General features: G+C 64.4%; 49 protein-coding genes, 1 tRNA gene, 2 pseudogenes and 1 riboswitch. Of the genes and pseudogenes, 33 read left to right on the top strand and 19 right to left on the bottom strand.

Annotation, left to right across the window (positions count from 1 at the left end):
* Positions 1–86 precede the first annotated feature (86 nt).
* Genes tsaD through IVA91_RS23405 form a run of 3 tightly spaced genes read left to right on the top strand, consistent with a single transcriptional unit; the run spans position 87 to position 2,565 of the window.
* Positions 87–1,160: a tRNA (adenosine(37)-N6)-threonylcarbamoyltransferase complex transferase subunit TsaD gene (gene tsaD / locus IVA91_RS23415; protein ID WP_247280000.1), complete on the top strand. Its 1,074-nt coding sequence runs from the start codon at positions 87–89 to the stop codon at positions 1,158–1,160.
* A 2-nt stretch (positions 1,161–1,162) separates the two neighbouring features.
* Positions 1,163–2,143, top strand: a complete 981-nt coding sequence (locus tag IVA91_RS23410) for an NAD(P)H-dependent glycerol-3-phosphate dehydrogenase (protein WP_247279999.1) — start codon at positions 1,163–1,165, stop codon at positions 2,141–2,143.
* Between the two features lie 2 nt (positions 2,144–2,145).
* Positions 2,146–2,565, top strand: coding sequence for an EVE domain-containing protein (locus IVA91_RS23405; protein ID WP_247279998.1), 420 nt, complete (start codon positions 2,146–2,148; stop codon positions 2,563–2,565).
* 30 nt (positions 2,566–2,595) lie between these two features.
* Here IVA91_RS23405 and IVA91_RS23400 read toward each other — a convergent pair whose 3' ends face one another.
* A complete protein-coding gene (locus IVA91_RS23400; protein WP_247279997.1) occupies positions 2,596–3,675 on the bottom strand; it encodes an adenylate/guanylate cyclase domain-containing protein in 1,080 nt (359 codons plus the stop codon).
* Between the two features lie 101 nt (positions 3,676–3,776).
* On the opposite strand from IVA91_RS23400, the gene IVA91_RS23395 reads away from it, so the two are divergent.
* Complete coding sequence (locus tag IVA91_RS23395) at positions 3,777–4,232, top strand: SRPBCC family protein (protein ID WP_247279996.1); 456 nt, start codon at positions 3,777–3,779, stop codon at positions 4,230–4,232.
* Between the two features lie 12 nt (positions 4,233–4,244).
* On the opposite strand, the gene IVA91_RS23390 is transcribed toward IVA91_RS23395, so the two are convergent.
* Positions 4,245–5,414 (bottom strand): DNA topoisomerase IB, encoded by a 1,170-nt coding sequence (locus IVA91_RS23390; protein WP_247279995.1) that lies wholly within the window; start codon positions 5,412–5,414, stop codon positions 4,245–4,247.
* Between the two features lie 385 nt (positions 5,415–5,799).
* Between IVA91_RS23390 and acs the strand changes: the two genes are divergently transcribed.
* Together acs and IVA91_RS23380 are read left to right on the top strand one after the other, a co-directional pair.
* Complete coding sequence (gene acs, locus IVA91_RS23385) at positions 5,800–7,746, top strand: acetate--CoA ligase (RefSeq protein ID WP_247279994.1); 1,947 nt, start codon at positions 5,800–5,802, stop codon at positions 7,744–7,746.
* 331 nt (positions 7,747–8,077) lie between these two features.
* On the top strand, positions 8,078–8,593 hold the full coding sequence (locus IVA91_RS23380) for a L,D-transpeptidase (protein ID WP_247280040.1): 516 nt from the start codon (positions 8,078–8,080) through the stop codon (positions 8,591–8,593).
* A gap of 54 nt (positions 8,594–8,647) precedes the next feature.
* Here IVA91_RS23380 and IVA91_RS23375 read toward each other — a convergent pair whose 3' ends face one another.
* Positions 8,648–9,232 (bottom strand): thermonuclease family protein, encoded by a 585-nt coding sequence (locus IVA91_RS23375; protein ID WP_247279993.1) that lies wholly within the window; start codon positions 9,230–9,232, stop codon positions 8,648–8,650.
* Positions 9,233–9,716: 484 nt separating this feature from the next.
* Entirely contained in the window at positions 9,717–9,914 is a 198-nt protein-coding gene (locus IVA91_RS23370; protein WP_247279992.1) for a DUF1674 domain-containing protein, read from the bottom strand.
* Between the two features lie 189 nt (positions 9,915–10,103).
* Here IVA91_RS23370 and IVA91_RS23365 point away from each other — a divergent pair, with 189 nt between their 5' ends.
* The 3 genes from IVA91_RS23365 (at position 10,104) to purH (ending at position 15,086) form a co-directional block, all read left to right on the top strand.
* On the top strand, positions 10,104–11,450 hold the full coding sequence (locus IVA91_RS23365) for a transcription antitermination factor NusB (protein WP_247279991.1): 1,347 nt from the start codon (positions 10,104–10,106) through the stop codon (positions 11,448–11,450).
* 159 nt (positions 11,451–11,609) lie between these two features.
* Complete coding sequence (locus IVA91_RS23360) at positions 11,610–13,328, top strand: heparinase II/III family protein (protein WP_247280039.1); 1,719 nt, start codon at positions 11,610–11,612, stop codon at positions 13,326–13,328.
* A gap of 59 nt (positions 13,329–13,387) precedes the next feature.
* Positions 13,388–13,469: riboswitch (ZMP/ZTP riboswitch) on the top strand.
* 24 nt (positions 13,470–13,493) lie between these two features.
* Positions 13,494–15,086 (top strand): bifunctional phosphoribosylaminoimidazolecarboxamide formyltransferase/IMP cyclohydrolase, encoded by a 1,593-nt coding sequence (gene purH, locus IVA91_RS23355; protein WP_247279990.1) that lies wholly within the window; start codon positions 13,494–13,496, stop codon positions 15,084–15,086.
* Positions 15,087–15,213: 127 nt separating this feature from the next.
* Here the strand turns inward: purH and IVA91_RS23350 are convergent, their stop codons facing one another.
* A complete protein-coding gene (locus IVA91_RS23350; protein ID WP_247279989.1) occupies positions 15,214–16,599 on the bottom strand; it encodes an MFS transporter in 1,386 nt (461 codons plus the stop codon).
* 101 nt (positions 16,600–16,700) lie between these two features.
* Here IVA91_RS23350 and ggt point away from each other — a divergent pair, with 101 nt between their 5' ends.
* A complete protein-coding gene (ggt, locus tag IVA91_RS23345; RefSeq protein ID WP_247279988.1) occupies positions 16,701–18,452 on the top strand; it encodes a gamma-glutamyltransferase in 1,752 nt (583 codons plus the stop codon).
* Positions 18,453–18,475: 23 nt separating this feature from the next.
* On the opposite strand, the gene IVA91_RS23340 is transcribed toward ggt, so the two are convergent.
* The gene (locus IVA91_RS23340) at positions 18,476–19,141 is read right to left on the bottom strand and encodes a glutathione S-transferase (protein ID WP_247279987.1); all 666 of its coding nucleotides are present in this window, start codon (positions 19,139–19,141) and stop codon (positions 18,476–18,478) included.
* 158 nt (positions 19,142–19,299) lie between these two features.
* On the opposite strand from IVA91_RS23340, the gene IVA91_RS23335 reads away from it, so the two are divergent.
* From IVA91_RS23335 to panE, 4 genes are all read left to right on the top strand, one after another.
* Positions 19,300–19,881, top strand: a complete 582-nt coding sequence (locus IVA91_RS23335; protein WP_247279986.1) for a DUF2239 family protein — start codon at positions 19,300–19,302, stop codon at positions 19,879–19,881.
* 82 nt (positions 19,882–19,963) lie between these two features.
* Positions 19,964–21,313, top strand: coding sequence for an MATE family efflux transporter (locus tag IVA91_RS23330; RefSeq protein ID WP_247279985.1), 1,350 nt, complete (start codon positions 19,964–19,966; stop codon positions 21,311–21,313).
* A gap of 93 nt (positions 21,314–21,406) precedes the next feature.
* A complete protein-coding gene (locus IVA91_RS23325) occupies positions 21,407–22,015 on the top strand; it encodes a 2-hydroxychromene-2-carboxylate isomerase (protein WP_247279984.1) in 609 nt (202 codons plus the stop codon).
* Positions 22,016–22,125: 110 nt separating this feature from the next.
* Positions 22,126–23,049 carry a 2-dehydropantoate 2-reductase gene (gene panE / locus IVA91_RS23320; RefSeq protein WP_247279983.1) on the top strand — a complete coding sequence of 308 codons (924 nt, stop codon included), beginning with the start codon at positions 22,126–22,128 and terminating at the stop codon, positions 23,047–23,049.
* 165 nt (positions 23,050–23,214) lie between these two features.
* Here panE and IVA91_RS23315 read toward each other — a convergent pair whose 3' ends face one another.
* The 4 genes and pseudogenes from IVA91_RS23315 to IVA91_RS23300 all read right to left on the bottom strand — a co-directional run bounded on the left by IVA91_RS23315 (position 23,215) and on the right by IVA91_RS23300 (position 26,335).
* Positions 23,215–23,808, bottom strand: a complete 594-nt coding sequence (locus IVA91_RS23315) for a c-type cytochrome (RefSeq protein WP_247279982.1) — start codon at positions 23,806–23,808, stop codon at positions 23,215–23,217.
* A gap of 201 nt (positions 23,809–24,009) precedes the next feature.
* Entirely contained in the window at positions 24,010–25,284 is a 1,275-nt protein-coding gene (locus IVA91_RS23310) for a PQQ-dependent sugar dehydrogenase (protein WP_247279981.1), read from the bottom strand.
* Positions 25,285–25,663: 379 nt separating this feature from the next.
* Positions 25,664–26,184 (bottom strand): annotated as a pseudogene (locus tag IVA91_RS23305) (hypothetical protein).
* A 76-nt stretch (positions 26,185–26,260) separates the two neighbouring features.
* Positions 26,261–26,335: transfer RNA gene (locus IVA91_RS23300), tRNA-Gly, on the bottom strand.
* A 272-nt stretch (positions 26,336–26,607) separates the two neighbouring features.
* On the opposite strand from IVA91_RS23300, the gene trxA reads away from it, so the two are divergent.
* Together trxA and IVA91_RS23290 are read left to right on the top strand one after the other, a co-directional pair.
* On the top strand, positions 26,608–27,531 hold the full coding sequence (trxA, locus tag IVA91_RS23295; RefSeq protein WP_247279980.1) for a thioredoxin: 924 nt from the start codon (positions 26,608–26,610) through the stop codon (positions 27,529–27,531).
* A gap of 32 nt (positions 27,532–27,563) precedes the next feature.
* Positions 27,564–28,241, top strand: a complete 678-nt coding sequence (locus tag IVA91_RS23290) for an LON peptidase substrate-binding domain-containing protein (RefSeq protein ID WP_247279979.1) — start codon at positions 27,564–27,566, stop codon at positions 28,239–28,241.
* Positions 28,242–28,247: 6 nt separating this feature from the next.
* On the opposite strand, the gene IVA91_RS23285 is transcribed toward IVA91_RS23290, so the two are convergent.
* From IVA91_RS23285 to IVA91_RS23270, 4 genes are all read right to left on the bottom strand, one after another.
* Positions 28,248–30,755, bottom strand: coding sequence for an EAL domain-containing protein (locus IVA91_RS23285; protein WP_247279978.1), 2,508 nt, complete (start codon positions 30,753–30,755; stop codon positions 28,248–28,250).
* 202 nt (positions 30,756–30,957) lie between these two features.
* Complete coding sequence (locus IVA91_RS23280) at positions 30,958–31,551, bottom strand: cytochrome b/b6 domain-containing protein (protein WP_247279977.1); 594 nt, start codon at positions 31,549–31,551, stop codon at positions 30,958–30,960.
* Between the two features lie 63 nt (positions 31,552–31,614).
* Positions 31,615–31,893: a PepSY domain-containing protein gene (locus IVA91_RS23275; RefSeq protein WP_247279976.1), complete on the bottom strand. Its 279-nt coding sequence runs from the start codon at positions 31,891–31,893 to the stop codon at positions 31,615–31,617.
* Between the two features lie 207 nt (positions 31,894–32,100).
* Entirely contained in the window at positions 32,101–32,451 is a 351-nt protein-coding gene (locus tag IVA91_RS23270; protein WP_247279975.1) for a hypothetical protein, read from the bottom strand.
* Between the two features lie 109 nt (positions 32,452–32,560).
* Between IVA91_RS23270 and IVA91_RS23265 the strand changes: the two genes are divergently transcribed.
* Positions 32,561–33,091 carry a TetR/AcrR family transcriptional regulator gene (locus IVA91_RS23265; protein WP_247279974.1) on the top strand — a complete coding sequence of 177 codons (531 nt, stop codon included), beginning with the start codon at positions 32,561–32,563 and terminating at the stop codon, positions 33,089–33,091.
* Positions 33,092–33,150: 59 nt separating this feature from the next.
* Complete coding sequence (locus IVA91_RS23260) at positions 33,151–33,348, top strand: Trm112 family protein (RefSeq protein ID WP_007598651.1); 198 nt, start codon at positions 33,151–33,153, stop codon at positions 33,346–33,348.
* 246 nt (positions 33,349–33,594) lie between these two features.
* On the opposite strand, the gene IVA91_RS23255 is transcribed toward IVA91_RS23260, so the two are convergent.
* Positions 33,595–34,815 (bottom strand): ubiquinone biosynthesis hydroxylase, encoded by a 1,221-nt coding sequence (locus IVA91_RS23255; protein ID WP_247279973.1) that lies wholly within the window; start codon positions 34,813–34,815, stop codon positions 33,595–33,597.
* A 204-nt stretch (positions 34,816–35,019) separates the two neighbouring features.
* Between IVA91_RS23255 and tesB the strand changes: the two genes are divergently transcribed.
* Positions 35,020–35,883 (top strand): acyl-CoA thioesterase II, encoded by an 864-nt coding sequence (gene tesB, locus IVA91_RS23250; protein WP_247279972.1) that lies wholly within the window; start codon positions 35,020–35,022, stop codon positions 35,881–35,883.
* A gap of 4 nt (positions 35,884–35,887) precedes the next feature.
* Here the strand turns inward: tesB and IVA91_RS23245 are convergent, their stop codons facing one another.
* On the bottom strand, positions 35,888–36,763 hold the full coding sequence (locus IVA91_RS23245; protein WP_247279971.1) for a DUF4339 domain-containing protein: 876 nt from the start codon (positions 36,761–36,763) through the stop codon (positions 35,888–35,890).
* A gap of 234 nt (positions 36,764–36,997) precedes the next feature.
* On the opposite strand from IVA91_RS23245, the gene IVA91_RS23240 reads away from it, so the two are divergent.
* The 8 genes from IVA91_RS23240 (at position 36,998) to xth (ending at position 46,980) form a co-directional block, all read left to right on the top strand.
* Positions 36,998–37,336, top strand: coding sequence for a P-II family nitrogen regulator (locus tag IVA91_RS23240; protein ID WP_028176997.1), 339 nt, complete (start codon positions 36,998–37,000; stop codon positions 37,334–37,336).
* Between the two features lie 133 nt (positions 37,337–37,469).
* The gene (locus IVA91_RS23235; RefSeq protein WP_247279970.1) at positions 37,470–38,771 is read left to right on the top strand and encodes an ammonium transporter; all 1,302 of its coding nucleotides are present in this window, start codon (positions 37,470–37,472) and stop codon (positions 38,769–38,771) included.
* A gap of 307 nt (positions 38,772–39,078) precedes the next feature.
* Positions 39,079–39,417, top strand: a complete 339-nt coding sequence (locus IVA91_RS23230) for a P-II family nitrogen regulator (RefSeq protein WP_247279969.1) — start codon at positions 39,079–39,081, stop codon at positions 39,415–39,417.
* 38 nt (positions 39,418–39,455) lie between these two features.
* Positions 39,456–40,904, top strand: a complete 1,449-nt coding sequence (locus IVA91_RS23225; RefSeq protein ID WP_247279968.1) for an ammonium transporter — start codon at positions 39,456–39,458, stop codon at positions 40,902–40,904.
* Between the two features lie 436 nt (positions 40,905–41,340).
* On the top strand, positions 41,341–42,555 hold the full coding sequence (locus IVA91_RS23220; protein WP_247279967.1) for an aminotransferase class I/II-fold pyridoxal phosphate-dependent enzyme: 1,215 nt from the start codon (positions 41,341–41,343) through the stop codon (positions 42,553–42,555).
* A gap of 9 nt (positions 42,556–42,564) precedes the next feature.
* A complete protein-coding gene (locus IVA91_RS23215; protein WP_247279966.1) occupies positions 42,565–45,039 on the top strand; it encodes a DNA translocase FtsK in 2,475 nt (824 codons plus the stop codon).
* 153 nt (positions 45,040–45,192) lie between these two features.
* On the top strand, positions 45,193–45,945 hold the full coding sequence (locus IVA91_RS23210) for an outer membrane lipoprotein carrier protein LolA (RefSeq protein WP_247280038.1): 753 nt from the start codon (positions 45,193–45,195) through the stop codon (positions 45,943–45,945).
* A gap of 219 nt (positions 45,946–46,164) precedes the next feature.
* Positions 46,165–46,980, top strand: coding sequence for an exodeoxyribonuclease III (xth, locus tag IVA91_RS23205; RefSeq protein ID WP_247279965.1), 816 nt, complete (start codon positions 46,165–46,167; stop codon positions 46,978–46,980).
* A gap of 133 nt (positions 46,981–47,113) precedes the next feature.
* Here the strand turns inward: xth and IVA91_RS23200 are convergent, their stop codons facing one another.
* Positions 47,114–47,557 (bottom strand): cyclic nucleotide-binding domain-containing protein, encoded by a 444-nt coding sequence (locus tag IVA91_RS23200; RefSeq protein WP_247279964.1) that lies wholly within the window; start codon positions 47,555–47,557, stop codon positions 47,114–47,116.
* Between the two features lie 56 nt (positions 47,558–47,613).
* Entirely contained in the window at positions 47,614–48,300 is a 687-nt protein-coding gene (locus IVA91_RS23195; protein ID WP_007598630.1) for a response regulator transcription factor, read from the bottom strand.
* Between the two features lie 234 nt (positions 48,301–48,534).
* Between IVA91_RS23195 and IVA91_RS23190 the strand changes: the two genes are divergently transcribed.
* A complete protein-coding gene (locus IVA91_RS23190) occupies positions 48,535–49,071 on the top strand; it encodes a L,D-transpeptidase family protein (RefSeq protein ID WP_247279963.1) in 537 nt (178 codons plus the stop codon).
* 26 nt (positions 49,072–49,097) lie between these two features.
* Positions 49,098–49,214: pseudogene (locus tag IVA91_RS23185) on the top strand (hydratase); the annotation flags it as partial.
* A gap of 137 nt (positions 49,215–49,351) precedes the next feature.
* Here the strand turns inward: IVA91_RS23185 and IVA91_RS23180 are convergent.
* Positions 49,352–50,041 (bottom strand): YggS family pyridoxal phosphate-dependent enzyme, encoded by a 690-nt coding sequence (locus IVA91_RS23180; RefSeq protein ID WP_247279962.1) that lies wholly within the window; start codon positions 50,039–50,041, stop codon positions 49,352–49,354.
* A gap of 108 nt (positions 50,042–50,149) precedes the next feature.
* On the opposite strand from IVA91_RS23180, the gene IVA91_RS23175 reads away from it, so the two are divergent.
* From IVA91_RS23175 to holA, 4 genes are all read left to right on the top strand, one after another.
* Entirely contained in the window at positions 50,150–51,847 is a 1,698-nt protein-coding gene (locus tag IVA91_RS23175; protein ID WP_247279961.1) for a diguanylate cyclase, read from the top strand.
* A 272-nt stretch (positions 51,848–52,119) separates the two neighbouring features.
* Positions 52,120–54,741: a leucine--tRNA ligase gene (leuS, locus tag IVA91_RS23170; protein WP_247279960.1), complete on the top strand. Its 2,622-nt coding sequence runs from the start codon at positions 52,120–52,122 to the stop codon at positions 54,739–54,741.
* The gene (lptE, locus tag IVA91_RS23165; protein ID WP_247279959.1) at positions 54,728–55,279 is read left to right on the top strand and encodes an LPS assembly lipoprotein LptE; all 552 of its coding nucleotides are present in this window, start codon (positions 54,728–54,730) and stop codon (positions 55,277–55,279) included. The genes leuS and lptE overlap by 14 nt, the downstream gene beginning before the upstream one ends.
* 106 nt (positions 55,280–55,385) lie before the next feature.
* Positions 55,386–56,414 (top strand): DNA polymerase III subunit delta, encoded by a 1,029-nt coding sequence (holA, locus tag IVA91_RS23160; protein ID WP_247421376.1) that lies wholly within the window; start codon positions 55,386–55,388, stop codon positions 56,412–56,414.
* The last annotated feature ends 275 nt before the right edge of the window (positions 56,415–56,689 follow it).

Raw genomic sequence — 56,689 nt, 5'->3', positions numbered from 1 at the left:
CAAGCCGTGCCCGGAATGCTACCGGACGTACCAGAACTCTGCTTTACGGATGAGCGCAAGGGCGCAAGTTGGATAACAATTCGCCAATGCTGGTATTGGGCATCGAAACCACGTGCGACGAAACCGCCGCGGCCGTGGTCGAGCGCGCGCCTGACGGTGGCGGGACGATCCTGTCCAACATCGTACGGTCGCAGGTCGAGGAGCACGCCCGCTTCGGCGGCGTGGTACCGGAGATCGCTGCCCGCGCCCATGTCGATCTGCTCGATGACATCATCGACCGCGCCATGAGTGAGGCCGGCGTCGGCTTCGCCCAGCTGGGCGGTGTCGCGGCGGCCGCGGGCCCGGGGCTGATCGGCGGCGTCATCGTTGGGCTCACCACCGCCAAGGCGATCGCGATGGTGCACGGCACCCCGCTCGTCGCGGTGAACCACCTGGAGGCGCACGCGCTGACGCCACGTCTCACCGACGGAATCGAATTCCCCTATTGCCTATTCCTCGCCTCGGGCGGACATACCCAGATCGTTGCGGTCACCGGCGTCGGCCAGTATGTGCGGCTCGGCACCACGGTCGACGACGCCATTGGCGAGGCCTTTGACAAGGTCGCGAAGATGCTGGGCCTGCCTTATCCCGGCGGTCCGCAGGTCGAGCGCGCGGCGGCAAGCGGCGATGCGATGCGCTTCGCCTTTCCACGCCCGATGCAAGGGCGCCCCGACGCCAATTTCTCCCTATCCGGTTTGAAGACGGCGGTCCGCAACGAAGCGAGCCGCATCGCCGAGCTCACGCCGCAGGACATCAGCGATCTCTGCGCGAGTTTTCAAGCCGCCGCGCTGGAGTCGACGGCCGACCGCTTGAGCGTCGGTCTAAGACTTTTCCGCGAGCGGTTCGGCGCGCCGCGCGCGCTCGTGGCCGCCGGCGGTGTGGCCGCCAATCAGGCGATCCGCGAGGCCCTGAACGACGTCGCGCAGCAGGCCGGGACCCAGCTGATCATGCCGCCGCCCGAGCTCTGCACCGACAATGGCGCGATGATCGCCTGGGCCGGCGCCGAACGCCTTGCGCTCGGCATGACCGATACGATGGACGCGCAGCCCCGCGCACGCTGGCTGCTCGATGCCAACGCGACGGCACCGGCGGGCTACGGCAACACGCGAGCGGGATTCTAGTGATGACCGCGTTCGATTCCGTCGCCGTGGTCGGGGCAGGTGCCTGGGGCACGGCTCTCGCAACCGTGGCGGCGCGGGCAGGACGGAACGTGACGCTGTGGGCGCGCAATGCCGAACATGCGACGCGGATTGCCTCGACGCGCGACAATCCGCGGCTGCCCGGCGTGCGGATCGCTCCGGAAATCGTCGTGACGAGCGATCTGGCGCTCGCCGCGCGCGCCGACATGCTGCTGATCGCAACGCCCGCGCAGCATCTGCGCGGCGCGGTCAACCTGCTGGCCTCGCACATTGCAAGGCCGGTACCCGTCGTCGCCTGCGCCAAGGGCATCGAGCACGGCACCCACAAATTCATGACCGACGTGATCACCGAAGCTGCACCGGGCGCGCAGCCGGCGATCCTGTCAGGCCCGAGCTTCGCCGACGATGTCGCGCGCGGCCTGCCGACCGCGGTAACGCTGGCGGCGAAACAAGAAGCGCTGGCTACCCGCCTAGTGCAGGCGCTGGGCTCGCCGAGATTCCGGCCCTATCATTCCACCGACATCCGTGGCGTCGAGATCGGCGGCGCGGCCAAGAACGTGCTCGCGATCGCGGTCGGCATTGCGGTCGGACGCAAACTTGGCGCCTCGGCCCAGGCCGCGCTCACGACCCGCGGCTTTGCCGAGCTGACACGCCTTGGTCGCGCGCTTGGTGCGCGCAGCGAGACACTCACGGGCTTGTCCGGCCTCGGTGATCTCATTCTGACCTGTTCGAGCCCGCAATCACGCAATTTCGCGCTTGGCCTCGCACTGGGCCGCGGTGAGAACCCGCCCGCAGGCAAGCTTGCCGAGGGCGAGTCCACCGCGCCGGTTCTGATCGAGCTTGCGGCTTCGCAACACATTGAGATGCCGGTATCGGAAGCGGTCGCTTCGATCCTGAGCGGCCGGAGCACGATCGATGCCGCTATCTCGGGACTGTTGACGCGCCCCTTCAAGGCAGAGGAATGAACATGGCTTATTGGCTGGTGAAATCCGAACCGTCGGTGTGGTCCTGGGACCAGCAGGTGGCGAAGGGCGCCAAGGGCGAGGCCTGGACCGGCGTGCGCAACTTCACCGCGCGCCAGAACCTGGTCGCCATGAAGAGGGGCGACAAGGCGTTCTTCTATCATTCCAACGAGGGCAAGGAGATCGTCGGCATCGCGGAGGTCATCAAGGAAGCCTATCCGGATCCGACCGACAAGACCGGCAAGTTCGTCTGCGTCGACATCAAGGCCGACAAGCCCCTGAAGACACCGGTGACGATGGCCGCGATCAAGGCCGAGAAGAAGCTCGCCGACATGGCGCTTGTGAAATATTCGCGCCTGTCGGTGCAGCCGGTGACGGCGGAGGAGTGGAAGCTCGTCTGCAAGATGGGTGGGATGTCGTCGTAGGTACGTAGCCCGAATGAGCGAAACTCGGCCCTACGTCTGCGGCAACGCAAACACCTCGCACGGTGCGGCGATCCCACGCAGCGAATGCGATCCGAGCGCGATCAGAGGCATGTCCGTCTCTGCAGCGAGCGCGCCCGACACGAGCACGGTCCGCCCCAACGGCTTGCACAACCCTTCGAGCCGGCTGGCGAGATTGACGGCGGAGCCGATCGCCGTGAAATCGAGCCGGTTGGCAGCGCCGATATTGCCCCAGAGCATCTCGCCGAGATGGAGGGCGGCACCGAACGCGAGCGGCGGCAAGCCGTTGCCGCGGCGCTCCTCGTTGAGATAGGCCATCCCGGCTTCGGCCGCGCTTGCGGCGCGCAGAGCGGCCTCGCAGGCACGGCGCGGTGACGCTTCGATCACCGGAAAGATCGCCAGCACGCCGTCGCCGATGAATTTCAGCACCTCGCCGCCGAAGGCGTGAACGGCGCCGGCGATGCGGTCGAACCAGGCATCGAGCGCTGCGATGACATCGCCCGGCGGACTTGTCTCCGACAAACCGGTGAAGTTGCGCAAGTCGGCATAGAGCAACGCGGCCTGAATGGTCTCGCCAAGATCGCGCCGCAGCGGCGCCGCCAGCACCCGCTCCGCACTGCGCTTGCCGAGATAGGCGTCGAGTGTCGCCCGCAACGTGGCACGCGCGGCGAGCACGGCGAGCGGCGTCGCGGCAAAACGTGCAGCCTGGCGCAATCGCTCGATCTCGCCCGAGGTGAACGGACCCGGCCCGATCCACCCAAGCAAAGGCCCATCGGCCCGTCCGACGATATCTTCGTGCACCTCACCGCCCGCGATATCGCGCAGCCAGCCGCGGCCGGCATCGTTCGGCGGGTCCGGTGCCAGCCCGCCCGGCGCAAAGCCGAGCGCTTCGATCACCCGGCCAGTGTCGGCGCGCCACAACCAGGTCCGCTTCGCGATCAGCGGGTCAGGCACTTCCAGCGTCAGCGCCCCCGCCGCAAGCGGCACGCCATCAGCAACCAAATGGGCGCCGAGTTCCGCAAGCAGGCGGTCCGCCCCAAGACTATCTGCGGCGGCATCGACAAGCCAGGCGAGGGTCGGGGAGAGATGCATGGCTCAATCATGACGAAAGCGCGCCGTCTTTGTCACGGGCAATCCTTGACGGGCCGCTCCGGCCCCGCCATGTCCGAGTGTCAGCCCAGGGATGATCGCCAATGACCGAACCGTTCATAGTGCGACGCGAGACCCAGATCGCCGCCCCGCGCGCGACTGTTTTCGCCTATCTGACCGACCCCGAGAAGATTTTGAGCTGGATGGGTTCCGACGCGACCACGGAGCCCCGTCCCGGCGGGCTCTATCTGCTTAAAGGCGTCGGCCCGCGCGGCGGCGTCGCCCGCGGCGCTTTCCGCGAGGTCGTGCCGGTGCATCGTCTCGCCTACACGTTCGGCTGGGAGGGCGGCCAGGAAGTGCCGCCCGGCTCGAGCCTGATCGAGATCGACCTGATTGAGCAAGACGGCGGCACGTTGCTGCGGATGACCCACAGCGGCCTGCCGACCGCAGAACAGGCCGCCGCACATGCGACGGGGTGGGCACATTATCTGGAACGGCTCACCACGGCAGCTGCCGGTGGCGATCCCGGTCAGGACCGCGGCGTTTCGAACAAAGCGTAGCCGACAGGCGGATCAGACCGCCGCGGTCGCCACCACTTGCGCCAGAAGCTGCTCGCGCCTCGCCTGCGAGCGCTGGCCCTTCATGGTCGCGGCAAAGCGTTCGAGGATGCCGTCCTCGAAGGCGGTGACGATGGTGTCGTGGACGTAGCTCTTGCGGCAGATCGCCGGCGTGTTGGAGAGCTGGTCGGCAGCGGCGCGGATTGCGTCAAGCACCTGCTTCTTGCGGCCACGCTGGCTGGTCGCCGGCGTGATCCGCGACAGCGATTCCACGACCACGGCGGACGCCATCAGCGTGCGAAAATCCTTCAGCGAGATCTTGATGCCGGCGATCTCGCGCAGAAACGCGTTCACCTGCGTGGTATTGACCGCGCGCACGATGCCGTAGGCGTCGCGATACTGGAACATGCGCTTGCCCGGAACGCGCTGCAAAATGCCGATGGCGCGGACTAGCTTGGCTGCGTCGCACTCCTTCCGCACCGCCTTGCCGCCCTTCGCCTTGAAAGTCATCACAAAGCAATCGTCTTCCAGCGTGACGTTGGACTTGAGCAGCGTGGTGGCGCCGCGAGTGCCGTTGAGACGGGCGTAGGATTCGTTGCCGGGACGGATCGCGGTGCGGGCGATCAGTTCGATGACGGCCGAGAGCGCGAACTCGCGCGTCGGCTCGTCCCCTGACAGGAACGCCGAGACCTTGCGCCGGATTTTGGGCAGCGCGCCGACGAGCTTCTCGAGGCGATGCGCCTTGCGGTGCTCGCGGACCTTCTCCCAATCGGCGTGATAGCGATATTGCAGCCGGCCCGCGGCATCGCGTCCCACGGCCTGGAGATGCGAGCTCGGATCGGCGGAGTAGCGCACCTCGCGGTAGGCCGGCGGCACTGCCATGGCGTGCAGCCGGCGGATGGTGCGGGCGTCGCGGATATGAGCCCCGTTCGGGCGGACGAAGGAGTAGCCCTTGCCGCGCTTGATGCGCCGGATGGTCAGCTCGTTTTGATCGCCGAGCCGCAGGCCGAGTTCCCTTGCGAGCGCCTCGACGGTCGCCGCCGGCCTGGTGTCGAAGGTCTTTTTGGGGCTGGAACGCCTGAAACCAGCCGGTTTCGGCCATTGTCCAAGGGCTTTGGCGAGGGCAATGGCCGCAGGATCGGCTGAAGCGGGCCGCATCGTCCCGAGATTCTGCTGATCCATCATAGTGTTAAGCCTTGGCCCTGTTTCTTACCGTTCAATGCCGCTGTTCTGATTTTTGTTCCTGCGGTCGCTTTGGACCCGGGTTGGCCATTTAGGGTGTTCCGAACCGTATTGCCAGTCCTGAATCAGTGATAGGCGGTTGCCGGATACCTCCAGTCGGCGCATGCGGGTCTGCACCCCGCTATTTCGGAGATCTGGGTAAAGAGCCGAAAGGCGCCTCTTGGCCTGTTTCAGGTTTGCGCCATGCCGCCCTGCGGACCTTGATCCCGCCCGCCGAAGGTCCAGCTTGTGCTCCTTGTCGGGTCCGGTTAGCCCGACGCATAATCGTTCAGCGATCAAGTCGGCTTGCCAATCGCACGCGTTCGGCTTGCCGTATGTGGAGGGAAACATGTCCGAGAAGATCTACGACGTACCCGCAGAGTGGGCGAAGCGGGCCTGGGTCGATCAGGCCAAGTACAAGGACATGTATGCGCGCTCGATCTCGGACCCGAACGGTTTTTGGGTGGAGCAGGCCAAGCGCATCGACTGGATGAAGGCGCCGACGAAAATCGAGAACGTCTCGTTCGCGCCCGGCAACATATCGATCAAATGGTTCGAGGACGGCGTCCTCAACGTTGCCCAAAATTGCATCGACCGGCATCTGCACAAGCGCGCCAACCAGACCGCGATCATCTGGGAAGGCGACGACCCCTCGCAATCCCGGCACATCACCTACAAGGAGCTGCACGACGAGGTCTGCCGGATGGCCAACATCCTGCGCACCCGCAACGTTGGGAAGGGCGACCGCGTCACCATCTACCTGCCGATGATCCCGGAAGCGGCCTATGCGATGCTGGCCTGCGCGCGAATCGGCGCGATCCACTCCGTGGTGTTCGCCGGCTTCTCGCCCGACAGCCTCGCCCAGCGCATCAATGACTGCCAATCCAAGGTGATCATCACCGCGGACGAAGGCCTGCGCGGCGGCAAGAAGGTGCCGCTGAAGGCCAATGTCGACGCGGCGCTCGCCAAAACCGACGGCGTCGACTGGGTCGTCGTGGTCAAGCGCACCGGCGGCAAGGTCGACATGAACCCGACGCGCGACCTCTGGTACCACGAGGCGGCGGCGATGGTGACGACGGAATGCCCGGTCGAGCACATGCATGCCGAGGATCCTCTGTTCATCCTCTATACCTCGGGCTCGACTGGCCAGCCCAAGGGCGTGCTGCACACCTCGGGCGGCTATCTCGTGTTCGCCTCGATGACGCATCAATACGTCTTCGACTATCACGACGGCGACATCTACTGGTGCACCGCCGACGTCGGCTGGGTCACCGGCCACAGCTACATCCTCTACGGGCCGCTCGCCAACGGCGCGACCACGCTGATGTTCGAAGGCGTGCCGAACTATCCCGACAATTCCAGGTTTTGGAACGTCATCGACAAGCACAAGGTCAACATCTTCTACACCGCGCCGACCGCGATCCGCGCGCTGATGCAGTCCGGCGACGAGCCGGTGAAGAAGACCTCGCGCGCCTCGCTTCGTCTGCTCGGTTCGGTCGGCGAGCCGATCAATCCGGAAGCATGGGAGTGGTATTACCGCGTCGTCGGCGACGACCGCTGCCCGATCGTCGACACCTGGTGGCAGACCGAGACCGGCGGCATCCTGATCACGCCGCTGCCGGGCGCAACAAAACTCAAGCCGGGCTCGGCGACGCAACCGTTCTTCGGCGTTGTGCCGGAAATCGTCGATGCCGACGGCAAGGTGCTCGAGGGCGAGGCCACCGGCAATCTGTGCCTGACGCGATCGTGGCCGGGCCAGATGCGCACAGTCTATGGCGACCATGCCCGCTTCGAGCAGACCTATTTTTCGACCTACAAGGGCAAATACTTCACCGGCGACGGCTGCCGGCGTGACGCCGACGGCTATTACTGGATCACCGGCCGCGTCGACGACGTAATCAACGTCTCCGGCCATCGCATGGGCACCGCGGAAGTCGAGAGTGCGCTGGTCGCGCACGAGAAGGTGTCGGAGGCGGCCGTGGTCGGGTTCCCGCACGACATCAAGGGCCAGGGCATCTACGCCTATGTCACGCTGATGGCCGGCGTCGAGCCGACCGACGATCTGCGCAAGGAGCTCGTGACCTGGGTGCGCAAGGAGATCGGCCCGATCGCCTCGCCCGACCAGATCCAGTTCGCCCCGAGCCTGCCCAAAACCCGCTCCGGCAAGATCATGCGCCGCATCCTGCGGAAGATCGCCGAGGACGAGCCGGGCAGCTTAGGGGACACCTCGACGCTGGCCGATCCCGCCGTGGTCGACGACCTCGTCAGAAACAGGCAGAACCGGAAGCAGGCATAGGCTCAACCCATCGTCATTCCGGGGCGGTCCGCAGGACCGAACCCGGAATCTCGAGATTCCGGGTCACGCTGTCGCGCGCCCGGAATGACGCGGCTCACATCCTCACGCACTCGTCAGGGTGCGCGGCACAGGTTCGCATCTTTCCCGCCGAGTGTTGTTTTCAGGTCATTTACTTTATTTCGAACATTTCCTTTGTTCCCCCCGCTGGCTGGCCTTTGGCGACCGTGCGTGGAAACCATCCGGTTAACAAGCGCGGTTAGGAATGTCTGGGCAAGCCGCAATTGCCGGGTTTGCGTGGTTTGGACGATCCTTTCGGGGCAAGGGGAAAATGATAACGATGAGGATTGCGGTGGCGCTGGCCGCCACCATGGGGTTCGGGGTCTTGATGCTGACGGCGGCCGAGGCGCGGCCGGAAATGGTCGGGACGAACCCGGCCGATTATTCGCCGGGCACGATCGTGGTCAAGACCAGCGAGCGGCGGCTCTACCTCATTCTCGATAACGGCCATGCCGTGCGCTATCCGGTTGGCGTCGGCAAGGCCGGCAAGCAATGGGCCGGCACGACCAAGATCGACGGCAAGTATCTCAATCCGGCCTGGGCACCGCCTGCCGAGGTGAAGCGCGACAAGCCGAGCATTCCCGACGTCATCCCGGGCGGCTCGCCGCGCAATCCGATGGGCGTTGCGGCGATGACGCTGTCCGGCGGCGAATATGCGATCCACGGCACCAACGTGCCGGGCTCGATCGGCGGCTTCGTCTCCTATGGCTGTATCCGCATGCTCAACGACGACATCACCGATCTCTACGGCCGCGTCCCCGTGGGCACGACGGTGGTCGTCACGCACTGATCGAAGAGTTCGGAAGAGGATTGCCAAAGCCGCGTCTTGCGACGCGGCTTTTTGCTACCAGAAGCGCCAGCCCCGCGCGCACCAGCCGTCGCGATGGCCGCCATTGTAACTGCGCACGTAACCGCCCGCGAGCAGCGTCGCCGCAACGTTGGCAGTCCGCCGGGTCGCGACATCAGCGAGAATGCGTCCGTATTTGTCGGGTCCGAGATTGGAAATCGTTACGTCCCCCTGGCCGAGCAGATTGCGCAGCGCATCGGTGGCGGCTTCGGCCTTGTTCAGCTCATCCTGGCAAGATGCCTTCAGTTCCGGCGCATCGATGCCGCGCAGGCGAACCCGCACAACGAGATGGCCGCCGCTGCGCTGATGCACGCGCGCCAGGAACGTGTCGCCGTCGACAGTGCGGATCACCTCGACCGGCTGGCGAGCGCCAGCATCTCCCGCCTGCTGGAGGACGACTTCGGTCGCCTGGCCGTCGGCTCCATGCGGGACGGGCCAGTTCGTGCCGTGCCGGAAGGCAAGCACGACAGCCGTCACGACGCCGACCACGAACATCCAGGGCAACAGTCCGGAGAATCGGCGATGGAACGGAGAGCCGCCGAACTGCGGCCGATAGGCACTGGGGCGATTGGGGAGGCGCATCCAGCCAAGCTAGGGCTGAGTCGGGGAAACCGACAAGTGCGACGCTCCAGATGCGACAATTCCGATCGACACACGAGCCTGCAGGAAAGTTCCACTTTTCATGGATTGTCGACTCGATGGGCGAGGCAAACGAATTCGCGGTGCGGCAGGAGCGGGATCGTGCGCTAACGTCGCACTCGTCGGCGGCGCATTCGTCTTCTCTGTGCTGAACATCGCCCGCCCGATCGTCGCACCGCGAGGTGCTGTTACAGCTCGCGGTGCCAAGAAGACAATCGAGATTCCCTGTTTCGGTCGTGGTGACGAGGTCGGCGTGCGGCCAAAACATTCAAGGAAGCCTGATCCGCATCGAGCAGATGGAATCCGAGCAGAGACTAAGCAAGCCGCGCGGGCAAGTTCATCGAGATCATGTCGCCTGTCGCTCACCGAGCGCGAGCATCGCGATCTGTGATGGCCACGGCGGACACCCCGCTGGACCAGCAAGGGCTCAAAAGTCGGAGGCGATGCCCTTGCTCTCCCAATCGCCATAGCGGGTGGGCTCTGGTCCCTTCGGTCCCTGAAGCTCCTTCGGCCGCGCTTTGGCTTCGGCTGCCGCGGCCTGCCGCCGCGCTTCGGCTTCAGCCAGCGCGCGCTGGGCAGCGGGCGGCAGCGGCTTGCGATCGGGAACGGAAGGCTGGTCACTCATCGTGCGGCTTTTCTAGCGCAGGACGGCCCGCAGCGCGACGTCCAATAACGCATCCCTGAAATGGGGCCCAAGGGCTGAAAAAGCCGGAAGCGATTCTTACATTTGGCATATTCGCGTGCCACAAATGAGCCGGTTAAGGCATGCGCCCATCGCGGCGGAACTGCCGCTCGCTCAGAACCTTGCTTCCGCATGCCATCTCAACGTTTCGCCCCTCCGTCCGAAGTGCCAGGTCTTGCGGCACGGCGGATTGCCGCCGACATCGTCGACGGCGTGCTGCACAAGCACCGCACGCTCGACGACCAACTCGACGGAAGCGGCGCTCATCCCGGACTGAAGTCGCTGGCCGACCGTGACCGCGCGCTGATGCGCCGCCTGGTCGCCACCGTGCTGCGCCGGCTCGGCACGCTTGGCCACGTGCTGTCCCGCCTGCTCGACAAGGGCATTCCCTCCGACGCGCCGCGTGCGCAGAGCGCGCTCCTGATCGGCGCGGCGCAGATCCTCTGGATGGACGTGCCCGACCACGCCGCCGTCGATCTCTCCGTTCGCCTCGTGCAATCCGACCGGCGCGCCGCGCGTTATGCCGGGCTCGTCAATGCCGTGCTGCGCCGCTGCGCGCGCGAAGGCAAGGCCCTGGTCGAGGAGGTTGCCACGCAATCCCTGGACCTGCCGCCATGGCTGCTCGCGCGCTGGAGCGCGCATTATGGCGATGCGACCGCAAGAGACATGGCGCTCGCGCTCGGCCACGAGCCGTCGCTCGATTTGACGGTGAAGTCGGATGCCGCACAATGGGCAAGCCGCCTGCATGGCGAGACGCTGCCGACCGGCACCGTGCGGATGCTGCTGCATGGCGCGGTGACCATGCTGCCGGGCTTTGCCGAGGGACAATGGTGGGTGCAGGACGCCGCGGCCGCGCTACCCGCTCGACTGTTCGGTGACATCAACGGCAAGTCCATCGCCGATCTCTGCGCCGCCCCGGGCGGCAAGACCGCGCAGCTGGCACATGCCGGCGCGCATGTCACGGCCATCGACCGCTCGCCCGCCCGGGTAGCGCGGCTGCGCGAAAACCTGCGGCGATTGTCGCTCCAGGCCGAGACCGTCGTCGCTGACGCCGTGGAATGGGCCGGCCCTGCCGAAGCCTTCGACGGTATTTTGATCGATGCGCCCTGCACCTCGACCGGCACGATCCGCCGTCATCCCGACGTGGCATGGCTCCGGCAGCAATCTGACATCGCCGCCCTGACCGCGCTCCAGCAGCGGCTGCTGCGCAAATCGCTGTCGCTGCTCAAATCCGGGGGGACGTTGGTCTACTGCACCTGTTCGCTGGAACCCGAAGAGGGTGAGCAGGCCATCGCTGCGCTGCTGGCCGCAGAGCCCGCGCTTCGCCGCGCTCCGATCGAGGCGTCCGAGGTCGCAGGTCTCGACGAAATCCTCAGCGCGGAAGGCGATCTGCGCACCCTGCCCAGTCATCTTCCAAACGCCGATCCCAAGCTCGGCGGGCTCGACGGATTCTACGCGGCTCGGCTCGTTAAATCCTGATTTTGCACTGGATTTTGCACCCCCGACGCTAATTCGTACCCTTTCAAGGTGGTGTCAGCCGTGCGATTTTGGGATTAATAAGGATTCGTCGGAATCCTTCTCTCCCCTTCAAGGCAAGGCGTGTCGGTCGCTCAACGCAGACGTATCTCGACGCTGGTGATGAACCGCTTCGCGCGGAACATGCTCGCGCGCGCGAGCGGCGGACCTGTGGCGGTGTCGCGGGTCTGGCCCAGCCGCACCGACCGGCTGATCATTGCCCCGCATGACCTCCGCACCGCGGATGCGACCCGCGCCGCCGAGATCTATGCCGGCCGCTTCGTCTTCGCCGGCAAGATCGTCAATTGCCACGGCCGCTCGATCTTCGATCTCGAACCGCCCTCGGAGGATTGGGAGGTCGCGCTGCTCGGCTTCGGTTGGCTGCGGCACTTACGCGCCGCCGACACCGCGCTGACGCGAGCGAATGCGCGCGCACTGGTCGAGGACTGGATCTCGAACCCCGCCAACAAGCGCCGTCCGGTCGCGCGGCGCCCCGACGTGCTGGCGCGTCGCGTGATCTCGCTGCTGTCACAGGCACCCTTGGTGCTCAACGACACCGACAACAAGTTTTACCGCCGTTACTTGCGCGCCCTCGCGCGCGAGATCCGCCTGCTGCGCTACGCCATGCTCGACATTCCCGACGGCGTGCCGAAGCTCCAGGTGCTGATCGCGCTGTGCTACGCGGCGCTATGCCTCGCCAACCAGGCGCGCCACATTCGCAGCGCCTCGAAAAAGCTCTCTGACGAATTGCAGCGGCAGATCCTGCCCGACGGCGGACACATCTCTCGTAACCCGGGCGCCCTGATCGATCTCCTGATCGACCTGTTGCCGCTTCGACAGACCTTCGCGGCCCGCAACATCGCGCCGCCCCCGGCGCTGCTCAACGCGATCGATCGCATGATGCCGATGCTGCGCTTCTTTCGCCATGGGGACGGCAATTTCGCGCTGTTCAACGGCATGAGTGCGACCCCGTCCGACCTGCTCGCGACGCTGCTCGCCTATGACGATACCCACGGCGCACCGATGGCGAACATGCCGCATACAGGGTTCCAGCGGCTCGACGCCGGCCAAACCACGCTGATCATCGATACCGGACCGCCGCCACCGGCGGGCGTCAGCCACGACGCCCATGCTGGCTGCCTGTCGTTCGAACTGTCCTCCGGCATCAGCCGCATCGTCACCAATTGCGGAATGCCGACCACGGGCCGCGACAATTGGCGGCCGTTCGCACGGGGCACCGCAGCGCATTCGACGCTGGCCTATCACGACACCTCATCCTGCCAGTTCGTCGAGATGTCGGCGATGAAGCGCCTCCTGCACGGTGCGCCCGTCACCAGCGGCCCGGTCGAGGTCGAGAGCTATCGCGAAATAGTCCAGAACGGCACGCTGCTTACAACTTCTCATGACGGCTATCTCGCTAAATTCGGCGCGATTCATCGCCGCGTGCTGATGATCGCCAATGACGGTGCGCGCATCGACGGCGAGGACACGCTGTCGCCGCCGCAAGGCGGACGCTTCAAGGGCGCTGATGCCGATTTCGCGCTGCGCTTCCATCTGCATCCGGCAGTGAAGGCGAGCCGGTTGTCGGATGCGCGCGGCGTCATGCTGGTGTTGCCGAACCGCGACGTCTGGACGTTTGAGGCGCTCGACGACAAGGTCGATCTCGAAGACAGTGTGTTCCTGGCCGGCAATGACGGGCCGCGCCGCACCGCGCAGATCGTGATCCGACAGGATGCGCGGCAGGCTCCCTCGATCCGCTGGAGTTTTGTGCGTTCCACCGCCTCGCCAGCGGTGACCAATGCGCGCCGCAATGCCCGTCGCGAGCCGGAACTTCCCTTGTAAACAGGCGCGATCCGGCGCTATCTAGCCGTTGAGAGCGACGCCGAAAGCTGCTATCGAGCGCTCGTTCGCGCGACTGGCGACCTTGGATGGAGCACCATCGGGAAGCGCGATACATATCCGCCGCGCGCCTGGGCATAGACACTCCCTGAACAGAGGATCTTGCTCATGACTGACCATCTCCGTCGCGTCACCCGCGCCCTGCTCTCCGTTTCCGACAAGACAGGCCTGATCGAGTTCGCAAAGGCGCTTGCCGCGCACGATGTCGAACTGGTCTCGACCGGCGGCACCGCCAAGGCGATCGCCGCAGCCGGCCTCAAGGTGAAGGACGTCTCCGAGCTGACCGGCTTCCCCGAGATGATGGACGGTCGCGTCAAGACGCTGCATCCGAAGGTGCATGGCGGCCTGCTCGCGATCCGCGACAACAAGGACCATGCCGACGCGATGAAGACCCACGGCATCGCCCCGATCGACCTCCTCGTCGTCAACCTCTATCCGTTTGAAGCGACCGTCGACAAAGGCGCCGGTTTCGAGGATTGCATCGAGAACATCGACATCGGCGGCCCCGCCATGATCCGCGCCGCCGCGAAGAACCATGACGACGTCGCCGTCCTGGTCGAGGCAGAGGACTACAAGGCCGTGCTCGACGAGCTCGCCGCCAACAACGGCGCAACCACGCTGAAGCTGCGTCGGCGTCTTGCGGCAAAGGCCTATGCCCGCACCGCCGCCTATGACGCCGCGATCTCGAACTGGTTCAACCGGCAGCTCGAAATCGACGCGCCGGACTTCCGCGCCTTCGGCGGCAGGCTGATCCAGTCGCTGCGCTATGGTGAGAACCCGCACCAGACCGCTGCGTTCTACGCAACCCCCGACAAGCGCCCGGGCGTCTCGACCGCGCGGCAGCTCCAGGGCAAGGAACTCTCCTACAATAATATCAACGACACCGATGCGGCCTATGAATGCATCGGCGAGTTCGATGCCAAACGTACCGCGGCCTGCGTCATCGTCAAGCACGCCAATCCCTGCGGCGTCGCGGAGGGCTTGAACCTCGTCGACGCCTATCGCAAGGCGCTCGCGTGCGATTCCACCTCCGCCTTCGGCGGCATCATCGCGATGAACCGTCCGCTCGACGCCGACACCGCGCGCGAGATCACGAAGATCTTCACTGAGGTGATCATCGCGCCCGATGCCAGCGAGGAGGCGATCTCCATCATCGGCGCACGCAAGAATCTGCGCCTGCTGCTGGCCGGCAGCCTACCCGATCCACGCGCGCCGGGCCTGACCGCCAAGACGGTGGCGGGCGGCCTGCTGGTGCAGAGCCGAGACAATGCCGTGGTCGACGACATGACGTTCAACGTCGTGACCAAGCGTGCGCCTGATGATGCCGAGATGCGCGATCTGAAATTCGCATTCCGTGTGGCAAAACACGTGAAATCCAACACCATCATCTATGCCAAGGACCTCGCCACCGTCGGCATCGGCGCGGGCCAGATGAGCCGGGTGGATTCAGCGCGGATCGCAGCGCGCAAGGCCCAGGACGCGGCGAGTGAGCTGAAGCTTGCCGAGCCGCTCACCAAGGGCTCGGTGGTGGCGTCGGATGCGTTCTTCCCGTTTGCTGACGGCATGCTCGCCTGCATCGAAGCCGGCGCCACCGCCGTGGTGCAACCCGGCGGCTCGATGCGCGACGACGAGGTGATCAAGGCCGCCGACGAGCACGGCATCGCGATGGTCTTCACGGGGACGCGGCACTTCAGGCATTGATTGATTGGCGGTAACCACGTCGTCATTGCGAGCGAAGCGAAGCAATCCAGTCTGCGCGGAGAGAGTCTGGGTTGCTTCGTCGCTTCGCTCCTCGCAATGACGGCGGAGATGGAATTGCGTGGTGCGGCTAATCCCGCACCCGCATCAACAGCCCCAATCCCGCGACGAAGAACACCACCAGCACGGCCATGCCGGCTTTCTGGCTCGCCGTCGCAGCGGTGATCATGCCGATCAACAGCGGACCGATGAAAGACGTCACCTTCCCGGTCAATGCGAACAGGCCGAAATACTGTGCGATGCGGTCCTTCGGCGCCAGACGGATCAGCAGCGTGCGCGAAGCGGCTTGCAACGGGCCGCCGGCGGCGCCGATCAGGCACCCCAGCACCAGATAGGCACGCTCCGCCGCGCTCGAGAACAGGGCCGCACCCGGCTGCGGCGGCGCGACCTTGACGAACAACACACTGTCCTTGTCGACCAGCAGGATCGCCGCCACCGACAGCAGGAGAATCAGCAGGCTGCCGGCGATCACGCGCTTCGGCCCGAGACGATCGTCGAGCTTGCCGCCAAGCCACGCACCGAGGGCACCCGCGATCGCGAGCATGATGCCGAACGTGCCGATCTGGATCGTGTGCCAGCCGAAGGTGCCGGCGGCATAAATGCCGCCGAAGGCGAACAGCGACACCAGACCGTCGGTGTAGATCATGTTGGCGAGCAGGAACGCCGCGAGCGACTTCTGCTTCGGCAGACCTTTGATCGATTGCTTCAGCTCAGACAGTCCTTCGCGCAGTGCCTCGCGCACCGGGCGCTTTGCCGGATAATCCGGCGTGAACAGGAACATCGGCATCACGAAGATGATGAACCACAGCCCGGTCAACGGCCCGGCAGCACGGTCGCCCTGATGCGTGATGGGGTCGAGCCCGAATAGCGGCATCAAGCCGAGCAGCGTGCGGCCGGTCTCGGGATTGGCGGCGAGCAGGCCGAGCACGATGATCAGGCTGACAATGCCGCCAATGTATCCTGTCGCCCAGCCGGTGCCGGACAGCCGCCCGATCCGCTCCGGCGGCACCAGAGTCGGCATCATCGCGTTGTTGAAGAGGGTAGCGAATTCCGCGCCGACGCTGGCGAGCGCGACGGCGGTGAGCAGCGGCGGAATGATGGCGTCATCGCCGGGCTTGCCGATCCACAGCGTGCAGGACGCCAACACCAGCACCGCGCCGAAACCTGCGATCCATGGTTTCCTGCGGCCCGAAGCATCCGCGATGGCTCCGAGCACCGGCGACAGCAATGCGATCGCAAGGCCCGCGGCCGCCATCGCAAAGCCCCACAGCGATTGACCGATGGCGGGATTTGGCGCGATGCCGGTCGCGAAATAGGGCGCGAACACGAAGGTCGTAATCAGTGTGAAATAAGGCTGCGCGGCCCAATCGAAGAAGATCCAGCTGACGACGGCGGCGCGCCGCGGATAGGTCCGCGGCACGCCGGCCATGCGCACATCCTGGGCGATCGTTGTCATCACGCAGTCCCCATCACGAACAGTTTTGCCTGTCTCGGGGCAAACCGTATAGCATTGCCGTGACGCGTGTGAACTGGCCGGAAGGCGCGACGGGAATTTTGATGATGTTGTCATATTCGACACGGCGGACATTTTTCGCCGTCATAGCCACGCTGGCGTTCGGTCTTGTCGCTGTGACGGCCCAGGACGCGCGGCGGGGCTATGTCCCGCCCGCGCGCGATATGGTGCGCGCCGTTGCTGCCGAACACGGCATGGTGGTGGCGCAGGAGAAGATATCTGCGCAGGTCGGCGCCGACATCCTGCGCCGTGGCGGCAATGCCGTCGATGCCGCGGTCGCCACCGGCTTTGCGATGGCCGTGACCTATCCGCGCGCAGGAAATATCGGCGGCGGCGGCTTCATGGTGATCCATTCCGCCGATCGCAACGAAGACATCACTATCGACTATCGCGAGACCGCGCCAGCTGCGACCACGCCGCAAGTTTTCCTGGGGCCCGATGGCAAGCCTGACCCGACGAGGTCACGGGATTCCGCGCTTGGCGTCGGCGTGCCCGGCACCGTTGCAGGTCTCGCGCTCGCATTGGAGAAATATGGCTCCGGTCAGTTCACGCTGGCGCAATTGCTCGAGCCGGCGATCGCGCTCGCTCGCGATGGCTTTGCCGTCAGCGACGACATGGCCGATACGCTGCCGGCCTGGCACCGGCGGCTGGCGCGCTGGCCTTCCTCGGCCAAGATCTTCTCGCGCCCCGACGGCACGCCACTTGGCGAAGGCGACAGGCTGGCGCAGGGCGATCTCGCCGAAACGCTATCGGCCGTGGCCGCACAGGGGCCACGCGGCTTCTATGAGGGGCCAGTTGCCGAGAAACTCGCCAAGGCCGTGGCTGACGCCGGCGGCATCATGACGCCTGCCGATCTGAAGTCCTATCAGGCGGTGATCCGCGCGCCGGTGCGCGGCACCTATCGCGGCTACGACATCGTATCGATGCCGCTGCCCTCGTCCGGCGGCGTGGTGCTGGTGGAAACGCTCAACATTCTCGAAGGCTTCCAGCTCGCCGATCTGAAGCAGGGATCGCCGGCATCGCTGCATCTCCTGATCGAAGCTATGAAGCGCGCCTATGCGGACCGCGCGCGCTATCTCGGCGATCCCGCCTTCGTCAACGCACCGATCGAGACGCTGACCGCGAAGGACTACGCTGCCAAGCTGCGCGCGGGCATCTCCGCCGAGCGCGCCACGCCTTCGAAAGAGCTCGTTTCTGCTGCTATCTCGCCGCGCGAGGGCAGCAACACCACGCATTTCTCCGTCGTCGACGGCCGCGGCAATGCCGTCAGCAACACCTACACATTGAACTTCAGCTATGGCGTCGGCCTCGTTGCCGACGGCAGCGGCGTGCTGCTCAATAACGAGCTCGACGACTTCACCGCGGCGGTCGGCGCCTCGAATGCCTACGGCCTCGTCGGCTTCGAGGCCAATCTGCCAGGGCCTGGAAAACGCCCGCTGTCGTCGATGTCACCGACCATCGTGCTCAAAGACGGCAAGCCGGTGCTGGTGACGGGCTCGCCTGGTGGCAGCCGCATCATCTCGACCGTGCTCCAGGTGATCGTGAACGTCCTCGACTACAAGATGGATGTGGCTGCCGCCGTCTCCGTACCGCGGCTGCATCACCAATGGCTGCCGGACGAGGTGCGCGTCGAGAGCGGCTTTCCTGCCGATGTTCTGCTGGAGCTGAAGGCGATAGGCCACTTCGTCGTGGAGCCGATGGGACAGACATCGGCCAATTCGATTCTGGTGACGCCGAATGGGCCGCTCGGCGCGCCCGATCCGCGCACGCGTGGGGCGGAAGCTGCGGGACAGTAACCCTGTCACTGCGCCGAGATGATTTAGCGCCCGACCTGATAAGGCCCGCCCTTTTCGAGCGCGCGGTTATACGCCGGCCGCGCGTGGATGCGCTCCAGGAACGCCATCGCCTTGGGATGGCCCTGCTCCAGCCCGCCGCGCGCTTGCGCTGCTTCCAGCGGAAAGCTCATCTGGATGTCGGCTGCGGTGAACTCGTTGCCGGCGAACCACTCGCTCTTGCCGAGCTCGCTTTCCCAAAAGTCCATGTGCTGCTTGAGCTGCGGATTGACCAGCGCGGTGAGCGCCTGATTCGAAACCTTGCGCACCAAGGGGCGCAGCAACGCCGGCGCGCGCTTCGGCATCAGCGTGAACAGCAGCTTGAGCAGCAGCGGCTGCATCGCCGACCCTTCCGCATAATGCAGCCAATAGGTGAAGCGCAGCCGTTCCGGCGTGTTCGGCGGCGGGATCAGTTGGCCGTTGCCATAGGTAGCGATGAGATACTCGATGATCGCGCCCGACTCGGCGATGGTGTTGCCGTTGTCTGTAATGACCGGCGATTTGCCAAGCGGATGGATGGCGCGCAGCTCCTTCGGCGCGCGCATGTCCGGCTGGCGCTGATAGCGCACGATCTCGTAGGGCACGCCCAATTCCTCGAGCAGCCACAGCACGCGCTGCGAGCGGGAATTGTTGAGGTGGTGAACGGTCAGCATCGCGTGGTCCCCAGCTTGGCTTGGTCGTCGCGCCGTTGGTGCCAGCCCGGGAACACAATGTCGAGCCATCGGTGCGCCTATTTTCACCCGGGTATATTGACGCCTTAAATTTACCCGGGTATTAAATCGCCAACACAGTCAATCTGGCAATGATTCCAATGCAAGCCACCTTCACAGCCTTCATGGGCCAGCGCCGGCTGGCCTCGGGAGCGGCCGGCGATGTCGCCCTCGCAGTCAAGCGGGCCGGATCGAATCCGGACCAGCCGATCATCATTTTCGACGATGGGACTGGCCGGTCGATCGATTTCGACCTGCGCGGCGAGGATCACGAGGTGCTGGCGCGGCTGGCCGAGATCATGCCGCCGCCGACCGAAATCACCGAACCACTGAGCGAGCCGCGCGGCCGCGGCCGGCCGAAGCTTGGTGTGGTCGCGCGCGAGGTGACGTTACTGCCGCGCCACTGGGAGTGGCTCAACGCGCAACCCGGCGGCGCCTCGGTCGCGCTGCGCAAGCTCGTCGACGAGGCCAGACGCGCCAGCGGCGACAAGGACCGCGAGCGGCAGGCGCGCGATGCGGCCTATCACTTCATGTCGACCATGGCGGGCAATCTGCCGCAGTTCGAGGAAGCCTCGCGCGCGCTGTTCGCGGATGAACGACGGCGCTTCACCGGGCTGATCGCCGACTGGCCGACTGACATCCGCGACCACATCGTCAAGCTCGCCTACAGCGACCGGGCTTAAACCGCGCAGCATTCACCCTATCAACGGCCGAGCCGCGCATCGCGCGGCAACGGCTTCGCACGCCTCGATGAAAGGCAAATTCATGTCCGCATCCGCGCCTCTCTGGACGACGTTTCTTCGCTTCCTCGCACCTCTGATGGCAAGCAACGCGCTGCAATCGCTGTTTGGCACCGTCAGCAACGTCTATCTCGGCCAGATGATCGGCATCGACGCGCTCGCCGCAGTCTCGGCATTCTTCCCGGTGATGTTCTTCCTGTTCGCCTTCGTCATCGGCCTGAGCACCGGCGCCACCGTCTTGATCGGCCAAGCCTTTGGCGCGGGGGAGCACGGCAGGATCAAGCTCGTCGTCGGCACGACGCTCGCGATCGGCCTCTCGCTCTCGGCAACGGTTGCACTCGCTGGCGGGATCTTCAGCCGGCCACTGATGGTCATGCTCGCAACGCCCGCTGACATCCTCGACCAGGCCAGCGCCTATGCCCGCATCATGCTGCTGACGATGCCGCTCGGCTTCATCTTCCTACTGATGACAGCGATGATCCGCGGCGTCGGTGATACGTTGACGCCGCTCCTCGCGCTGGCGCTATCGACCGCGATCGGCCTCGCCCTGACGCCGCTGCTGATCCGCGGCGCGTTCGGCTTGCCGGCAGCGGGCATCACCAGTCCGGCATGGGCAGCCGCAATTGCCAACGCGCTGACGCTGATCGTGCTCGCCGTCCATCTGCTCCGGAGAAAGCATGCACTGGCACCGGACGCTGCACTGCTGCGTCATCTGCGGCTCAACGGCGCCGTGCTCGGAAAAATCCTCGGCATCGGACTGCCGAGCGCAATTGGCATGGTGGTGATGGCGATTGCCGAGCTGGTGCTGCTTGGGCTCGTCAACGGCTTCGGCTCAAACGCCACGGCCGCGTACGGCGCCGTCAATCAGGTGATGGGTTACACGCAGTTCACGGCAATGTCGATTTCGATCGCGGTCTCGATCCTCGGTGCGCAAGCGATCGGCGGCGGCGACAGGGTGCGGCTCGAGGGCATCGTGCGCACCGGCCTCGCGTTCAATGTCGTTCTGACCGGCGGGCTGGTGGCGCTGATCTATCTGGTACCGCGCGCCGTGCTCGGCATCTTCATCACCGACGGCGCCGTGCTCGATCTGGCGAAGACTCTCCTCTACATCGCCCTGTGGAGCTCGGTTCCGTTTGGCCTCGCCACGGTGTTTTCGGGCGCCCTGCGCGCCGCCGGCATCGCCTTGACGCCGATGCTGCTCTCGATCTTCGCGATCGTCGCGATCGAGCTGCCGGCTGCAATGATCCTAAGCCGCACGATCGGCCTCGAGGGCGTATGGGCCGCCTATCCGATCGTGTTCTGCGCCATGTTCGTTTTGCAGATGGGCTGTTACCTCCTGGTGTGGCGCAAGCAGACGATCCGGCGTCTGCTCTGACGGGACATCAAGGCATTATGACCGTCATTAAACGATGGACCTGTCGCGCGGCCTGCGCCACAATGGATGAAAAGCGCCGCCAGGGAGATCGAATTGACCCGCACAGCCCCGCAATTCCTGTTCGATTTCGGCAGCCCGAACGCCTATCTCAGCCATCTGGCGATCCCGGCAATCGAGCAACGCATCGGCGTCAAGTTCGAATATGTGCCGATCCTGCTCGGCGGCATCTTCAAGGCGACCAACAACAAGTCGCCGGCCGAGACGCTCGCCGGCATCAAGAACAAGCGCGAGTTTCAGGCGGTCGAGACCGAGCGCTTCATCAAGCGCTTCAAAGTCCAGCCCTACATCATGAATCCGTTCTTCCCCGTCAACACGTTGAATTTGATGCGCGCGGCGATCGCAGCGCAGCTCGAGGGCGTGTTCGAGACCTATGTCGAAGCCGCCTTCCACCACATGTGGCGCGAGCCGAAGAAGATGGACGACCCTGAGGTCGCGACGAAGGCGCTGGCGTCATCCGGCCTCGATGCGCAAAAGTTATTCGCCCGCGCGCAGGAACCCGAGGTGAAAGGCAGACTGATCAAGAATACCGAGGAAGCGGTGGCGCGCGGCGCGTTCGGCTCGCCGACCTTCTTCGTCGGCAATGAGATGTTCTTCGGTAAGGAGCAGCTGCGTGAGGTCGAGGAGATGGTGCTGGGGACGTAGTACCTTCATTCTCCAGCGACAGAATGTGATCGCGGCAACATTCTGGATTGCTTCGCTTCGCTCGCAATGACGATTATAAGTAGCCACCAAGAGCAACAATGGAGTATCCCATGCGTATCCTCGTGGTCGGCGCCGGCGCCATCGGCGGCTATTTTGGTGGCAGGCTGTTGCAGGCCGGCCGCGACGTCACCTTCCTGGTGCGGCCGCGCCGCGCCGGCGAGCTCGCGAGCGCCGGCCTCGTCATCAAGAGTCCGAATGGCGATGTGACGCTGAAGGCCCCGCCGACAGTGCAAGCGGACAAGCTCGCGGAAAAATTCGACGTCGTGCTGCTGAGCTGCAAGGCGTTCGACCTCGACGACGCCATCAAGTCGTTCGCGGCCGCCGTCGGGTCGAACACCGCGATCATCCCCATGCTCAACGGCATGAAGCATCTCGACGTCCTCGACGACAAGTTCGGTAAGGAGCGCGTGCTCGGCGGCCTCTGCGCCATCGCCGCGACCCTCAACGAGCAGCGGGAGGTGGTGCAGCTCCAGCCGATGCAATCGATCAATTACGGCGAGCGCGACGGCAAGCTGTCGGACCGCGTCAAGGCGATCGACGAGGCCTTCAGGAGCGGTATCAATGGCGCCACCGCCAGCCAGAACATCCTGCAGGACATGTGGGAGAAGTGGGTGTTCCTCTCCACGCTCGCAGCGTCCACCAGCCTGATGCGCAGCTCCGTCGGCAATATTCTCGCTGCCCCCGGCGGCAGGGATTTTCTGCTTGGCATGCTGGACGAGACCAGCGCGATTGCCGCTGCGTCGGGCTATCCGCCGGCCGGACCGTTCTTCGAGCGCGTGAAGGGCAATCTGACCACCGAGGACTCGCCGATGACGGCATCCATGTTCCGCGACATCAAGGCCGGCCTGCCGGTCGAAGCCGATCACGTTATCGGCGATCTCATCGCACGCGGAGATGCGGCGAAGGTTCCCGTGCCGAAGCTGCGCATCGCATATACGCATCTGAAGGCGTATGAGAAGCAGAGGGCGAGGTAGCGGCCGCCCCGGCGAAGGCCGAGACCCATACTGCGTGACCTATCGGAAGCGACGCTATCAGTACCGCGCGATGCTCGAAAAACGACCTGTCTTCGCCAAACCACATCCTGTGGTTATCGGTCCCGTCGTCGGGACGACGGTGGAGTTTGGGGCAACAGCCTTGCGCTACTGCAAATGCGCCAGGTAGTGCGCGACTGCTGTAATCTCTTCCTCGCTCATGTGATAGGCGACATCGGCCATCGCGGCGACGCCGCCGCCGACGCGCTGCCCGGACTTGTAGTCGTGCAGCGCCTTCACGAGATATTCCTCGCGTTGGCCCGCGAGCCGCGCCACGGCCTTGGTGCCGGCATAGGTGTCCGTATGGCATGAGGCGCAGCGGCGGCCGGCTGCGACCTGGGCGCCTTTCTTCGACAAGTCCGGGTCCTCGTCTTCCGGTGCCTTCGGCGGCGCCAGCTGCGAAAAATAGGCGCCGAAATTGCGAATGTCTTCGTTGGTGATCTCTTCGACGATCGGCTGCATCTGATCGTTCTTGCGCGAGCCGGCGCGGAAGAACACCAGCTGCCATTGCAGGAATTGATCGGGTTGGCCGGCGAGCGAGGGGACGTTCTCGGTCTGCGAAATGCCGTTCTCGCCGTGGCAGCCGGCGCAGGCAGCCGTCTTCTCCTTGATCGCGGCATTATCGGCGGCCTGGGCCGAGACGAATGCAAGCACTGCGAGCGAAAGCGCGCCGATGACATACGGAAAAAACTGGCGGCGCATGATTAGCACTTCCGATCTGTCGAGTTCGTCATTGGGGGGCGGGGCGCGCCGCTTGGCGGGAGCCGGAATCCATAGCCCCCGTTCGTGGATATGGTTTCCGGACTTGCGCGCAAGTGGCGCGCAATCGGGAACGGCATCGAAGTTGAAAGCAAACGAGGCTGCGGCACCTCGCGACCACCGCAGCCTCTTATCGTCCGCGCGCTATTTCTTGCTGTAGCTGATGCGATAGATCGCGCCGGCCCAGTCGTCGGCCACAAGGATCGAGCCGTCCTTGGCAAGAAGGATGTCGTTGGGACGGCCGAGATAGCCCTGATCGCCCTCGAGCCAGCCGGAGGCGAAGATTTCCTGCTTGGGATTCTTGCCGTCAGGCCCGACGATCACGCGCACGATGCGTGCGCCCTGGTACTTGTGCCTATTCCAGGAGCCGTGCTCGGCGATCAGGATATTGTTCTTGTACTCGGCGGGGAATTGGTCGCCGGTATAGAATTTCATGCCGAGCGGAGCGACATGCGCGCCGAGATTCAGCACCGGCGGCGTGAACTCGGAGCATTTATGACCCATCGCGAACTTGTCATCAGGCAAATTACCCTGGTGGCAATAGGGATAACCGAAATGCTCACCGATCCTGTTGATCATGTTCAGCTTGTCTGAGGGCAGATCATCGCTGATCCAGTCGCGCGCGTTCTCGGTGAACCAGTATTTGCCGGTTCGCGGATCGACGTCCCCGCCGACCGAGTTGCGGACGCCGAGCGCCCAGATCTCGGCATTGCCGGTCTTGGGATCGACGCGCCGGATCTGCGAGACGCTGGTCGGCGGGATGCCGACATTGAAGGGCGGCCCGAACGGCAGGAAGAACCAGCCATCCTTGTCGACCGCGATATATTTCCAGCCATGCGCGGCATAGGACGGCATGTCGTCATAGACGACCTTGCCCTCGCCGAGATTGTCGAGCTTGGCTTCGGCGTCGTCATAGCGGATCAGCTTGTCGACGGCGATGACGTAGAGCGCGCCGTCCTTGAAGGCAAGACCGGTGGGCATGTTCAGGCCCTTGAGGACGGTCTTGACCTCCTTCTTTCCGTTGTTGTCCTTGATGGCATAGACGTTGCCGAGGCCGAACGAGCCGACGAACAGCGTGCCCTTGTCGCCCCAGGCCATCTGCCGCGCGGCCAGCACGCCGGAAGCATAGACCTCGATCTTGAAGCCCGGCGGCAGCTTGATCTTCTTGACGATGTTAGCGAGCTCGGTGTCGGAAGCGCCGGTCGGCGGACCCGATGGCGGCGCAAGGCCCTTCTGCGCCTCGGTCTCGTCGCCGAGGAACCAGTCATCCGGCGGATGGGTCCAGAACTCCTTGGTACCGGATTCGTATTTCTTCAGCGCCCGGTTCTTGTCCTGCTGTTGCGCATTGCCAGCGCTAGACCCTGCGAGAAGGGCAACGGCTGCAAGCGCCAACACGGATCGATGGAACATCGATGTCATCGCGTCACTCCCCAAAGGCAGCCGTCAGGGCTGCAATTTATTTTATTTTGCTAGTCGAGAGGCGAAGTTTGGAGTCTGCCGGGAGGCAGACGCAAAAAGCTAGCACATCTGCGAGCGCTGAGAAGGGCATCGCATGCACTGCGGTTGCACTCCGGAAAAATTGAGACGGAATGTCAATGAGGGGCGAACGGCGCGATGCCAACGCTCTCGCTGCAACGCGGAATCGATATCGCGCGTGACCATTTTCAGGCGGCGCGAGGGGCGGACATCCAAAAAATGCGAAAACAACCCCATGCACAGTAGATCGGCTCAGGCCAGCCTGCGCTCGGCGACACCGGACAGACAGTTGAAGCATCGAGCAAAATTGCGGTAAGCGCGCTTACGGGTCGACGGGGTAGAGCCCATCGTCGAACTCCGCCTCATGATAGCCTTTCGACCCGATCTCGCGTGCCAGCGCGCTGCGGAAATCGCGGCCATCATGCAGGCTGCGCAGCACATGCGCGAAGTCGAATTCAGGCCGCCAGCCCAGCTCGCGCCGCGCGCGTTCGTTGACATAAACGCGATCGATCGCGGGGAAGAGGCGCCAGCCGCGCGCCGCATAGAGCTGCACGCAATCCGGATAGAGCTCGCGCACGACACCGGCAGCATCGCGCGCGAGCGCCGCGAGATGGCGTTGCTCGAACGGGCTCGTGGCCGCTTGTGCAGCGTCGCAGTGTGAATCACCGCGGTGACGCCCGCCATCTGGCGCCGCACGAAGCCTGGGTCGGCGATCGATCCGACCGCGTCGGTGAAGGAAGATGGCTTCAGATCGACCCCGCGCGCAGGCAATCCGCGCCCCCGCAGCGTCCGGAGAATGGCCTCCCCAAGGTGGCCCGCGCTGCCGGTGACCAGAATCGTCATGTGAGACCCAATGCAGTCGCCGGCGGCGTGGAAAACCACGGCCCGGCCCGGTTCGGCTGGATGCTCTGGGAAAAATTGGAGCGGGCGAAGGGGCTCGAACCCTCGACCCCGACCTTGGCAAGGTCGTGCTCTACCACTGAGCTACACCCGCATCCTGTGTCGGTCGCGTGACGCGCCGGCAACGGCTGTCGTATGCCAAAAGCGGAAGGGGAATGCAACAGCTACAGGCGGCATAGATTCGCAGTCGGAGGCCCCATATGGACGCTGAATGCGACCAAATCGCCCGAAAGCGCCCCGGAACCGGCGAATCAAGGCACCTGGATTGAAATTCGGCCCATTCGGCCCAATTTAGGAGCCGACACCAAGCATATGCATCGGCGGCGTGTTAAAGAGCCGCCATTCCAGACATGACGAGGGGATCCCGTGACGATCATCGACCAGGGTAACGGAGCGGCGGGCCCGGCTGCCGCCGATCTGATCAAGGACACCACCACCCAGACTTTCGTGAAGGACGTCATCGAGGAATCGAAGCGCCAGCCGGTGCTGATCGATTTCTGGGCGGAGTGGTGTGGCCCCTGCAAGCAGCTCACCCCGATCCTGGAAAAGGCGGTCAAGGCGGCCAAGGGCAAGGTCAAGCTGGTCAAGATGAACATCGACCAGCACCCGGCGATTCCGGGGCAGATGGGCATCCAGTCGATTCCGGCGGTGATCGCCTTTGTCAACGGCCAGCCAGCCGACGGCTTCATGGGTGCGGTGCCCGAGAGCCAGCTCAATGCCTTCATCGAGCGGCTGACCAAGGGCGTCACCGCGCCGGGCGAGGTCAACGTCGCCGAGATCGTGCAGGAGGCCGAGGCCGTGCTCGCCGAGGGCGACACGGCTGCGGCCGCGCAGATCTATGCCGAGGCGCTCCAGCATGATTCGACCAACATCGCGGCGCTTGCGGGCCTTGCAAAGTGCTACGCCGTCTCCGGCGCGATGGAACAGGCCAAGCAGACGCTGGCCATGGTGCCGGAATCCAAGCGCAACGATCCCGCCGTGAAAGCCGTGCAGACCACGATCGACCTCGCCGAGCAGGCGGAAGCGCTGGGACCGGTGGCCGAGTTGGAACAGAAAGTCGCCGCAAACCCGCTCGATCATCAGGCCCGATTCGATCTCGCCACCGCGCTCAACGCGCAAGGCAATCGCCCGGCCGCCACCGAGCAGTTGCTCGAGATCATCAAGCGCGACCGCAAATGGAACGACGACGGCGCCCGCAAGCAGCTGGTGCAGTTCTTCGAGGCCTGGGGCGGCACGGATGATGCAACCGTCGAGGGACGCAAGCGTTTGTCGACGATCCTGTTTTCGTAGGGCGTGCTGGCAACGCCAGGGGGACCGGGCAGATGCCGATCAACATCGAATATCGCGGGCCCGCCGACCTTCCGGAGGTCATTCCGGTATTTCCGCTGCCGGGTGCGCTGCTGCTGCCGCGGGGCCAGATGCCGCTCAACATCTTCGAGCCGCGCTATCTCGCGATGGTCGACGATTCCTTCCGCGACGGCCATCGCCTGATCGGCATGATCCAGCCTGATGTGGCGCACTCGCCGAAGAATTCCGACAAGCCGGCGCTGTTCCGCGTCGGCTGCGTCGGCCGCATCACCCAGCTCGCTGAATCCGGTGATGGCCGCTACATCCTCGAGCTCACCGGCGTCTCGCGCTTCAAGGTGGTCGAGGAGCTCGACGTGCTGACCGCCTACCGGCAATGCAAGGTGGATTTCTTCGCCTTCGTCGACGATTTCACCGCGCGTATGGGCGAGGACCAGGTCGATCGCGAAGCCCTGCTGGCGGTGCTGGCGGACTTCCTGAAGGCTAACAACCTCAAGGTCGACTGGGAGGGCGTCGAGAGCGCGCCCAACGAGGCGCTGGTCAACGCGCTGGCGATGATGTCGCCCTACGGACCCGCGGAAAAGCAGGCCATGCTGGAGGCGCCTGACTTAAAGACCCGCGCCGAGATCCTGATCGCGGTCACCGAAATGGATCTCGCCAAGAAGCGCACCAGCGGCGATCCGCCGCTGCAGTGAGAACACCTACGCGGCACGGACAGCCGCTTCGGCTTCGGCCTTCCGCTGGGCCACCTCCGGGATCCTCGAGGCCTGCATTGGCGGGCTGAAATAGTAGCCCTGCGCCTCGACACAGCCTTGTTCGCGCAGGATGTCCAGTTGCTCGGCGGCTTCGACGCCTTCAGCGGTCGTCGTCTTGCCGAGGCTGACCGCGAACGCCACGACGGCACGGGCGATCCGATGCGCCTCTTCGCTTTTGCTGGACAGCTCGCTGACGAAGCTGCGGTCGATCTTGATCTTGTCGAATGGAAATTTCTGCAGAAAGCTCAGCGATGAATAGCCCGTGCCGAAATCGTCGAGGGCAATTCGCACGCCGAGCTCGCGCAGCTGCCCAAGCGCTGCGAACACCGCGTCGCTGTCGTGCATGATGACGGTTTCGGTGACCTCGAGCTCGAGCCGGTGCGGCGCAATCTCCGAGGTCGCCAGGGCGCCGACAATGATGGAGACGAGCTCCTTGCTCCTGAACTGAGCGGGAGAGAGATTGATTGCGATCATCAGATCGGAAGGCCACTTGGCTGCCTCAGTGCAGGCAGCTCTCAAGACCCATTCGCCCAGGGGCAGGATCAAGCCGGTTTCCTCCGCAAGCGGAATGAATTCGGCAGGCGAGACCAGACCGCGCTCCGGATGGTGCCACCGCAATAACGCCTCATAGCCGCAGGTTTGGCCGGTCTCCACACTCACAAATGGCTGGTAGTGGAGCTCGAATTCGCCCCGCGCAAGCGCTCTGCGCATGTCCTTTTCCAGGTTGCGGCGGACATGCATGAGCTGGTCCAGCTCCGGTTCGAAGAAGCGGAATGCGCCGCGTCCGCCACTCTTTGCCGCGTACAGAGCAAGGTCTGCGCTCTTGAGGATGACGTCGGAATCAGCCCCGTCGCGGGGCCCGATGGCGATCCCAATGCTGGCGCCCACGGTGACTTGATGATCGCCAAGGTCAAAGGGTTCGCAGAGCGCAGCCTTGATCGTCTCGGCGAACGAGGCCGCATCCACGACGGGATTTGTAACATAGTCCACGACGGCGAACTCATCGCCACCCAGTCGGGCAATCAAGGTGGTTTCCCGGCTGCACTCCCGCAAACGCGTCGCGGCCGCACGCAGCAGCGAGTCGCCCGCCGGATGTCCGAGCGTGTCATTGACCTCCTTGAAGCGGTCGAGATCGATCATGAGGACCGCCAGATGGCGAGCTCCATTGCGCGTCTCGGCGAAGGCCTGCTCCAAACGCGCTCTCAGCAGCACGCGATTTGGCAACTCCGTCAGCGCGTCGTGCTGCGCCATATAGGTAATCTTGGCTTCGGACCGGCGTTGCTCCGTGACATCGAGATGCGTTGCCACCCATCCGCCACCAGCCATCGGCTGTCTCGTCACGCAAATCAACCGGCCATCAGCGAATTCGTCGATTCGGCTCGAGACCGCATTGACTGGCAAAGCATCGAGCTTCGAGATCAGTTGCTCGGCGGCAATGTCGCTTGCGTCGCTTTTGAGTGTACCGCTGATGATGCGATGCCTGATGATGTCGCGGTGCGAGGTTCCCGCGCGCAGCAATTCCGGCGGCAGCCGATACAGATTGGCGTAACGCTCGTTGCAGATGACCAGCCTCTTCTCGGCATCGAACATGCAAAGGCCTTCGACCATGTGGTTGATGGCCGTGTCCAGCCTCAGCTTCTGTTCCTGTAGCTCCTGCTGCGAGTCTTCGAGCTGCTGCCGTGCGTCCGAAAGCTGGCTGATGATCCCTTCGAACTTCACGGTTCTGCTTGCCAGGCGACGATCGGCCACCACGCCGATCAGGCTCATGCCCAGCACGGAGAGTGCTACACCGGCGATAGCCAGCGCGAGCACGGCCGGAGAAAGCGATAGGACACCTGTCGCACGCATTGGGTCCGGCGTGATTTGCACGGCACCCATGGCCGTGAAGTGATGCGATACGATGGCAAGGGTCAGCAGGACCGCCGCCGCGAGCGTGCCGCGGTAGTTCTGGTACCTGATCGCCACAGCCAAGGCCGCATAGCCGAGGCACATGCCGAGAGTGATCGAGACGAGCACGAGGTCCGGCGACCAGGCGACGCGACCCGGCACTTCAAGGGCCCACATGCCGAGATAGTGCATGCTGGCAATGCCGCCGCCGATGATGACGCCGCCGGCCGCTGCGCGCCACCGGCCGGAATCGCCGAGCGCAACACTGAAGCCCCCCGACGTCAGCAGCATTGCCGTAGCCAGTGAGAGCGTCGTCAGCACGATTCCATAACCGGTCGGGACGCCAGGCTCATAGGCGAGCATCGCAACGAAATGGGTTGCCCAGATTCCGTATCCGATCGCAGCGCCAGCAATGGCGATCCAGATCAACCGTGATCTCGCGCGCGCAGCGATCGCGCGATGGAAGATACTGATCGCAACGATACTCGCGACGAAACAGACCAGGCCAGCCAGCAGGACCAACCGCCAATCATGCTCGACGGTAAGGCAGGAAAAAACGCGGAACATCCAATATCGCTCCATCGTCAATAGTGTCGATGGTGAACGGGCTAAACGTCGTTCGCGTTAATTTTGTGCAACGCCTGATTGCATGCTTACCGTGACGTTAATGCTTCCTGCGCAATTCGATTTTGCCGAGCATTGCGCATGCGTCACACCGCCATCGCGCCCAAGGAGAGCGAAGGAGACCTGCAAGGATCGGCAACAAGCCCTAGAGGCGATTGCGGATGCGCTTGCGTCCGGTGAACATCGCGCGGATCAGGTTCTCGCGCTGGAGCGTCCCCATCAGCACCACGCCGAGCACGTGCAGCACGACCAGGATGATGACGGCGTCCGATGAATAATGGTGGGTATCCTCGACCCACCAGACGCCGAAAAAAGTGACGGTCACCGACATCGCGCCCGTGATCGTCGACACCGCGAGCGAAGCCAGCAGCGCCACCAGCATCAAGGTGCCGGCAGGATTGAGTCCGATATAGCGGCCGGTGATGCCGCGGCGCAGGTTCCAGAGATAGCCGGGCGCCGCGCGAAGTCTGACCCCGACCATCCGGAAGCGCGAATAACGGCCTCCTATGAAGCCCCAGACCAGTCGGAAGCCAAGTAGGCCGATGACCGTATAGCCCACGATGCGGTGCAGGCCGTCATAGACGGTCGGCGTGAACCACGCGATCAGAACCGAGGTCGCGAGAAGCCAGTGCCAGAGCCGCAGCGGGAGGTCCCAGACCGCGACCGCCCGCGAAGCAGTTCGATCCGCGGGGGTCCCGTTGGACACCCCGCGCGCTTGTGGCATCGCTTCTGCCATCAATTCCGCTTCACTTTGCGCAAGTCATTTGGCGCGAGTCACTTGGCGCAGACTACTTCGCGCAAGTCATTTGGCAATCGTATGCTTCAGGCTGAGATCTTCGGGGCTGTAGAACAGCTCGTAGAGCTTGCCTTCCTTGACGCCGTACACCTCGTAGCACGAGCCTTCGATCTTGGAGCGCCGCACCTCGTAGCCCAGCGCCTTCGCCTTGGCTTCGGCCTCGCTGGCCGGCTTCCATGACGCCTTGTCGAGCTTGGTGCAGTCCTTGAAACCGTCGGCCATGACCGCCGATCCCGTACCAATCCCGATCGTCAGTGCAATGGCAACAACTCGAATGACCTTCACGAACGTCTCCTCCTCTGTCGTGTGCGCTGTGTGCTCAGCGCGAAGCGCAGCCGAAGGAAGCAAAGGCGAAGGTGAAGTCAATCCGGTTTGGGGTGACCAATCTTAGATTTGTTCTAATGGTCGCCAAAAGATCAGCGCTCTCCGCATGCAACGCGCATTTGAAGTGCGGCTGCGGCCTTACGCCTCACGGGCCAAACGCGAGCGCCGCTAGTAGCCGGCAACCGCAAGCGCCACCACAGTGCCCATGCCGACCCAGCCAAAGTGGCGGCCGCGCGTCGCGAGGGCGTTGGCGAGTGCCGCGCAGCCGAACACGACGGCGAGTGTGACGACGATCCAGTGCCGGGCGAGGTTCGACTGCATCAAGGGTGCCGCGAGCAGCAGCACGCCGCCGCCGATCCAGGCCACCGTGCCGGCCTGCCACACCAAGCGGATCAGCGTACGAAGGCGCGGCGGCTCGATTGTGGCACGAGCGAACACCTTGGTCTCGCCGAGCATGCCGTGGATCAGCGCCAGCACGATCGCGGCAGCGCCGGAGCATTGCAGCAGGAGATCGCGCATGACGGAAACTCCGATCTATCCAGTGGCCATACAGGTGTGTATGGTATGGACCCGCGCACGGTGACCTGTCAATACACTCGTGTATGGTCCTGATCATCGGGAACTCGCCATGACCGAACAGCTCGCCGCCGACGACTGGATCAAACAGGGGCTGAAGGCGCTCGCCAGAAGCGGCTTCACGGCGCTGAAGGCCGATCCGCTCGCCAAGGCCATGGGCGTGTCGCGCGGCAGCTTTTATTGGCATTTTGCCGATCTCGGCGCCTTCCACGCGGCCTTGCTGAAGCGCTGGCGCGAGATCGCGGCCGAGCAGATCATCGCCGATGTCGAGGCTGGCAGTGACGAACCGCTGACGGCGCTGTTGCGAAGATCTTTCAGCGCGCGGCTCGACCTCGAGCGCGCCGTGCGCAACTGGGCGGCGTTCGATGCGGCCGCGCAAGGCGCAGTCCGTGCGATCGACCGCCGCAGGCTCGATTATATCGAGGCGCTGCTGAAGAAGCGGGGACTCGACCCGGCGATGGCGCAGGCGCGCTCGCAGATCCTGTACTGGAGCTTTCTCGGCTTCGCGTTATCGGGCACGCCCGTGCCGCAGGCGCGGCTCCAGGCCCTGCTCGACGAGCTCTTGCGGATGATGTCCGCTTAGGCCGCGATGGGCGGATGCGAATTTCTGTGCTAGAGGCAATCCGACTGCCGGAGACCATCATGAACGCGCCCACCGAACGCCCCGAAGCCAGCGTCGATCCGAAGCTGCTGGAGATTCTGGTTTGCCCGTTGACCAAGGGCCCGCTGGAGTTCGATTCTGCCAAGCAGGAGCTGATCTCGCGCAGCGCCAAGCTCGCTTACCCGATCCGCGACGGCATCCCGATCATGCTGCCGGAAGAGGCGCGCAAGATCGATTGAAGTCACGGCACGTATCCCGGCTGGAGCGCGATGGCTTCACCACATTCTTGATGTCGTCCCGGCCTAGCGCGCAATTGCGTGCGGGGGGCCAGGATCCATAACCACAAAGGGAGTTATGGCGCGAAGCTGGTAACTCCAAGCCCGCAAATCATTGCTGCGGCGTATAGTCCCGGATCTGCGCGCGCTCAGAGCGCGCTTGTCCGGACGATGAAGAGAGGGTGGGGCGAGCGCTCTTGAAACCTCCGCCTACAACGCTTCGCCCTTCAACAAACGCGGCACTTCACCGGTCAAGCCGGCGGCCTGTCGGATGAAGAGATTCTTAAGCGGCGGGGCGCGGTCGACGAGGCCGAGGCCGATATCGCGCAACGAGCGCAGGAGCGTCGATTGGTTGGAGAACAGGAAGTTCAGCGAGTTGGTGGCGACGCCCATCGCCATGGTGTCGAAGCGGCGCCAGCGCTGGTAACGTTCGAGCACATCGACGCTGCCGAGATCCATGCCGAGACGCGCGGCATCGACCACCACCTCGGCCAGCGCGGCGACATCCTTCAGTCCCATGTTGAGGCCTTGGCCCGCGATCGGATGGATGACATGAGCGGCGTCGCCGACCAGCGCCAGACGCTCGGCGATGAAGGAGCGCGCGACGAAATAGGACAGCGGGAACGCACGCGGCGTGTCGAGTGCCTTGACCTCGCCGAGATGCAGACCGAAGCGCTGCTCGAGCTCGCCGTGAAATTCCGCCTCGCTCAGCGCGATGATGCGTGCGGCTTCGCTGCGGCGCTCGGTCCACACCAGCGAGGAGCGTTTGCCGGATAGGGGCAAAATCGCGAACGGACCGGCCGGCAGAAAATGCTCCTCGGCGCGGCCCTCGTGATCGCGCTCGTGCCCGACGGTGACGACGATGCCGGACTGGTCATATTCCCAGCCATGGGTAGCGATGCCGGCGCGCTCGCGCAGCTTGGATCTGGCGCCATCCGCGGCGACCAGCAGGCTTGCGGCGATCACGCTGCCGTCGCCGAGCGTCACGTCGATGCCTTCGGAACGCGCGTCGTACGAGGCGACAATGGTGGCACGCAGATCGATGCCCTCGGCCTCCGCACGCACCACCAGTGCATCGATCAGGCGACGGTTTTCGACCATATGCGCGAAGGGCTCGCCCGGCGCGACATCGCCGGCGAAATTCAGGAACACCGGACGCGTCGCGTCCTCCAGCTTGGAATCGGTGACGACCATGTCGAGGATCGGCTGCGCCTCGCCCCTGACATCGTCCCAAGCGCCGATCGCCTCGAACAGCCGGCGGCAAGCCGCCACGATCGCAGTTGCGCGCGGATCGCGGCTTGGACGCATGCTGAGCGCGGGATCGGCGACGATGACGGGAATCTCGGGCCCGAGCCCCTGGCGCAGCGCCAGCGCCAGCGCCAGCCCTGCAAACGCGCCGCCGCCAATGACAATGCTCCCCTGTACCGACATACCCGACTTTCCCGGCCAATTCCTGGACTTGCTAGCAGACTTGAGGTGGGCGAAACAGTGCGGTGAAACAAGGGCGGAACGGCAATCGTTCCGTCAGCCGGAGCGCGCGCGAGCGCGAACCCGGAATCCGGAGGTTATCGGCTCGGGATTCCGGGGCATCGCTGTCGCGATGCCCGAAATGACGAGGCACTCGAAAGCAGCAGCATGTCCAAAGGCCTGATCGACCTCATTTCAATCCTCGACCTCGAACAGCTCGAGGTGAACCTGTTCCGCGGCAACAGCCCAAAAACGAGCTGGCAGCGGGTGTTCGGCGGCCAAGTGATCGGACAGGCGATGGTGGCGGCCTGCCGCACCGTCGAGGGCCGGCTGCCGCATTCGCTGCATTGCTATTTCATTCTGCCGGGCGACCCGCAGATCCCGATCATCTACCAGGTCGAGCGCCTGCGCGATGGCAAGAGCTACTCGACGCGCCGCGTCACCGCGATCCAGCACGGCAACGCGATCTTCTCGATCATGGTATCGTTCCACGCCGAGGAGGAGAGTGCGTTCGATCATCAGGACAAGATGCCCGACGTCCCGCCGCCGGAAAAGCTCACGGCGGAGGAGGTGGCGAAGCAGCCGATGTTCAAGGAGATGCCGGAGTTCATCCGCCGCTATTATGAATCCGATCGTCCGATCGAGTTGCGCCCGGTCGAGCTCGGCCGTTATTTCGGCCAGAAGATCGACGATGGCCGCATTCACGTCTGGATCAAGACGGCTGCGAAACTGCCCGACGATCCGGCACTGCACATGTGTGCGCTCGCCTATGCCTCGGACTTTTCGCTGCTGGATGCGATCATGGCGCGCTATGGCCGCACGCTGTTCGACAAGCGCATGATGCCAGCGAGTCTCGACCACGCGATGTGGTTTCACCGCCCGTTCCGCGCCGACGAGTGGCTGCTCTACGCTCAGGATTCGCCGAGCGCACAAGGCGGCCGCGGCCTGACCCGCGGCTCGATCTTCAAGCCCGACGGCACGCTGGTGGCCTCCGTCGCGCAGGAAGGCTCGGTGCGCGAGCGGAGGGCGTGATAGCTTAGAGCGAGCCGCGCGGAGCGAGCTCGGTCTGCGATGCAAACCAGTTCATGATCCAGCGATACACCCACGGGATCGGGATGATGAAGCTGCACAGGATCACGGCCACGATTCCACGCCACAGAATGTCAAGGCCGCTGCCCTTGAAGACGATTTCGCGCCGCGTGCCTTCGACGCTGCGGCAGAACCAGCGCATCTGCGCCGCGGCGACCCAGGCCCAGCCGATGATGGTGATGATCGAGACCGCGAACAGCAGGCTCCAGCCGATATAGGCCCAGATCGAGCCGGTGAAGCTCAGGCCCAGCGGCTGCCCGTTGGAGGCGAGGTTCGCGACCATCCATTTGATCAGCAGCCAGTAGAGAACGATCTGGACGATGAACAGCAGGTTGCTCAAGATCTCGCTGCCGATGAAGGAGATGGCGATCGCCAGGACGATGAAGCCGAAAAACCAGGGCACCAGCGTCATCGCATTGCCGGTGAAGCTGAGGTTCGGACGCCCCGGGACGTTCACGCAGGACACGATCCATTGCGTGTACCAGACGAACACCCACGGCGCTGGCAGGACGAAGATCATTCCGATCAGCAAGACGATGCTGCGCCAGGTGAACTCGAGGATGCCGAAATCGACCGAAAGTGATCCTCCACCTGCGCCATCATAGCCGCCAGCGTGAGCATATCCGCCGGCCGGCATCATCGGCGGCGCGGCGCCGCCGCGGACCAGGCCAGGAATTTCGGCGGCCTTCTGCCAGCCGGCCATGCCCTCGGTCCACACCAGCGTGTCTGGGCGCACGATTCCTTGGGCGACGAGGTCGCGAAATTGCCCCTCCGGAAAGGGCCCCTGCTGCTTGCCCTCGGATGCGTAGAACCAACTCGCCATGTAGCCGTCCCCCTCGAACATACTTATGTACCGGCCGGGACGCCTGGGTTCACCGCATCCATGCCAAAAATGCATTGTGAAGGATGAACGGCTGCCCTGTACAGAGGCGGCCGTTCACATGGCCAAACGTTTTTCCGCTTCAACCTGCAACTTTTTTGTGCCATTTGCCCGGAAAGATGCCAGATTGACGCAGCGCCGAGGACATACGGCGCATCCCGGGGAATAGGCCTGACCATGAAACTCGTCGTCGCGATCATCAAACCCTTCAAGCTCGATGAGGTCCGCCAGGCCCTCACGGCGATCGGCGTGCACGGCATGACCGTGACCGAGGTGAAGGGCTATGGCCGCCAGAAGGGCCACACCGAGATCTATCGCGGCGCCGAATATGTCGTGAACTTCCTGCCCAAACTGCGCATCGAGATCGCGGTCGCATCCGACGTGGCCGACAAGGCGGTCAGCGTGATCACCGCGACCGCGCGCACCGGCCAGATCGGTGACGGCAAGATCTTCGTCACGCCGATCGACCACGCGCTGCGTATCCGCACCGGCGAAACCGACAGCGACGCGCTCTAGATTCTGGTTTGACGCGTTGTCTTGGGGCGAGCCGGAATCCGCTTCGCTCAAAAACGCGCTGATATGTCTTCGTCGATCGCACCGGGCAACGACGCCACAGTGTGCGACGTCATCACCATGCTGGGGGAACGACATGGCGGGATTGTTGCGCCGCGCAGCTTGTTTGGCTGTGCCGATCGGACTTTTGTCGATCATTGCCTCGCCGGCGCACGCCGCGGGCTCCGAGATCAACACCGCCGACACCGCTTGGATGATCGTCGCCACCGCGCTGGTGCTGATGATGACGATCCCGGGACTTGCGCTGTTCTACTCCGGCATGGTGCGGAAGAAGAACGTGCTTGCCACCATGGCGCAGAGCCTCGCCGCAGTGACGCTGATCTCGATTCTCTGGGTCGCGTTCGGCTACTCGCTGTGCTTCGTCGGCGACGGCCCCTGGATGGGCACGCTCGACCGCTGGTTCCTTGCGGGCATGACCATGGACAGCATCAATCCGGCGGCCAAGACGATCCCGGAATCGCTGTTCATGCTCTACCAGATGACGTTTGCGATCATCACGGTGGCGCTGGTCGCGGGCTCGGTCGCCGATCGCATGCGGTTCTCCGCCTATCTCTTGTTCTCCGTCGCTTGGTTCATGTTCGTCTACATTCCGCTGGCGCATTGGGTGTGGGGCGGCGGCTTCCTCGCCAGTATGGGCGTGTTGGATTTCGCCGGCGGCCTCGTGGTGCATCTGTCGGCCGGCACCGGCGGCCTCGTCGCCGCGATGGTAATGGGGCGCCGTCACGGCTATGGCACCGAGAATCTTTCGCCATTCGATCTCTCGCTCGCGGTGATGGGCACCGGCCTGTTGTGGGTCGGCTGGTTCGGCTTCAACGGCGGCTCGGCGGGCGCGGCCAATTCGCGCGCGGTGATGGCGATCATCGCAACGCATCTCGCCGCCTGCGCCGGCGCCCTGACCTGGGGCGCGATCGAATGGTCGACGCGGCGCAAGCCTTCGGTGCTCGGCATGATCTCCGGCGCGGTCGCGGGGCTCGGCACCATCACGCCGGCCTCCGGATTCGTGGCGCCCTGGCACGGCATTGTCATCGGCATCATCGCCGGTGCGGTTTGCTATTGGGCCTGCACCTGGCTGAAGCACCGCTTCAACTATGACGATTCGCTCGACGTGTTCGGCGTCCATGGCATCGGCGGCCTGACCGGCACCCTGCTTGGCGGCGTGTTCGCAACCAGCGCCATTGGCGGCGCCGCCGGCCTGATCGAGGGCCACCCCCAGCAATTGTTGATCCAGTTCTATGGCGTCGCCGTCACCTTCGTCTGGTCGGCAGGCGTGAGCTTCATCCTGCTCAAGCTGGTCGGCCTGTTCGTGCCGTTGCGCGTATCCCATGAGCACGAACTCGAAGGCCTGGACATTTCGCAGCACGGCGAGGCCCTGCAATAAGCCTTACGCTACGAAATTACCTTCCCGTTGCCCGAGGCATGAGCAACATTGTGTCGACAGCCTGTCCTGCCCGCCTTTTGGGCAGTCGTGACCACGTTTTGAGCGCGACGTAATAGCGCACTGCGCAGCAGCACGCGCCAAGCGCGAAAACACCCGTTTTCATAATCTATTAGGCAACGCGCCTGATCTGGCACGGCATTTGATTCTAGGGTCCCGGCTGTGCCCGCGTAGTGAACTTCTCCCTCGTGGCGAACCAGTCGAGAACGCCCGGCCATGTCCGGACCGGGCCAAAGCGGGGATAGGACCCATGAAAATTGTTATGGCGATTATCAAGCCATTCAAGCTGGAAGAAGTCCGTGACGCCCTGACCGCCATCGGCGTTCACGGTCTCACGGTGACGGAAGTCAAGGGATATGGCCGCCAGAAGGGCCATACGGAAATCTACCGCGGCGCCGAATATGCCGTGAGCTTCCTGCCCAAGATCAAGATCGAGGTCGCTATCGCCTCCGACCAGGTCGACAAAACCGTCGACGCCATCACGTCTGCCGCGAAAACCGGCCAGATCGGCGACGGCAAGATCTTCGTCATCAACCTCGACCATGCGGTGCGCATCCGCACCGGCGAGGCCGACGCCGCGGCCCTTTGATTTCGCGCTCAACCTTTATCCAATCAGGAGTGAATAAAATGACGTTTAAGCGTCCCTATGGCGCGGGACTGGCGGCTCTCGCAGTCGGCCTGTTCGCTGCGACCGCAGCCTATGCCGAGCCAACGGTCAACAAGGGAGACAACGCCTGGATGCTGACATCGACAGTGCTTGTGCTGTTGATGACGATCCCCGGCCTCGCGCTGTTCTACGGCGGCCTCGTCCGTTCCAAGAACATGCTCTCGGTTCTGATGCAGGTGTTCTACACCGTCTGCGTCGTCACCGTGATCTGGGCCGTCTACGGCTACAGCCTCACCTTCACCGGCGGCTCCGACTTCATCGGCGGCTTCTCCAAGGCCTTCATGATGGGCGTGACCACCGATACCAAGGCCGCAACCTTCTCGGTCGACGCCAACATCTCGGAGCTCATCTATGTCTGCTTCCAGATGACCTTCGCGGCGATCACGCCCGCCCTCATCGTCGGCGCCTTCGCCGAGCGCATGAAGTTCGCGGCGATCGCGCTCTTCATCCCGCTTTGGGTCACGCTGATCTACTTCCCGATCGCGCACATGGTCTGGTACTGGCCCGGCCCGGACATGATTCAGGATGCGGCCAAGGCCCTCGCAGCGGCGGGTGACGCGGCAGCCAAGACCGCGGCGCAGGCCAAGCTCGACGAGATCAATGCCGACGCCGGCTGGATCTTCAAGAAGGGCGCGATCGACTTCGCGGGCGGCACCGTGGTGCACATCAACGCCGGCATCGCAGGTCTCGTCGGCGCTCTGCTGATCGGCAAGCGCGTCGGCTACGGCAAGGAGCTGATGGCTCCGCACTCGCTGACCATGTCGATGATCGGTGCCTCGCTGCTCTGGGTCGGCTGGTTCGGCTTCAACGCCGGGTCCAATCTCGAAGCCAACGGCGGCGCCGCGCTCGCCATGACCAACTCCTTCGTCGCCACCGCAGCCGCCGCGCTGTCGTGGATGTTCGCGGAGTGGATCATCAAGGGTCATCCCTCGGTGCTCGGCGTCATCTCCGGCGCTGTCGCGGGCCTCGTGGCGGTCACGCCTGCGGCCGGTTACTCCGGCGTGATGGGTGCGATCGTTCTCGGCCTCGTGGTCGGCGTGGTCTGCCTGTTCTTCTGCACCGCCGTGAAGAACGCGCTGGGCTATGACGACTCGCTCGACGTGTTCGGCGTGCACTGCGTCGGCGGCATCGTCGGCGCGATCGGCACCGGCATCCTCGTCAACCCCGCGTTGGGTGGTGCCGGCATCATGGACTATACCGCGATCCCGCCGAAGGCTGCCGATTATGACTTCGCAACGCAGATGATCGCCCAGCTCTGGGGTGTCGGCACGACGCTGGTGTGGTCGGGCATCGGTTCGGCGATCCTCTATAAGGTCGTCGATGTGATCGTTGGTCTCCGCACCAATGTCGAGAGCGAACGTGAAGGCCTCGACATCACCGAGCACACCGAGCGCGCCTACAACATGTAACTCTCCTCCCGGTCGCGATCTCCTTGGGGACCGCGACCAGACCTACGGTTCGGGCACATACCCGGCAATGCCCTGACCGTTGAGGGGCTCCAGCGCAAGCTGGAGCCCCTTTCTTTCGATCGGGGTGCCGAAGAAAGGATTGCCGTTGCGCGACTGTCGCGAAGCTCGTCTTGGCCGGGCTCGTCCCGGCCAAGACGTCGCCGAAACATCCACGTCCCGGGAAGAGCACGATCAAGCGCCGCCAGCGACGAGAAGCGAGGACCTCGACAAAAGCGCCATGGATCCCGCCGTCATCCCGCCTCAATATTCCCGCTCTGGACGGAGGCGGCGGTCGATGGTTAATCGCGTCTTAACCTCGCCCTATCTATGGTGAACTGAACCGCTTCCCGCCGGTGCCTTCGCGCGACCGGCTGTTCCAAGAGTGCTGGCGCCCAGAATGGCTATGACCGCTTCATCCCGTGCGCCGCAGACCGGTGGAAGCTCCGAGACCGAACGCTCGCCCTTCGTCCGGCTGAACGAGCTCTTGGCCCCGCATCAGCCGGGTAAGCCCTTGATCACGCTTGCGGTCGGGGAACCCCAGCATCCGGTGCCTGATTTCGTCGGCCCGGTGCTGGCCAAGCACATCGCCGATTTCGGGCGGTACCCCATGAACAAGGGTACCGACCCGTTCCGCAAAGCCGCCGGCGCCTGGCTGTCGTCGCGTTTCAACCTGCCCCGGGCGCTCGACCCCGAGAGCGAGATTCTCGTCCTCAACGGCAGCCGCGAGGGGCTGTTCCTCGCCGCGATCGCAGCCGCGCGCTATGTCGGCCCGCGCCCGGGCAAGCCCGCCGTCCTGATGCCGAACCCGTTCTATCCGGTCTATGGCGCCGGCGCCCTCGCAGCAGCTTGCGAGCCGGTCTATCTGCCGACCACCGTCGACAACGGCTTCCTGCCCGATCTCGATGCCATCGATGAGGCGACGCTGGCGCGAACGGTGGCGTTCTATCTCGCCTCGCCCGCCAACCCGCAGGGCTCGGTCGCCACACCCGATTATTTCAAGCGGTTGAAGCAACTCGCCGATCGCCACGGCTTCGTGATTCTCAGCGACGAGTGCTATTCGGAAATCTACACCCGCGAGGCACCGGGCAGCGCGCTCGAATGCGCCGGCCCCGATTTCACCCGCGTGGTCGCGTTCCAGTCGCTCTCGAAGCGCTCCAACCTTCCGGGCCTGCGCGTCGGTTTTGCCGCCGGTGACAAGAAGTTCATCGGCATGTTCCTGGAGCTGCGCAACATCGCGGCGCCGCAAGTGCCGGTGCCGCTCCAGCATGTCGCGACCGTTGCTTACGGCGACGAAACGCATGTCGAGGAGAACCGCAGGCTCTACCGGATCAAGTTCGATCTCGCCGACCAGATCATCGGCAATCGTTACGGCTACCGCCGGCCCGATGCCGGCTTCTGCGTCTGGCTCGACACGTCCGCGATCGGCGACGACGTGTCCGTGACGCTGAGACTCTTCAAGGAAGCAGGCGTGCGCGTGGTGCCCGGCAGCTATCTGGCGCGGCTCCAGCCCGACGGCTTCAATCCCGGCGCAGGCTACATTCGCCTCGCGCTGGTGCAGGATGGCGAGACCACGGCGCAGGCGCTGCACCGCCTGGTCGAGACTCTGGGTTAGGCGGGGCCCATGAGCATGTCGGCAATCGAACGTGTCATTCCACTGGTCGGCCATCTGCCGCCCTCGATCCGCGAGGGGTTGGCGCGGCGCCTGCGCGAGCTCACCGGCCTCGGCCTGGTCGCGCTGTCCGGCGGCGCGTCGGCGGCGCTGATGACCTGGTCGGTGCAGGATCCCAGCCTCAGCCACGCCACCTCACGGCCGATCCGCAACATCCTCGGCTATGCCGGCGCGATCGGCGCCGATCTTGCAATGCAGATCCTCGGGCTCGGCGCGATCATGCTGGTCCTGACCGTCGCGGTCTGGGGCTGGCGCATGATGACGCATCGGCCATTCGACCGCGAAGCGCTGCGGCTCGGCTCCTGGATTCTCTGCACGGTGATCGCGGCGGGCTTCGTCAGCTGCTGGCCGCATGGCGGCGCCTGGCCGCTGCCGACCGGCCTTGGCGGCGTGGTCGGCGATGCCCTGGTGCGCGCACCCGCAGTGATCTTTGGGCCGGCCGGCACGATCTACCGCATCTTGCTCGGCACGATCCTGTTCGCCGCGATGACGGCGACCTTCCTGATCGCCTGTGGTCTCGGCGCGCGCGAGCATGACGACGAGTTCGCGGATATCGAAAACGACGACAAACCGCTCGACGCAGACGAGGAGAGCGATCGCGGCTCGGTGTCGCTGGGCTGGCTGTTCCACGCCTTGATGAGCACCAAGGCGCGACTGATCTGGCTGCTCGGCGCCGCTTACCGCTCGCTGGTCTCGAGCGGGCCGAAGACCAAGCCCGTTGCGTTCAGTCGTCAGGAGCCCAATCTCGGCGGCGGCCGCGGCGCGCCCTCGATCACACCGCAGTCCGAAGACGAGGACCACGCGGACGAGTACGAAGAAGAGGAAGACGAGGAGGAAGAGGAGGAGCCCGCCGCGCGCGCCCCGCGCAAGAAGGCTGCTCCGAAAACTCCTGCCAAGAAATCCTCCGACAAGTTCGATCTTCCGTCCGTCTCCATGCTCGCCGCGCCAAAGGCCGGCGACCGCCAGCCGCTCAGCAAGGCCGAGCTTGAAACCAATTCCCGCTCCCTCGAAGGTGTGCTCCAGGATTTCGGCGTGCGCGGCGAGATCGTGAAGGCCAATCCGGGTCCCGTCGTCACGCTGTACGAGCTGGAGCCGGCGCCCGGCATCAAGTCGTCGCGCGTGATCGGGCTTGCCGACGACATCGCGCGCTCGATGAGCGCGCTATCCGCCCGCGTCGCGGTCGTGCCCGGCCGTAACGCGATCGGCATCGAGCTGCCGAACGCGCACCGGGAAAAGGTCTATCTGCGCGAACTGCTGGTGGCGAAAGAGGCGACCGACACGGTTGCAAAGCTGCCGCTCTGCCTCGGCAAGACCATCGGCGGCGATCCCGTCATCATCGACCTAGCGCGCACGCCGCACATGCTGATCGCCGGTACCACCGGCTCCGGCAAATCGGTCGCCATCAACACCATGATCCTCAGCCTGGTCTATAGGCTGCGCCCCGACCAGTGCCGGCTGATCATGGTCGATCCGAAGATGCTCGAACTCTCCGTCTATGACGGCATCCCCCATCTGCTCACGCCGGTTGTGACCGATCCGAAGAAGGCGGTGGTTGCGCTGAAATGGGCCGTGCGCGAGATGGAAGAGCGCTACAAGAACATGGCCAAGCTCGGTGTGCGCAACATCGATGGCTACAACACGCGCCTGCTCGAATTGAAGGCCAAGGGCGAGGAGCCGACGCGCACGGTGCATACCGGCTTCGACAAGGAGACCGGCAAGGCGATCTACGAGGAAGAGAAGCTCTCGCTCGACCCGCTGCCCTACATCGTCATCATCGTCGACGAAATGGCCGACCTGATGATGGTCGCCGGCAAGGACATCGAAGGCGCGGTGCAGCGTCTGGCGCAGATGGCGCGCGCCGCCGGCTTGCACGTGATCCTCGCCACGCAGCGTCCGTCGGTCGACGTCATCACCGGCACCATCAAGGCGAACTTCCCGACCCGCATCGCTTTCCAGGTGACGTCCAAGATCGACAGCCGCACCATTCTCGGCGAGATGGGCGCCGAGCAGCTGCTCGGCCAGGGCGACATGCTCTACATGGCCGGCGGCGGCCGCATCAGCCGCGTGCACGGACCTTTTGCCTCCGACGAGGAGGTCGAGAAGGTGGTGCGTCACCTCAAGACGCAGGGCCAGCCCGAATATCTCGAAGCGGTCACGGCCGAAGAGCCCACCGAGGACGAGGATGGCGCGGTGTTCGACGCCACGGGCATGGGTGCCGACGGCGGCGGCGATTTATTTGCGCAGGCCGTTGCCATCGTCAAACGTGACCGCAAGGCCTCGACCAGCTACATCCAGCGCCGCCTGCAAATCGGCTATAACCGCGCTGCATCGCTGATGGAGCGCATGGAACTGGAAGGCATCGTCGGGCCCGCCAACCATGCCGGCAAGCGTGAGATTCTGGTCGAGGAAGAAGACAGCCATATGTGAGGCAAGGGACCTCGAGACATCATTTCACGCAGAATCGATATCTGCTTTTGGCCGAAATCACGCTAAGAAGGCGCCCAGCCACGTTAGGACGACGCGTTGATCAGACATACGGACATTCGATTCGCTGCCACCATCGCTGCGCGTAGCGCGCGGGTGGCCGGCGTGCTTCTGGTGACCGCCGCGATGGTGACCGCAGCGTCGCTGGCGCAGACTGTGCCTGTGCCCAAGCCCGCGCCGAAGGGACGTGACGGCGGCGCCGCGGGCGGGCCAGCTATCACCGGTGCGACGCAGACGCCACCGAATCCGGTCATCCCGGATCCGCGCCGCAACGTGCCGAGCAGCATCTTCCAGACCTTCGACGCCAACCAGAAGGCACAGGCCGCCAAGGTCAGCGCCTATCTGTCCTCGCTTCAGACGCTGGTCGGGAATTTCGTTCAGGTCGGCCCCGACGGCAGCAAGACGCAGGGCGATTTCTACATCCAGAAGCCGGGCAAGGTCCGCTTCGAATATGATGCGCCGAGCCCGATCGACATCGTCGCCGACGGATCGTCGCTGGTGGTGCGTGATCGCAAGCTCGCAACCCAGGACGTGTATCCGCTGTCGCAGACGCCGCTGCGTTTCCTGCTGTCCGATCGCATCGACCTGATGAGAGACACCAACGTCGTCAACGTATCGGCTGACGACGTCTTCATTAGCGTTACCATCGAGGAGAAGCAGGCGCTGGTCGGCACCAGCCGTCTCCTCTTGATGTTTGGCGCCAAGGACGGTCAGTTGAAGCAGTGGACCGTCACCGATCCGCAGGGCTACGACACCACGATCGCGGTCTACAATCTGGATTCGAGCAAGAAGCTCGATCCCAACATGTTCAAGATCGATTTCACCAATTACGGCCCATCGCCAGGTTGAACGTTCTATCGCCGTAGGGTGAGCGAAGGTGCCCTTGCGCCGTGCCCACCATCTCTTTCCTCGCGGCAGGCATGGTGGGCACGCTTCGCTCTTCGAGCTGCACCGGACAAATTGCTGTGCCCGTGCTGCGAGACCTCGCATTTCCAAGCTGGAAAAGACGTGGGCACGTCGCGCTGCGCCTTTGCCCATCCTGCGAGAGCTTGCTAAGACGCACGTCCCATGCGTTTTTCCCTGACAACCTGGAACATCAATTCGGTGCGGCTACGCATCGATCTGGTCGCGAAATTCCTCAAGAGCGCGCGGCCGGACGTGCTGTGCCTGCAGGAGACCAAATGCATCGACGACGCCTTTCCGCTCAAGCGTTTCAAGCGGCTCGGCTATGAGCACGTCGCGCTGAACGGGCAGAAGGGCTATCACGGCGTCGCCATCGTCTCGAAGATTCCGTTCGAGTCGAAGGACATCCGAACCTTCTGCGACAAGCTGGATTCCCGCCACATCTCGGTGTCGTTCGGCGGCACGGCCAACATCGCAAAGCCGCTGATCGTGCATAATTTCTACGTGCCCGCCGGCGGCGACATTCCCGATCCCGCGCTGAACGAGAAGTTCGACCACAAGCTGCGCTTCCTCGACGAGATGAGAGCCTGCGAGCCGCTGCATCCGCGAGGGCAGGACCGCCACATCCTCGTCGGCGACCTCAACGTCGCCCCGCACGAGAACGACGTCTGGTCGCACAAGCAGCTTCTGAAGGTGGTTTCGCACACCCCGATCGAAACCGAGAAGCTGAAGGCGGCGCTGGCTGCCGGCGAATGGATCGATGTCGCGCGCGAGCGCATCCCGATGTCGGAGAAGGTCTATACGTGGTGGAGCTATCGCTCCCCCGACTGGACCGTCGGCGATCGCGGCCGCCGGCTCGACCACATCTGGGTCTCGCGCGCGCTGAAGGATGCCGTTCAGGATTTCAAGATCCTTCGCGATGCGCGGAGCTGGGAGCGGCCGTCGGACCATGTCCCGGTGACGGTGACGCTCGAGGTTTAGCACCGTCCATCACGCCTGACGCCCTCATTCTGAGGAGCGCGCGTGCGCGCGTCTCGAAGGATGGGCTGCGGGCGATGTCCGGGCCTTCATGGTTCGAGACGGCGCTGACGCGCCTCCTCACCATGAGGATCACTCACGACGTCAGCTTCGCACCGGCCATCAAAATATCGCTGGCGATCTGGCTGGAGCGGACTGCGAATTCGTCGCGCAGGCGAACCGCGGCGGCGGGGTCGCTTTCGAGCACGCGCTGGAACAGGCTGCGCGCGATGCGGATGACGGAGGCGTGCTCCAGCGCGACCGCGGTCGACGGCCGCTTCATCGGCACGACCAGCGCGAGCTCGCCGATCAGGGCGCCGGGACCGGCGATCATTTCGGCACCGGCGCCGTCATCGACCCGGAAGGCGCCGCGCTGGACCACGAAGCCGGCGTCGGCATCGTCGCCGAGATTGAACAGGACGTCGCCGCGGACGAAGTTGCGCTGCTCGGAGCCGATCGCCAGCATGCGCAACGAGGCGTCTCCCAACAGGCGCAGTGTCGGGACACGCTCGAGAAGCGCTACATCGTCGTCGATTGACATTCAGGTCCGAGGCTCAAGGGCAGGCGATCTAACGATTCGCAGGCCCCTGAAGCGTATCACGGCACCAGCTTGTAGCCACCGGCTTCCGTGACCAGGATTTCCGGGTTGGCGGCGTCCTTCTCGATCTTCTGGCGAAGGCGGTAGATGTGGGTTTCCAGCGTGTGGGTGGTGACGCCGGAATTATAACCCCAGACCTCCTGGAGCAGCGTCTCGCGCGACACCGGCATCTGGCCGGCCCGGTAGAGGAAGCGGAGGATGGCGGTCTCCTTTTCGGTGAGGCGGACCTTGCGCGCGTTCGCTGCCGTCAGCATCTTCGAGCCGGGGCGGAAAGAGTAGGGGCCGACCGAGAACACCGCGTCCTCGCTGGCCTCGTGCTGGCGAAGCTGGGCGCGGATGCGGGCGAGCAGCACGGCGAAGCGGAAGGGCTTTGCCACATAATCGTTGGCGCCGGACTCCAGCCCCAAAATGGTGTCGGAATCGGTGTCGTGGCCGGTCAGCATGATGATCGGGGCCTTGAAGCCGCCCTTGCGTAACGAGCGAACCACCTCGCGACCATCGGTGTCGGGCAGGCCGACATCCATCAGAACGAGATCGGGAGCATTGGCCTTTGCGGCGCTTGCGCCCTTGGCGCCGGTATCGACGGCGGATGCTTCGAATTCTTCGTGCAGCGATAATTGCTCCACCAACGTATCGCGCAGATCGGTATCGTCATCCACGATCAGGATCTTGCGGGCATTGGCCATAGGGGGTCATCCTTTTGGATCCGGCTCGGCGCGCATCCATGCCGCACCCAGCCGCGAGGGAAAGTTAGGGGTCGCCGTTGTTATTGTTGTTCGTGTTGAAGTAGTGGGCTGTTACCGATTCACAAGCCAGAACCACTCTAACCCAGAATAGCAGGGCGTTTTGATGAATGTCCTGTAATGAATTCGACATCGCACGTTCACATGAAAAACAAAGCTGCGTCAGCTAGTTACACCATGAACCGAAGTGCCGGGCCGCTGTCCGCGATCCGCGTTAGGCGTGCCGCCGGCAATCCCCGCCGGGGCTGGCTGACGGCCGGAGCACTGACGATACCGGTGGCGCTGGGACGCGGCGGCATCCTCGCCAACAAGCGCGAGGGCGACGGCGGCACCCCGAAAGGCAGCTTCCGCCCCAGGCGGTTGTGGTGGCGGGGCGATCGGCACAGCCGTCCGCAGACATTCTTGCCGGCCCGGATCATCACCGGCGAGGACGCCTGGTGCGAGGACCCCAAAGACCGTCATTACAACCAAGGTATCCGGCTCGGCGAAGGGCAGGGCGGTGACCGGCTCAAGCGGAGCGACCATCTCTATGATTTCATCATCGAGATCGACCACAACACGAGGCCGCGCATCGCCGGCCGCGGCAGCGCGGTGTTCTTGCACCTCGCCCGCGACAATTTCGGCCCGACCGCAGGCTGCGTCGCCATGACGAGATCTGCGATGCTGCAATTGCTGCGACGATTGGGACCAAGAACGAAAATCATCATCGGGTGAGGACGCATGCTCGACAGGGATCAGATCGGGCAGCGGAGGTGGTGACCCCGGGCATGGGCCATCCGCCGCTGCCGATCCAGGCCGGCGATCATTTTGCGGTGGATTTCGGCGTGCTGGGCAAGGTGTCGGTGGGGTTTGCGTAGGTGCGGCCCCTTCCGCCGTCATTGCGGGGGAAGTGAAGCAATCCCGAAATGCATACGTGGAAAGACTCTGGATTGCTTCGCTTCGCTCGCAATGACGAAATCAAGACCGTTGCCCCACGGCCCTTCGCCTACGGCTCTCACCGATGCCCGAAGATCGCGCTTCCCACGCGGACATGGGTGGCGCCGAGCATGATCGCGGTCACAAAATCCGCGCTCATGCCCATCGACAGGTTCTTCAGGCCATTGCGCGCCGCGATCTTGGCGGTGAGAGCAAAGTGCGCCGCCGGCGGTTCGTCGATCGGCGGGATGCACATCAGGCCGGAAATCGTCAGCCCATAGGTGTCGCGGCAGCTCGCGAGGAAGGCATCGGCCTCGCCGGGCGCGACGCCGGCCTTCTGCGGCTCCTCGCCGGTGTTGATCTGGACGAACAGCTGCGGGTGCTTGTTCTGGGATTCGATTTCCTTGGCTAACGCTTGGCAAATGCTCGGACGGTCGACCGAATGGATGGCATCGAACAGCGCGACCGCCTCCTTCGCCTTGTTGGATTGCAGCGGCCCGATCAGATGCAGCGCGATGTCCGAGTAGACAGACATTAACGCGGGCCACTTGCCTTTGGCCTCCTGGACCCGATTTTCGCCGAATACGCGCTGTCCGGCGTCGATCACCGGGGTAATCGTATCCGCGGCGAAAGTCTTGGACACCGCGATCAGCGTCACGGAGGCGCGATCGCGCTGCGCATCCTTGCAGGCACGTGCAATTTCGGCCTCGACTGCGGCGAGCCCGTTTGGTGAATGGCCGGTTGCCGGCGCGGCGTTGGCTTCTGTCATGACGTCGATCGGTTGTGGTCGTAACCGCAGGTAAGTCCAATTTTACCGAGTTCAAGAAAGAGTTTTTGAACCCTTCGCTTTACCTTGCCCGTGGGGTGGGTAGCGAAGATGGCAAGCGTCAGTCTCAACCGCAAACGAGCCAAACTCAAGCAGGTTCTCGGAATCCGGGCGCGGCTCGCGTTGCTCGCGGTGATTCTGGTGGCCCCCTTGATGCTCGAGCGCATCCGTTCGCTCGAAGACACGCGCGCGCGGCAGATCGCGCAGGCCGCCGCCGAATTCACCACCGTCGCAAGGCACAGCGCCGATGCGCAGCGCGAGGTGATCTCGTCGGTCGAGACCATCCTGAAATCGGAGGCCTTCATTCGGGCGTCCGCCGGCGGGATCAGCAAGAGCTGCGACGTGCTGCGTGCGAGCCTGCCGTCGAGCCTGCCCTGGATCCGCACGCTTCTAATCGCGGGCCAGGACGGCCGCATCCAGTGCGCCACCAACAACATGTATGTCGGCCTCGATCTCAGTGACCGGCCCTACTTCCTGCAGGCACAGGAAACCGGCCGTTTCGTGCTGAGCGACTTCATCCTGTCGCGGCCCGCGCCGACGCCGACCGTCATGGCGGTTTATCCGGTGTCCGCCTTCAGCGGCGTTCCGGATGCCGTCGTGCTCGCCACCGTCAACCTCGACTGGATGTCGAAGGTTATGAGCAATCTCGGCGGACGCGCCGGCATCACGGCGGTTCTCGTCGACAGCGCCGGCACCGTACTGGCCGCGCCCGCCGACCAGCACAGCGCGGTCGGCCGTCCCCTCGACAACATGCCGCTGATGTCGGCGATCGCCGACAGGGCGCTGCGGTCCGACCAGGATGAAGGCGCGCTGTCCTTTCTAGCTGCCGACGGCTCCCGCCGCGCGGTCAGCTACATCCGCATCGCCGGCACCAATGCCCGCCTGATCGCAAGCATCGACGAGGACAAGGTGTCCGCGGCGGTGAGCCGCGACATCCGCACCGCCTATCTTCAGCTCGCCTTCGTCGTCGTGTTCGTCCTGCTCGGCGCGCTGATCGCCGCCGAGAAACTGGTGATCAAGCCGATCGAGATGCTGGCCGACATGGCCAAGCGTCTCGGCGAAGGCGATCTGTCGGCGCGGGCGGCGCGTACTCGCCTGCCCGCCGAGTTCGTGCCGCTGGCGCGCGCGTTCAATGCGATGGCCGCGCAATTGAGTCAGCGCGAGCGCGAGCTGATCGCGAGCAACGACCGCCTGACGGTGATGGCATCGATCGACATGCTGTCCGGTCTCGCAAACCGTCGCGGCTTCCAGAGCCGGCTCGATTTCGAATGGATGCGCGCCCAGCAATATGGCAGCGACCTCGCGCTTCTGATGATCGACGTCGACCACTTCAAGCTCTTCAACGACACTTATGGCCATCTCGAAGGCGATTCCTGCCTGACCCGGCTCGGCGAATCGCTGTCCGGCATTGCCGCCGACACGATGGGTTTCGCGGCGCGCTATGGCGGCGAGGAATTCTGTCTGCTGCTGCCGAACACCGACGTCGCCCGCGCCGTCGAAATCGGCGAACTCGTCCGCGCGGCCGTGTTGAAACTCTGCCTGCCGCATATCACCTCCGCGCATATGATCGTCACCGTCTCGATCGGCGTTGCAGCGACGAAGCCAAACGAGACACTGCGCCCCGGTGACCTCATCGAAGCCGCCGACGCCGCGCTCTACGCCGCAAAACACCGCGGCCGCAACAACGTCGTCGAGCACGGCGTGCAGGCGATCGAGACCGGCGCGACCGAGATCGCGATGGCAGGCTAGCCGGCCATCCGCTCCCGATCGAACTCGCTCTCCGTAACGGCGCGATTGCGGCCGCTGCTCTTGCAAGATAGAGCGCGCGGTTGCCGCGCTCGAGACTGGCGCTCAGCTCGTTAATTGCACCTCAAACTGGACCTACCTCGGTAGCGAACCGGAGGTTTGAAGCGGAAAACGTGAAATCTATCGGCGTTCGGCAACCCATTGACCCCTTACAGGCTTTTATGGCCTAGTCCGCCGTCTTTAGCCGGCCGAACCCACGAAAACCCAACGATTCCATGACCTCCGAACGCTACAATGCCCGCGACGCCGAACCGCGCTGGCAACGCCTCTGGGACGAACAGGCGATCTTCGTCTCCCGAAACGACGATCCGCGGCCGAAATATTACGTCCTCGAGATGTTCCCCTACCCCTCCGGGCGCATCCATATCGGTCATGTCCGCAACTATACGCTCGGTGACGTCCTGGCCCGGTTCATGCGCGCCAAGGGGTTCAATGTGCTGCACCCGATGGGCTGGGACGCCTTCGGCCTGCCGGCCGAGAACGCCGCGATCGAGCGCAAGGTCGCGCCCAAGGCCTGGACCTACGACAACATCGCCGCGATGAAGAAGCAGCTCCGCTCGATCGGGCTGTCGCTGGACTGGTCCAGAGAGATCGCGACCTGCGATCCTTCCTACTACAAGCACCAGCAGAAGATGTTTCTCGACTTCCTCCGCGAAGGGCTCGCCGAGCGCGAGAAGCGCAAGGTGAACTGGGACCCCGTCGACATGACCGTGCTCGCGAACGAGCAGGTAATCGATGGCCGTGGCTGGCGCTCCGGCGCCGTCGTCGAGCAGCGCGAGATGAACCAGTGGGTCTTCAAGATCACGAAGTACTCGCAGGAGCTGCTGTCGGCGCTGGACGGGCTCCACCGCTGGCCCGACAAGGTGCGGCTAATGCAGCGCAACTGGATCGGCCGCTCGGAAGGCCTGTTGATCCGCTTTGCGCTGGATGCGGCGACGACGGCCGGCGAAAACGAGCTGAAGATTTTCACGACGCGCCCGGACACGCTGTTCGGCGCGAAGTTCATGGCGATCTCGGCGGATCATCCGCTGGCGCAGGCGGCCGCCGCGAAGAACCCTGCGCTTGCGGAGTTCATCACCGAGATCAAGAAGATCGGCACCGCGCAGGAGGTCATCGACACCGCGGAGAAGCAGGGCTTCGACACCGGCATCCGCGCAGTGCACCCGTTCGATCCCTCCTGGAAGCTGCCGGTCTATGTCGCCAACTTCGTGTTGATGGAATACGGCACCGGCGCGATCTTCGGCTGCCCCGCGCACGACCAGCGCGACCTCGACTTCGTCAACAAGTACAATCTCGGCAACACGCCGGTGGTGTGCCCCGAGGGGCAGGATCCGAAATCGTTCGTCATCACCGATACCGCCTATGACGGTGACGGCCGCATGATCAATTCCCGCTTCCTCGACGGCATGACGATCGATCAGGCCAAGGAAGAGGTGGCGAAGCGGCTGGAAGGCGAGCTGCGCGGCAACGCGCCGGTCGGCGAGCGGCAGGTCAATTTCCGCCTGCGCGACTGGGGCATTTCGCGCCAGCGCTACTGGGGCTGCCCGATTCCCGTCATCCACTGTCCGAAATGCGATGTGGTGCCGGTGCCGGATGCGGATTTGCCGGTGAAGCTGCCGGATGATGCGACCTTCGACCGACCGGGCAACGCGCTCGATCATCATCCGACCTGGAAACACGTCACCTGCCCGAAATGCGGGGCTAAGGCGCAGCGTGAGACCGACACCATGGACACTTTCGTGGATTCGTCCTGGTACTTTGCGCGCTTCACCGATCCCTGGAACGAGAACGCGCCGACGACGCCTGCGGTCGCCAACCGGATGCTGCCGGTCGATCAGTATATCGGCGGCGTCGAGCACGCGATCCTGCACCTGCTCTACAGCCGCTTCTTCACCCGCGCGATGAAGGCGACTGGGCACATCGCGCTCGACGAGCCGTTTGCCGGGATGTTCACACAGGGCATGGTGGTGCACGAGACCTACCAAAAGGCCGACGGCTCCTATGTGCAGCCGGCCGAGGTCAAGGTCGAGGTCGGCGGCAATGGTCGCCGCGCCACGCTGCTCGCGACCGGCGAAGACATCCAGATCGGTCCGATCGAGAAGATGTCGAAGTCGAAGAAGAACACTGTCGATCCCGACGACATCATCGAGACCTACGGCGCCGACGTCGCCCGCTGGTTCATGCTGTCAGACTCCCCGCCCGATCGCGACGTGATCTGGAGCGACGAGCGCGTCCAGGGCGCATCGCGCTTCGTGCAGCGGCTGTGGCGGCTGGTGAACGATGCGAAGGAACTCGGCAACGACGCGCCGGCGGCCCGGCCGGCTTCGTTCGGGGCAGATGCCACCGCCTTGCGCAAGGCCGCCCATGGCGCCCTGGACAAGGTCACGACCGGCATCGAGCGACTGCACTTCAACGTCTGCCTCGCCCATATCCGCGAATTCGCCAATGCCCTATCCGAGGTGCTCCAGCGCCCCGGCCAGCCCGCCGCGGACCTGGCCTGGGCAATCCGGGAGGCCAGCCAGATCCTGGTCCAGCTGTTCTCCCCGATGATGCCGCATCTGGCCGAGGAGTGCTGGCAGGCTTTGGGCCAGAGCGCGCTGGTTTCGGAGGCCAATTGGCCCCAAATCGAACGCGATTTGCTGGTTGAAGACAGCGTGACCCTGGTGGTCCAGGTCAACGGCAAGAAGCGGGGTGAGGTCACAGTTGCAACACTGGCCCAGAATCCGGAAATCGAGGCTGCCGTTTTGGCCCTCGATGCGGTAAAGCTGGCCCTGGACGGCAAGCCCGTCCGCAAGGTGATCATCGTCCCCAAGAGGATCGTGAATGTTGTCGGCTAGGATCCGCATCGCAGCCCGCTTGCTGGCGGTCGCCGCCCTGGCGGCGCTGACGGCCGGCTGCTTCCAGCCGATGTATGCCGAGCGCAACGACGGTACCCCTGGCCTGCGCGAGAAGCTGATGGGGGTCGAGCTGCCGCCGATCGCCAAAGCGAACGCCTCCCGCGAGGCGCGCGTTGGCGTCGAGGTCCGCAATGCCCTGGCCTTCAAGCTCTACGGCACGGCGACGGGAATGCCGCCGACCCACCGCCTGGAGATCCGCTTCACCACCACCCGCTCGTCCCTGATCGTGAGCGCCGCGACGGGACTGCCGACCAGCGAAAATTACGGCATCGATGCGCAATACAATCTGATCGACGTCGCGACCGGCAAGTCGGTGATGACCGGGACCACCTTCTCGCGCGTGTCCTACGACATGCCCGGCTCCTATCAGCGCTTCTCCCGCAACCGCGCCGTGCGCGACGCCGAGGATCGTGCCGCCAACGAGATCGCGGAGAACATCAACACTCGGCTCGCCTCGTTCTTCACCGCGGGCACGTAGTTCATTTCCGTCATTCCGGGGGCACACGAAGTGAACCCGGAATCTCAATTCCCAACCTCTGGATTCCGGCTTTGCGCGATGCGCGCCCGGGAATGACAATCTAGGCATGGTCGCGCTGCGCGGAAAAGAGATCGATGCCTTCCTCGCCCGCCCGGATGCGGGCCGCCCGATCATCCTGCTCTACGGTCCCGACGCGGGCCTCGTGCGCGAGCGCGCCGATGCGCTGATCGCATCCGCCGTCGACGATCCCAACGATCCGTTCTCGCTGGTCAAGCTCGACGGCGACGAGCTCTCCGCCGAGCCGTCGCGCCTCGTCGACGAAGCCATGACGGTGCCGCTGTTCGGCGGCCGCCGCGCCATCCGCGTCCGCGCCGGCTCGCGCAGCTTTGCCAGCGGCATCGACACCCTGGCCGAGATGAACGTAAAGGATTGCCGCATCGTGATCGAGGCCGGCGAGCTGCGCCCGGAATCGCCGCTGCGCAAGGCGTGCGAGCGCGCCAAGACGGCGGTCGCGATCGGCTGCTATCCCGACACCGAGCGCGACCTCGCCAAGCTGATGGAGGAGGAGCTCCGCATCGCCAATCTGCGCATCGCGCAGGACGCCCGCGCGGCGCTGATGTCGTTCCTTGGCGGCGACCGCCAGGCCTCGCGCAACGAGCTGCGCAAGCTCACGCTCTATGCCCATGGCAAGGGCGAGGTCACGCTGGATGACGTGATGTCCGTGGTTGCCGACGCCTCCGAGCTGAAGCTCGATCCCATCGTCGATGGCGCCTTTGCCGGCCGGCCCGACATTGTCGAGGCCGAATTCGCCAAGGCCATGATCGCCGGCACCTATCCCGGCGTGATCATCTCCGCCGCGCAGCGCCAGGCCGCGTGGCTGCACAAATCGGCGCTCGCGATTGCCGACGGGACGCCGGCCTCAGCCGTGCTCGACGGCGGCTTTCCACGGCTGCACTTCTCGCGGAAGCCCGCGGTCGAAGCGGCGCTGCGCAATTTCAGCCCGGCCCGGCTCGCCGCCATCATCGAGCAGCTCGCGACCGCCGCGCTCGACACCCGCAAGCAATCCACCCTCGCCGCCGCCATCGCCCAGCGCACGCTGATGGCGATCGCCGCGAATGCGAAGCGGCGGGGCTGAGCCGAATTCTCTCCACGTCATTGCGAGCCAACGGGTCCGCGCAAAGCGCGGCCCGATGACAGGCTCCGCGAAGCAATCCAGAATCCCTCCGCGGAAAGATTCTGGATTGCTTCGTCGCTGATGCTCCTCGCAATGACGTGTGGAGAGAGTCCCGCGTCACAATGATGGCGGTAATCCCTCATCCTGAGAGCCTGACTCAAAAAGCGCGTGGACGCTATCAAGGTTCTGGCTAGACGGCGAATTAGGAGCCTTAGATGGGCGGCGAGCAGCCAAGC

Origin of the sequence: Bradyrhizobium sp. 153 (assembly GCF_023073835.1) — a bacterium.
In the GTDB taxonomy this organism is placed as follows: Bacteria; Pseudomonadota; Alphaproteobacteria; order Rhizobiales; family Xanthobacteraceae; genus Bradyrhizobium.
This window is presented reverse-complemented; position numbering and strand designations above follow the sequence as displayed.

Excerpts from the sequence above, each read along its gene's own strand:
- IVA91_RS23290 (WP_247279979.1), top strand. The coding sequence starts at position 27,564 with ATGCCGATCAACATCGAATATCGCGGGCCCGCCGACCTTCCGGAGGTC.
- IVA91_RS23260 (WP_007598651.1), top strand. The coding sequence starts at position 33,151 with ATGAACGCGCCCACCGAACGCCCCGAAGCCAGCGTCGATCCGAAGCTG.
- IVA91_RS23390 (WP_247279995.1), bottom strand. The coding sequence starts at position 5,414 with ATGATGGATCAGCAGAATCTCGGGACGATGCGGCCCGCTTCAGCCGAT.
- purH (WP_247279990.1), top strand. The coding sequence starts at position 13,494 with ATGACTGACCATCTCCGTCGCGTCACCCGCGCCCTGCTCTCCGTTTCC.
- IVA91_RS23335 (WP_247279986.1), top strand. The coding sequence starts at position 19,300 with ATGCAAGCCACCTTCACAGCCTTCATGGGCCAGCGCCGGCTGGCCTCG.
- holA (WP_247421376.1), top strand. The coding sequence starts at position 55,386 with ATGGTCGCGCTGCGCGGAAAAGAGATCGATGCCTTCCTCGCCCGCCCG.
- IVA91_RS23285 (WP_247279978.1), bottom strand. The coding sequence starts at position 30,755 with ATGTTCCGCGTTTTTTCCTGCCTTACCGTCGAGCATGATTGGCGGTTG.
- IVA91_RS23235 (WP_247279970.1), top strand. The coding sequence starts at position 37,470 with ATGGCGGGATTGTTGCGCCGCGCAGCTTGTTTGGCTGTGCCGATCGGA.
- acs (WP_247279994.1), top strand. The coding sequence starts at position 5,800 with ATGTCCGAGAAGATCTACGACGTACCCGCAGAGTGGGCGAAGCGGGCC.
- IVA91_RS23270 (WP_247279975.1), bottom strand. The coding sequence starts at position 32,451 with ATGCGCGATCTCCTGCTGCAATGCTCCGGCGCTGCCGCGATCGTGCTG.
- IVA91_RS23175 (WP_247279961.1), top strand. The coding sequence starts at position 50,150 with ATGGCAAGCGTCAGTCTCAACCGCAAACGAGCCAAACTCAAGCAGGTT.
- IVA91_RS23195 (WP_007598630.1), bottom strand. The coding sequence starts at position 48,300 with ATGGCCAATGCCCGCAAGATCCTGATCGTGGATGACGATACCGATCTG.
- IVA91_RS23180 (WP_247279962.1), bottom strand. The coding sequence starts at position 50,041 with ATGACAGAAGCCAACGCCGCGCCGGCAACCGGCCATTCACCAAACGGG.
- IVA91_RS23360 (WP_247280039.1), top strand. The coding sequence starts at position 11,610 with ATGAACCGCTTCGCGCGGAACATGCTCGCGCGCGCGAGCGGCGGACCT.
- IVA91_RS23340 (WP_247279987.1), bottom strand. The coding sequence starts at position 19,141 with ATGCTGACCGTTCACCACCTCAACAATTCCCGCTCGCAGCGCGTGCTG.
- leuS (WP_247279960.1), top strand. The coding sequence starts at position 52,120 with ATGACCTCCGAACGCTACAATGCCCGCGACGCCGAACCGCGCTGGCAA.
- IVA91_RS23245 (WP_247279971.1), bottom strand. The coding sequence starts at position 36,763 with ATGGCGAGTTGGTTCTACGCATCCGAGGGCAAGCAGCAGGGGCCCTTT.
- IVA91_RS23395 (WP_247279996.1), top strand. The coding sequence starts at position 3,777 with ATGACCGAACCGTTCATAGTGCGACGCGAGACCCAGATCGCCGCCCCG.
- IVA91_RS23220 (WP_247279967.1), top strand. The coding sequence starts at position 41,341 with ATGGCTATGACCGCTTCATCCCGTGCGCCGCAGACCGGTGGAAGCTCC.
- ggt (WP_247279988.1), top strand. The coding sequence starts at position 16,701 with ATGATGTTGTCATATTCGACACGGCGGACATTTTTCGCCGTCATAGCC.
- IVA91_RS23190 (WP_247279963.1), top strand. The coding sequence starts at position 48,535 with ATGAACCGAAGTGCCGGGCCGCTGTCCGCGATCCGCGTTAGGCGTGCC.
- IVA91_RS23315 (WP_247279982.1), bottom strand. The coding sequence starts at position 23,808 with ATGCGCCGCCAGTTTTTTCCGTATGTCATCGGCGCGCTTTCGCTCGCA.
- tsaD (WP_247280000.1), top strand. The coding sequence starts at position 87 with ATGCTGGTATTGGGCATCGAAACCACGTGCGACGAAACCGCCGCGGCC.
- IVA91_RS23350 (WP_247279989.1), bottom strand. The coding sequence starts at position 16,599 with ATGACAACGATCGCCCAGGATGTGCGCATGGCCGGCGTGCCGCGGACC.
- lptE (WP_247279959.1), top strand. The coding sequence starts at position 54,728 with ATGTTGTCGGCTAGGATCCGCATCGCAGCCCGCTTGCTGGCGGTCGCC.
- IVA91_RS23375 (WP_247279993.1), bottom strand. The coding sequence starts at position 9,232 with ATGCGCCTCCCCAATCGCCCCAGTGCCTATCGGCCGCAGTTCGGCGGC.
- IVA91_RS23310 (WP_247279981.1), bottom strand. The coding sequence starts at position 25,284 with ATGACATCGATGTTCCATCGATCCGTGTTGGCGCTTGCAGCCGTTGCC.
- IVA91_RS23370 (WP_247279992.1), bottom strand. The coding sequence starts at position 9,914 with ATGAGTGACCAGCCTTCCGTTCCCGATCGCAAGCCGCTGCCGCCCGCT.
- xth (WP_247279965.1), top strand. The coding sequence starts at position 46,165 with ATGCGTTTTTCCCTGACAACCTGGAACATCAATTCGGTGCGGCTACGC.
- IVA91_RS23230 (WP_247279969.1), top strand. The coding sequence starts at position 39,079 with ATGAAAATTGTTATGGCGATTATCAAGCCATTCAAGCTGGAAGAAGTC.
- IVA91_RS23405 (WP_247279998.1), top strand. The coding sequence starts at position 2,146 with ATGGCTTATTGGCTGGTGAAATCCGAACCGTCGGTGTGGTCCTGGGAC.
- IVA91_RS23225 (WP_247279968.1), top strand. The coding sequence starts at position 39,456 with ATGACGTTTAAGCGTCCCTATGGCGCGGGACTGGCGGCTCTCGCAGTC.
- panE (WP_247279983.1), top strand. The coding sequence starts at position 22,126 with ATGCGTATCCTCGTGGTCGGCGCCGGCGCCATCGGCGGCTATTTTGGT.
- IVA91_RS23400 (WP_247279997.1), bottom strand. The coding sequence starts at position 3,675 with ATGCATCTCTCCCCGACCCTCGCCTGGCTTGTCGATGCCGCCGCAGAT.
- IVA91_RS23215 (WP_247279966.1), top strand. The coding sequence starts at position 42,565 with ATGAGCATGTCGGCAATCGAACGTGTCATTCCACTGGTCGGCCATCTG.
- IVA91_RS23365 (WP_247279991.1), top strand. The coding sequence starts at position 10,104 with ATGCCATCTCAACGTTTCGCCCCTCCGTCCGAAGTGCCAGGTCTTGCG.
- tesB (WP_247279972.1), top strand. The coding sequence starts at position 35,020 with ATGTCCAAAGGCCTGATCGACCTCATTTCAATCCTCGACCTCGAACAG.
- IVA91_RS23265 (WP_247279974.1), top strand. The coding sequence starts at position 32,561 with ATGACCGAACAGCTCGCCGCCGACGACTGGATCAAACAGGGGCTGAAG.
- IVA91_RS23240 (WP_028176997.1), top strand. The coding sequence starts at position 36,998 with ATGAAACTCGTCGTCGCGATCATCAAACCCTTCAAGCTCGATGAGGTC.
- IVA91_RS23330 (WP_247279985.1), top strand. The coding sequence starts at position 19,964 with ATGTCCGCATCCGCGCCTCTCTGGACGACGTTTCTTCGCTTCCTCGCA.
- IVA91_RS23255 (WP_247279973.1), bottom strand. The coding sequence starts at position 34,815 with ATGTCGGTACAGGGGAGCATTGTCATTGGCGGCGGCGCGTTTGCAGGG.
- IVA91_RS23200 (WP_247279964.1), bottom strand. The coding sequence starts at position 47,557 with ATGTCAATCGACGACGATGTAGCGCTTCTCGAGCGTGTCCCGACACTG.
- IVA91_RS23410 (WP_247279999.1), top strand. The coding sequence starts at position 1,163 with ATGACCGCGTTCGATTCCGTCGCCGTGGTCGGGGCAGGTGCCTGGGGC.